Origin of the sequence: Methylocystis sp. H62, from assembly GCF_015709515.1 — a bacterium.
Taxonomy (GTDB): Bacteria; Pseudomonadota; Alphaproteobacteria; order Rhizobiales; family Beijerinckiaceae; genus Methylocystis.
Genome location: NZ_JADNQZ010000050.1, coordinates 55,465 through 112,527, shown reverse-complemented (window position 1 = coordinate 112,527; position 57,063 = coordinate 55,465). Strand labels below are relative to the sequence as shown.

52 protein-coding genes and 1 pseudogene (2 of these 53 cut by a window edge) are annotated in these 57,063 nt (G+C 64.2%); 25 read left to right on the top strand and 28 right to left on the bottom strand.

What is annotated here, in order from left to right:
• Nucleotides 1-1,837: the 5' portion of an acyl-[ACP]--phospholipid O-acyltransferase gene (locus IYY11_RS08475; protein WP_196403461.1), read on the bottom strand. It extends 1,622 nt beyond the left edge of the window; only the first 1,837 of its 3,459 coding nucleotides appear in the window; the start codon lies at nt 1,835-1,837; its stop codon lies beyond the left edge, outside the window.
• 214 nt (nt 1,838-2,051) lie between these two features.
• On the opposite strand from IYY11_RS08475, the gene IYY11_RS08470 reads away from it, so the two are divergent.
• Both IYY11_RS08470 and IYY11_RS08465 read left to right on the top strand, forming a co-directional pair.
• Entirely contained in the window at nt 2,052-2,678 is a 627-nt protein-coding gene (locus tag IYY11_RS08470) for a TetR/AcrR family transcriptional regulator (RefSeq protein ID WP_246719775.1), read from the top strand.
• Between the two features lie 25 nt (nt 2,679-2,703).
• Nucleotides 2,704-3,444 (top strand): sulfite exporter TauE/SafE family protein, encoded by a 741-nt coding sequence (locus tag IYY11_RS08465; protein ID WP_196403459.1) that lies wholly within the window; start codon nt 2,704-2,706, stop codon nt 3,442-3,444.
• A gap of 18 nt (nt 3,445-3,462) precedes the next feature.
• On the opposite strand, the gene IYY11_RS08460 is transcribed toward IYY11_RS08465, so the two are convergent.
• From IYY11_RS08460 to IYY11_RS08400, 13 genes are all read right to left on the bottom strand, one after another.
• Complete coding sequence (locus tag IYY11_RS08460; RefSeq protein WP_196403458.1) at nt 3,463-4,059, bottom strand: DsbE family thiol:disulfide interchange protein; 597 nt, start codon at nt 4,057-4,059, stop codon at nt 3,463-3,465.
• On the bottom strand, nt 4,056-4,214 hold the full coding sequence (gene ccmD / locus IYY11_RS08455; protein ID WP_029649106.1) for a heme exporter protein CcmD: 159 nt from the start codon (nt 4,212-4,214) through the stop codon (nt 4,056-4,058). The genes IYY11_RS08460 and ccmD overlap by 4 nt, the downstream gene beginning before the upstream one ends.
• Entirely contained in the window at nt 4,211-4,975 is a 765-nt protein-coding gene (locus IYY11_RS08450; RefSeq protein WP_124739624.1) for a heme ABC transporter permease, read from the bottom strand. Before IYY11_RS08450 ends, ccmD begins: the two co-directional genes overlap by 4 nt.
• Nucleotides 4,976-5,023: 48 nt before the next feature.
• Nucleotides 5,024-6,388 carry a S41 family peptidase gene (locus tag IYY11_RS08445; protein WP_196403457.1) on the bottom strand — a complete coding sequence of 455 codons (1,365 nt, stop codon included), beginning with the start codon at nt 6,386-6,388 and terminating at the stop codon, nt 5,024-5,026.
• Complete coding sequence (locus IYY11_RS08440) at nt 6,385-7,737, bottom strand: murein hydrolase activator EnvC (protein WP_246719774.1); 1,353 nt, start codon at nt 7,735-7,737, stop codon at nt 6,385-6,387. The genes IYY11_RS08445 and IYY11_RS08440 overlap by 4 nt, the downstream gene beginning before the upstream one ends.
• Nucleotides 7,712-11,932, bottom strand: coding sequence for a glycogen debranching protein GlgX (gene glgX, locus IYY11_RS08435; protein ID WP_196403455.1), 4,221 nt, complete (start codon nt 11,930-11,932; stop codon nt 7,712-7,714). Before glgX ends, IYY11_RS08440 begins: the two co-directional genes overlap by 26 nt.
• Before the next feature lie 154 nt (nt 11,933-12,086).
• Nucleotides 12,087-13,544, bottom strand: coding sequence for a glycogen synthase GlgA (gene glgA, locus IYY11_RS08430; protein WP_196403454.1), 1,458 nt, complete (start codon nt 13,542-13,544; stop codon nt 12,087-12,089).
• The gene (gene glgC, locus IYY11_RS08425; protein WP_196403453.1) at nt 13,541-14,803 is read right to left on the bottom strand and encodes a glucose-1-phosphate adenylyltransferase; all 1,263 of its coding nucleotides are present in this window, start codon (nt 14,801-14,803) and stop codon (nt 13,541-13,543) included. The genes glgA and glgC overlap by 4 nt, the downstream gene beginning before the upstream one ends.
• 177 nt (nt 14,804-14,980) lie before the next feature.
• Nucleotides 14,981-17,188, bottom strand: coding sequence for a 1,4-alpha-glucan branching protein GlgB (gene glgB, locus IYY11_RS08420; RefSeq protein WP_196403452.1), 2,208 nt, complete (start codon nt 17,186-17,188; stop codon nt 14,981-14,983).
• 112 nt (nt 17,189-17,300) lie between these two features.
• The gene (locus IYY11_RS08415; protein WP_246719773.1) at nt 17,301-19,754 is read right to left on the bottom strand and encodes a glycogen/starch/alpha-glucan phosphorylase; all 2,454 of its coding nucleotides are present in this window, start codon (nt 19,752-19,754) and stop codon (nt 17,301-17,303) included.
• Nucleotides 19,755-19,874: 120 nt separating this feature from the next.
• Complete coding sequence (locus IYY11_RS23455) at nt 19,875-20,726, bottom strand: OmpA family protein (RefSeq protein ID WP_196403451.1); 852 nt, start codon at nt 20,724-20,726, stop codon at nt 19,875-19,877.
• Nucleotides 20,727-20,764: 38 nt separating this feature from the next.
• Complete coding sequence (dnaN, locus tag IYY11_RS08405) at nt 20,765-21,883, bottom strand: DNA polymerase III subunit beta (RefSeq protein ID WP_196403450.1); 1,119 nt, start codon at nt 21,881-21,883, stop codon at nt 20,765-20,767.
• Between the two features lie 482 nt (nt 21,884-22,365).
• Nucleotides 22,366-23,334: a hypothetical protein gene (locus IYY11_RS08400; RefSeq protein WP_196403449.1), complete on the bottom strand. Its 969-nt coding sequence runs from the start codon at nt 23,332-23,334 to the stop codon at nt 22,366-22,368.
• A gap of 341 nt (nt 23,335-23,675) precedes the next feature.
• Here IYY11_RS08400 and IYY11_RS08395 point away from each other — a divergent pair, with 341 nt between their 5' ends.
• Nucleotides 23,676-25,925 (top strand): transglycosylase domain-containing protein, encoded by a 2,250-nt coding sequence (locus IYY11_RS08395; RefSeq protein WP_196403448.1) that lies wholly within the window; start codon nt 23,676-23,678, stop codon nt 25,923-25,925.
• A gap of 38 nt (nt 25,926-25,963) precedes the next feature.
• Here the strand turns inward: IYY11_RS08395 and IYY11_RS08390 are convergent, their stop codons facing one another.
• From IYY11_RS08390 to IYY11_RS08380, 3 genes are all read right to left on the bottom strand, one after another.
• Nucleotides 25,964-26,797, bottom strand: coding sequence for an FTR1 family protein (locus IYY11_RS08390; RefSeq protein WP_196403447.1), 834 nt, complete (start codon nt 26,795-26,797; stop codon nt 25,964-25,966).
• A gap of 2 nt (nt 26,798-26,799) precedes the next feature.
• Nucleotides 26,800-27,102 (bottom strand): cupredoxin domain-containing protein, encoded by a 303-nt coding sequence (locus IYY11_RS08385; RefSeq protein ID WP_312029714.1) that lies wholly within the window; start codon nt 27,100-27,102, stop codon nt 26,800-26,802.
• 162 nt (nt 27,103-27,264) lie between these two features.
• Nucleotides 27,265-27,606 (bottom strand): hypothetical protein, encoded by a 342-nt coding sequence (locus IYY11_RS08380; RefSeq protein WP_196403445.1) that lies wholly within the window; start codon nt 27,604-27,606, stop codon nt 27,265-27,267.
• Nucleotides 27,607-27,778: 172 nt separating this feature from the next.
• Between IYY11_RS08380 and IYY11_RS08375 the strand changes: the two genes are divergently transcribed.
• From IYY11_RS08375 to IYY11_RS08330, 10 genes are all read left to right on the top strand, one after another.
• Nucleotides 27,779-29,002, top strand: a complete 1,224-nt coding sequence (locus IYY11_RS08375) for a DUF2235 domain-containing protein (protein WP_196403444.1) — start codon at nt 27,779-27,781, stop codon at nt 29,000-29,002.
• 198 nt (nt 29,003-29,200) lie between these two features.
• Nucleotides 29,201-29,392, top strand: a complete 192-nt coding sequence (gene secE, locus IYY11_RS08370; RefSeq protein ID WP_018406587.1) for a preprotein translocase subunit SecE — start codon at nt 29,201-29,203, stop codon at nt 29,390-29,392.
• A gap of 24 nt (nt 29,393-29,416) precedes the next feature.
• Complete coding sequence (nusG, locus tag IYY11_RS08365; RefSeq protein WP_029649124.1) at nt 29,417-29,947, top strand: transcription termination/antitermination protein NusG; 531 nt, start codon at nt 29,417-29,419, stop codon at nt 29,945-29,947.
• Between the two features lie 220 nt (nt 29,948-30,167).
• Nucleotides 30,168-30,515 (top strand): hypothetical protein, encoded by a 348-nt coding sequence (locus IYY11_RS08360; protein ID WP_246719772.1) that lies wholly within the window; start codon nt 30,168-30,170, stop codon nt 30,513-30,515.
• A 217-nt stretch (nt 30,516-30,732) separates the two neighbouring features.
• Nucleotides 30,733-31,179 (top strand): 50S ribosomal protein L11, encoded by a 447-nt coding sequence (gene rplK / locus IYY11_RS08355; RefSeq protein WP_196403442.1) that lies wholly within the window; start codon nt 30,733-30,735, stop codon nt 31,177-31,179.
• A gap of 4 nt (nt 31,180-31,183) precedes the next feature.
• The gene (rplA, locus tag IYY11_RS08350) at nt 31,184-31,888 is read left to right on the top strand and encodes a 50S ribosomal protein L1 (protein ID WP_196403441.1); all 705 of its coding nucleotides are present in this window, start codon (nt 31,184-31,186) and stop codon (nt 31,886-31,888) included.
• A gap of 257 nt (nt 31,889-32,145) precedes the next feature.
• Nucleotides 32,146-33,030: a succinate--CoA ligase subunit alpha gene (gene sucD / locus IYY11_RS08345; RefSeq protein WP_196403440.1), complete on the top strand. Its 885-nt coding sequence runs from the start codon at nt 32,146-32,148 to the stop codon at nt 33,028-33,030.
• A gap of 69 nt (nt 33,031-33,099) precedes the next feature.
• Nucleotides 33,100-36,087, top strand: a complete 2,988-nt coding sequence (locus tag IYY11_RS08340) for a 2-oxoglutarate dehydrogenase E1 component (RefSeq protein WP_196403439.1) — start codon at nt 33,100-33,102, stop codon at nt 36,085-36,087.
• A gap of 27 nt (nt 36,088-36,114) precedes the next feature.
• On the top strand, nt 36,115-37,410 hold the full coding sequence (odhB, locus tag IYY11_RS08335; protein ID WP_196403438.1) for a 2-oxoglutarate dehydrogenase complex dihydrolipoyllysine-residue succinyltransferase: 1,296 nt from the start codon (nt 36,115-36,117) through the stop codon (nt 37,408-37,410).
• Between the two features lie 104 nt (nt 37,411-37,514).
• Entirely contained in the window at nt 37,515-37,784 is a 270-nt protein-coding gene (locus IYY11_RS08330) for a DUF1150 family protein (protein ID WP_018406579.1), read from the top strand.
• Between the two features lie 80 nt (nt 37,785-37,864).
• Here IYY11_RS08330 and IYY11_RS08325 read toward each other — a convergent pair whose 3' ends face one another.
• Together IYY11_RS08325 and IYY11_RS08320 are read right to left on the bottom strand one after the other, a co-directional pair.
• Nucleotides 37,865-39,184, bottom strand: coding sequence for a hemolysin family protein (locus IYY11_RS08325; protein ID WP_196403437.1), 1,320 nt, complete (start codon nt 39,182-39,184; stop codon nt 37,865-37,867).
• A gap of 170 nt (nt 39,185-39,354) precedes the next feature.
• Nucleotides 39,355-39,780: an Hsp20 family protein gene (locus IYY11_RS08320; protein WP_196403436.1), complete on the bottom strand. Its 426-nt coding sequence runs from the start codon at nt 39,778-39,780 to the stop codon at nt 39,355-39,357.
• 172 nt (nt 39,781-39,952) lie between these two features.
• On the opposite strand from IYY11_RS08320, the gene IYY11_RS08315 reads away from it, so the two are divergent.
• Nucleotides 39,953-40,387: a hypothetical protein gene (locus IYY11_RS08315; RefSeq protein ID WP_196403435.1), complete on the top strand. Its 435-nt coding sequence runs from the start codon at nt 39,953-39,955 to the stop codon at nt 40,385-40,387.
• A gap of 36 nt (nt 40,388-40,423) precedes the next feature.
• Nucleotides 40,424-40,834 (top strand): DUF6460 domain-containing protein, encoded by a 411-nt coding sequence (locus IYY11_RS08310; protein WP_196403434.1) that lies wholly within the window; start codon nt 40,424-40,426, stop codon nt 40,832-40,834.
• 22 nt (nt 40,835-40,856) lie between these two features.
• Here the strand turns inward: IYY11_RS08310 and IYY11_RS08305 are convergent, their stop codons facing one another.
• On the bottom strand, nt 40,857-41,798 hold the full coding sequence (locus IYY11_RS08305; protein ID WP_196403433.1) for an extensin family protein: 942 nt from the start codon (nt 41,796-41,798) through the stop codon (nt 40,857-40,859).
• Nucleotides 41,799-41,959: 161 nt separating this feature from the next.
• Between IYY11_RS08305 and IYY11_RS08300 the strand changes: the two genes are divergently transcribed.
• The gene (locus IYY11_RS08300) at nt 41,960-42,598 is read left to right on the top strand and encodes a hypothetical protein (RefSeq protein WP_196403432.1); all 639 of its coding nucleotides are present in this window, start codon (nt 41,960-41,962) and stop codon (nt 42,596-42,598) included.
• 540 nt (nt 42,599-43,138) lie between these two features.
• Nucleotides 43,139-43,624 (top strand): SH3 domain-containing protein, encoded by a 486-nt coding sequence (locus tag IYY11_RS08295; protein WP_196403431.1) that lies wholly within the window; start codon nt 43,139-43,141, stop codon nt 43,622-43,624.
• Nucleotides 43,625-43,745: 121 nt separating this feature from the next.
• Here the strand turns inward: IYY11_RS08295 and IYY11_RS08290 are convergent, their stop codons facing one another.
• The 6 genes from IYY11_RS08290 to IYY11_RS08265 form a co-directional block, all read right to left on the bottom strand.
• Nucleotides 43,746-44,228 carry a DUF2852 domain-containing protein gene (locus IYY11_RS08290; RefSeq protein ID WP_246719771.1) on the bottom strand — a complete coding sequence of 161 codons (483 nt, stop codon included), beginning with the start codon at nt 44,226-44,228 and terminating at the stop codon, nt 43,746-43,748.
• Between the two features lie 138 nt (nt 44,229-44,366).
• Entirely contained in the window at nt 44,367-44,687 is a 321-nt protein-coding gene (minE, locus tag IYY11_RS08285) for a cell division topological specificity factor MinE (RefSeq protein WP_196403430.1), read from the bottom strand.
• Nucleotides 44,684-45,499 carry a septum site-determining protein MinD gene (minD, locus tag IYY11_RS08280; RefSeq protein ID WP_018406567.1) on the bottom strand — a complete coding sequence of 272 codons (816 nt, stop codon included), beginning with the start codon at nt 45,497-45,499 and terminating at the stop codon, nt 44,684-44,686. The genes minE and minD overlap by 4 nt, the downstream gene beginning before the upstream one ends.
• Before the next feature lie 13 nt (nt 45,500-45,512).
• Nucleotides 45,513-46,313, bottom strand: a complete 801-nt coding sequence (gene minC / locus IYY11_RS08275) for a septum site-determining protein MinC (protein ID WP_196403429.1) — start codon at nt 46,311-46,313, stop codon at nt 45,513-45,515.
• Nucleotides 46,314-46,418: 105 nt separating this feature from the next.
• Nucleotides 46,419-47,039: a TetR/AcrR family transcriptional regulator gene (locus IYY11_RS08270; protein ID WP_196403428.1), complete on the bottom strand. Its 621-nt coding sequence runs from the start codon at nt 47,037-47,039 to the stop codon at nt 46,419-46,421.
• Between the two features lie 43 nt (nt 47,040-47,082).
• Nucleotides 47,083-47,829, bottom strand: a complete 747-nt coding sequence (locus tag IYY11_RS08265; protein WP_196403427.1) for a YebC/PmpR family DNA-binding transcriptional regulator — start codon at nt 47,827-47,829, stop codon at nt 47,083-47,085.
• A 122-nt stretch (nt 47,830-47,951) separates the two neighbouring features.
• On the opposite strand from IYY11_RS08265, the gene IYY11_RS08260 reads away from it, so the two are divergent.
• From IYY11_RS08260 to IYY11_RS08225, 8 genes are all read left to right on the top strand, one after another.
• Nucleotides 47,952-48,890: a TIGR00730 family Rossman fold protein gene (locus IYY11_RS08260; protein WP_196403426.1), complete on the top strand. Its 939-nt coding sequence runs from the start codon at nt 47,952-47,954 to the stop codon at nt 48,888-48,890.
• 167 nt (nt 48,891-49,057) lie between these two features.
• Complete coding sequence (locus IYY11_RS08255) at nt 49,058-49,402, top strand: YidB family protein (RefSeq protein ID WP_196403425.1); 345 nt, start codon at nt 49,058-49,060, stop codon at nt 49,400-49,402.
• Nucleotides 49,403-49,614: 212 nt separating this feature from the next.
• Nucleotides 49,615-50,598, top strand: a complete 984-nt coding sequence (gmd, locus tag IYY11_RS08250) for a GDP-mannose 4,6-dehydratase (protein WP_196403424.1) — start codon at nt 49,615-49,617, stop codon at nt 50,596-50,598.
• Nucleotides 50,599-50,617: 19 nt separating this feature from the next.
• Nucleotides 50,618-51,607 (top strand): NAD-dependent epimerase/dehydratase family protein, encoded by a 990-nt coding sequence (locus tag IYY11_RS08245; RefSeq protein ID WP_196403423.1) that lies wholly within the window; start codon nt 50,618-50,620, stop codon nt 51,605-51,607.
• A gap of 10 nt (nt 51,608-51,617) precedes the next feature.
• The gene (locus tag IYY11_RS08240) at nt 51,618-53,045 is read left to right on the top strand and encodes a glycosyltransferase family 1 protein (protein WP_196403422.1); all 1,428 of its coding nucleotides are present in this window, start codon (nt 51,618-51,620) and stop codon (nt 53,043-53,045) included.
• A 187-nt stretch (nt 53,046-53,232) separates the two neighbouring features.
• Nucleotides 53,233-53,763 (top strand): hypothetical protein, encoded by a 531-nt coding sequence (locus IYY11_RS08235; protein WP_196403421.1) that lies wholly within the window; start codon nt 53,233-53,235, stop codon nt 53,761-53,763.
• Between the two features lie 160 nt (nt 53,764-53,923).
• On the top strand, nt 53,924-54,925 hold the full coding sequence (locus IYY11_RS08230; protein ID WP_196403420.1) for an adenosine kinase: 1,002 nt from the start codon (nt 53,924-53,926) through the stop codon (nt 54,923-54,925).
• A gap of 62 nt (nt 54,926-54,987) precedes the next feature.
• Nucleotides 54,988-55,425, top strand: coding sequence for an FKBP-type peptidyl-prolyl cis-trans isomerase (locus IYY11_RS08225; RefSeq protein WP_196403419.1), 438 nt, complete (start codon nt 54,988-54,990; stop codon nt 55,423-55,425).
• Nucleotides 55,426-55,428: 3 nt separating this feature from the next.
• On the opposite strand, the pseudogene IYY11_RS08220 reads toward IYY11_RS08225, so the two are convergent.
• Together IYY11_RS08220 and ubiB are read right to left on the bottom strand one after the other, a co-directional pair.
• Nucleotides 55,429-56,222: pseudogene (locus IYY11_RS08220) on the bottom strand (SDR family NAD(P)-dependent oxidoreductase).
• A 27-nt stretch (nt 56,223-56,249) separates the two neighbouring features.
• Nucleotides 56,250-57,063: the 3' portion of a 2-polyprenylphenol 6-hydroxylase gene (ubiB, locus tag IYY11_RS08215; RefSeq protein ID WP_196403418.1), read on the bottom strand. 752 nt of this gene lie beyond the right edge of the window; 814 of the gene's 1,566 nt are visible here — the last part of the coding sequence; its start codon lies beyond the right edge, outside the window — the gene reads right to left on this strand; its stop codon occupies nt 56,250-56,252.

The window sequence follows — 57,063 nt, the reverse complement described above, 5'->3', positions numbered from 1 at the left end:
GATAGAGCGCCGCGCCGGCCGCCATCCGCCGCGCCTTGCCTTTCAGCGCGTCATCGACCGTGAGGCGAATAGGTTCGAGCACGGTGAGCGTGAATTTCGGAAACCACCGCCGGCGCGCCTGTTCGCGCGTCAGCCGCGAGAACATCGTCGCCTCGGCGCCGTCGATGTGCACCGGGACGACCATCGCGCCGGATTTTTCCGCGATCAGCCCCGCTCCGTCATAGACTTTCATCAGACTGCCGGTGACCGTCAGCCGGCCTTCCGGGAAGATGACCAGCGGATTCCCGTCCTTGACCGCATTGATCAGCGCGCGCGCGCCAAGCGGATTGGCCGGATCGAGCGGGATCACGCGCATGAATTTCAAAAACGGCTTCGCCCACCACGTCTGCGAGATTGCGCGGTCGACGGCGAAGACCGGCTGCTTTGGCATGACGGCGAAAATCGCCGCGGCGTCGAGAAAACTCACATGGTTGAGCGCGACGATCGGATTGGGTCCCGCCTTCTCGAAATTTTCGAACCCCTTCACCTCAAGACGATAGAAGGCGCGAAAGTAGATCGAGAGCAGATCCTGCAACGGCGACGCGACGACCGCCGTGACGATCCAGATCGACGCGACGAGCGCGACGACGGCCAGGCCAATCAGCAGCGCCGCGAAAGAGACGCCCAAGCTCTGCAGACCCGCAACCCCGAGGCCGCCAAGCGCCATGAAGGCGGCGTTCTGCACATTCACGGCGGCGATGGTGCGGGCGCGCTGCTGCGGCGCGCTCTGCGCCTGAATGGCGGCGAAGGACGGAACGATCATCAGCCCGCCGGCGACCGCGAGCAGTGAAAGATCGATCGCGGCGCGCCAGGCGAGCGGCTGAGCGAAATAGGCCTGCGGCGCCAGCGCCGTCGCTGCGGCGGGCGCATTCGAAAGGAGCAGCGCGAGCCCGAGGTCCGCGGACGCAAAAGCGACGAGCGCCGCGCCGACGGCAGTCGGCAGCAGCACGATCTTGCCCTTGAGCAGGAAGGCGGCGAGCCCCGATCCGATGGCGATGCCGACGGCGAACAGCGCCAGATGAATGCTGACGAGGATCTCCGCGCCATGCAGCGTCTGGGTGATGAGCGAGGGCGTCAACGACATGGCGATCGAGCCGAAGAGCCAGAAGAGACTCGTCACCACGGCGAGCCGCCGCAGTTCTCGTTGACCGCGCAAATGCCGCAGCAATTTGAAAGTTGAGCGGAAGACGTTGGCGTCGATCGCAAGATCGGGATCGGCGCGCCTCGTTGGGGGAATTAGCCACGCCGCGCCAAGCGCCAGCGCCGCGACGCCCATGACTCCCGCGGCGAGGATCACCCCGTCGCCGACATGCAACGCCATGCCGCCGGCGACCGTGCCGCTGAGAATTGCGAAAAAGGTCGCGCTCTCGACGAGCGCATTGCCCGCCGGAAGTTCGTCGCGCGTCAGATGGTCGGGCAAGATGCCGTATTTGACGGGGCCGAACAGCGCGCCGGTGACGCCGAAGAGAATGAGCGCGCCAAAGAGCGTCGGGATATTGGCGAACAGAAAGCCGGTCGCGGACAATGCCGCGACGGCGATCTCCGCGAGGCTCACCCAGCGCACGACCCGCGCCTTGTCATATTTGTCGGCGAGCTCGCCGCCGATCGCCGACAGAAGAAAAAACGGCGCGATGAAGGCCGCGCCGGCGAGCGTCACAAGCGACGCGCCGCCCTCGGCCGCGTGCGCCAGGATCAAGAGCACCAGAGCGTTCTTCAAGAAGTTGTCGTTGAAGGCCGCGAAGAACTGACGCCAAAACAATGGCGCGAAACGCCGCGAAGCGAGAAGCGAATGCGTCATGTCGAAGTTTCCGGGAGATGCGTCGTGACTTTCGCCGATGACCCTTAAGGTTCGGTCAAGTCGGACGCGTTGCAATGGGCGTTGCGATCGGCGTTGCAATCGGATCGAAGGTCAGCCTTTCGCCATGAACTATGTTCAATATGGAGACTGCAGCGCTTTTGCTCTGCCGTCAACAAGAAAATGAACGGTGTTCATGCCGAATTGGGAGACGCCTTTGAACGAGAAGAACGCCGACGCGGGAGCCGACCGCCGGTCGCAATTGCGTGACCGGCTTATCGACATCGCGCAGGAGACGGTGGCGGCGCAGGGTCTCGCCGGGCTTAAGGCGCGCGATCTCGCCGCCGCGGCCGGTTGCGCGCTCGGCGCGATCTATACCGCTTTTCATGACCTCGACGAGCTGATCCTGCGGGTTAACGCGCGCACCCTGGCGCGCCTGGAGGCCGCGCTCGACGCGGCGTTCGTGGATGCAGAGGCGGAGCAGGCGCTCGAAGCCATGGCGCGGGCCTATCTGAGCTTTGCGAGAAAAGAGGAGCCGAGCTGGCGCGCGCTGTTCGAGCACCGATTGCCCCCTGGCGCGCCCGTGCCGGCCTGGTATGCGGACGCGCGCAACCGCCTGTTCGGTCGGTTGGACGCGCCGCTTGCGCAACTACTCCCGGGCAGGGACGCGACGGCGCGCGCCGCGCTGGCGCGCACGCTGTTTTCGGCCGTGCATGGAGTCGTGGCGCTGGGGCTCGAGGAGAAGATCGCCGAGACCCCGCCAAAGTTGCTGGATGAGCAGCTCGGCGTGCTGATACGGCTTCTCGCAGCGGGACTGATGATGGAGTCGGCCCGCTTGATTTGAGCCGCGCGAGCTGACATAGGCGCGCATGACTTACATTCTGCTGTTTGCCGTAGCGACCTGGGCGGGCGCGCAGAATGCGCTTGCCGGCGGCGGCTCCTTCCTCACGCTTCCCACCCTGATGTTCACGGGCATGGACGCGCTGGCCGCCAATATCACGTCATGCGCGGCGCTGTTCCCGGCGCAGGTCGCGACCGGCTGGACCGGCCGCAAGCTGGCGAGGGGCGCCAACGGGCTTTCGCTGCGCACGCTGTTCGTGATCAGCATCGTCGGCGGCGCCGTCGGCGCGGCGGTGTTGCTGGGCACGCCGCGCGGACTCTTCGCGCGTCTCGTGCCATGGCTCGTGCTCTTTGCGACGGTGGTCTTCGCCTGGGGCAGTTTCTTCCGCAAGCCCGTCGAAACCCATAGCCATCTCGGCCGGCCGCGCGCAGCCCTCGCGCAATTTCTGATTTCGGTTTACGGCGGCTATTTCGGCGGCGGCATCGGCTTCCTCATGGTCGCCGCGCTGACCATGGCCGGACAGGGCGTGCGCGTCGCCAGCGCCACCAAAAACGTTCTGGCCGGCGTCATGAACGCCTCCGCCGTCGCGATCTTCCTATTCTCGCCGGATCTGCACTGGCCGCAGGCGCTGGTGACGAGCGCGGGCGCGACGATCGGCGGGATCATGGGGGCGCGCCTGATCCATCACATCGACGAAAAAATCCTGCGCATCTTCATCGTCGTGGTCGGCGCCGCGCTGACCGTCGGCCTCTTCCTCAGAGCGCCATAATCCGGGCGCCCGACGCGTTCAGCGCGACGTGGCCGTCCCGCCCGCCATCGCCTTTTCGATCTCCGGAATGAGCGTCGTCGCGATCGCCGAAGGCGTCAGCGGTCCGACGAATTTATAGGCGATGGTTCCGTCGCCCTTGATTACGAACGTCTCGGGCACTCCATAAACGCCGAAGTCGATCGCCGTGCGGCCGGCAGGGTCGACGCCGACGCGCGCGAAAGGATTGCCGCCCTCCTCAAGAAAACCTAGGGCCTTCGCCGTCTCGTCCTTGTAGGAGAGCCCGTAGAGCTCGACGCCTTTGGCCTTGAGCGCTTGATCGCCAGCCATCGCCATGAGCGCCGAATGCTCCTGTCGGCAGGGTCCGCACCAGCTGGCGAAGACGTTGACGAGGCTCACGTGACCCTTGCGCAAGTCTTCGGTCGACAGACCCGGAACGCCGGCCAATCCTTCAAGCGCGGGCAGATCGAAAGCCGGCGCCGGCCTACCGATCAGCGCCGAGGGGATGCGCGACGCGTCGCCGGAGAACAGCCGCACCAGGAAGACGAGCGCCAGCAACGCGAAGAGCGCCAGCGGCAGAAAGCGCAGCGCCGAGCGCGGCGCGACGGCGTCGCTCACGCGCCCTCTCCTTCATCGCGCGCGCCAGCCGCGCCAAAGCGCGCCAGCGCCGCGCGCAGGCGGCGATAGTCGAGGACGATGCGCAAGGTCACGACGCCGAGCGTCGCGGCCGTCACGCCATAGGCGGCGGCGATGTAGAACCCGTGGCCGCTCATTCCGCCGCCTCCATGCTTTCGTCTCCGGCGACTTCACCGGCGCGGACGGCCTGCATCGACAAGCGCGCGAGGCGTCGCCGCAGGATTTCGTTGCGGATCGCCATGATATGCAGCGTCGAGAACAGCAGCGTCGCGGCGAGCGCCATGACGATGAGCGGCCACAGCATCGATCCGGAGATCGCCGGTCCGTCAATGCGAAACACCGAGGCCGGCTGGTGCAGCGTGTTCCACCAGTCGACCGAATATTTGATGATCGGAATGTCGATGGCCCCGACGAGCGTCATGATCGCCGCGATGCGCGCGCCGCGCGGCGTGTCGTCCATCGTCTGCCTGACGGCGATGAGACCGAGATAGAGGAGAAAGAGAACGAGCATCGAGGTGAGGCGCGCGTCCCACACCCAGAACGTTCCCCACATCGGCTTGCCCCACAGCGAGCCCGTGACGAGGCAGATGAAGGTGAAGGCGGCGCCGAGGCTGGCGGCGGTTTTCTGCGCCGCGTCGGCGAGGGGATGACGCCACACCAGAACGCCGAGCGACGCCGAGGTCATCACGATATAGGCGAAGATCGCGAGCCAGGCGGACGGAACATGGATGTACATGATCCGGACGGTTTCGCCCTGCTGATAATCGGGCGGCGCCGTGAAGGCGCCGTAGAGCCCGATCGCCAGCAGAAGCGCCGTGGCGCTTGAGAGCCACGGCAACGCGCGTTCTGCGAAACGCAGAAAGCGCGTTGGATTAGCGTAAGTGGACAGAAAGCTCATGACCGCCGGAAACTCCCGCCGACCGTCTAAGCTGCACGGCCATCAGCGTCAATTGGCGGCCTTGGACGGCGGCTTGGTCGTGTCCTTGGCGACTTCCTTGGACTGCTCGGCGAGGATCTGCGCCCTCGGCTTGCCGTGCAGAAGTTCGACGGCCGCGTTGAGCTGCTTGTCCTTCGCCTCATCCGGCGGGACATAGGCCTGCGAGCCGGTCTTTTCCTCGTCGCCCGTCTTGAGATGGCCCTTCAGCGAGGCTTCGCCCTTGGTGTCGTCCTTGCCTTTGAGCTCGTCCGGCACGTCCTGCAGGATGATCATGTCGGGATCGATGCCCTTGGCCTGGATCGTGCGGCCGGACGGCGTGTAATAGCGCGCCGTCGTCAGCCGCAGCGCGCCGCTCGAGCCGCCGAGCGGGATGATGGTCTGCACGGAGCCCTTGCCGAAGGACCGCGTGCCGATCAGCGTCGCGCGCTTGTGATCCTGCAAAGCGCCGGCGACGATTTCGGACGCCGAGGCCGAGCCGCCGTTGATCAGCACGACGACGGGCTTGCCCTTCGACAGATCGCCGGAGCCGCGGGCGTTGTAGCGCTGGGTTTCGTCGGCGTTGCGGCCGCGCGTCGACACGATCTCGCCCTTGTCGATAAAGGAGTTGACCACCTGGATCGACTGGTCCAGCAAGCCGCCCGGATTGTTGCGCAGATCGAGGATGTAGCCTTTGAACTTGTCCGCGGGGATGTCCTGCTGCGCCTTCGCCATGGCAGTGCGCAAGCCTTCCGCGGTCTCTTCATTGAACTGCGAAATGCGGACATAGGCGATGTCGTCGCCCTGCTTGCGCGAGCGCACGGATTTGATGTGGATCTCGGCGCGGACGAGCTTGACCTCGACCTTGTCCTTGTTCTTGCCGCGGAAGAGCGTCAGCTTGACAGGCGTGTTGATCGCGCCGCGCATTTTGTCGACGGCCTGATTGAGCGTCATGCCCTGCACGGTCTCGTCGTCGATGGCGCCGATGAGATCGCCGGACATGATCCCGGCGCGCGACGCCGGGGTGTCGTCGATCGGCGTGACGACCTTCACGAGCCCGTCTTCCTGCGTGACCTCGATGCCGAGGCCCCCGAACTTGCCCTCGGTCTGCGTCCGCATGTCCTTGAAGGCCTTGGCGTCAAGGTAGCTCGAATGCGGATCGAGCGAGGTCAGCATGCCGTTGATGGCGTTTTCGACGAGCTTTTGCTCATCGGGCTTCTCGACATAGTCGGCGCGCACCTTATCGAACACGTCGCCAAACAGGCTGAGGTTCTTGTAGGTGTCGGCGGAAGCGGCTTGAGCCGGAGCGCCGATGACGGCGCGCGCCTGCTGGCCAAGCGTGGCGCATCCCGCTCCAATTGCTATTCCTGTGGCGATAAGGACTGTTTTGCGAATCATCCGCCGACCTTCCGACTGTCTGACTTTGCCCACCATGGGCCCGAGTCGATTGACGCTCCGTCCTTGCGGAACTCAACATAAAGAATGGGTTGTTTCGCGCCGATTGCGATGGTCGCCGCGGTTTGCGCGGCTCCGTCTCCCATGCTGGCTATCGGCTCACCTGCGAGAACGAACTGTCCCACGTTCACATTGGTGCGACTCATGCCGGCCAGGACCACATAATAACCGCCGCCGGCGTTAATGATCAAGAGTTGTCCATAACTTCGGTAAGGCCCTGAAAAAGCGATCCATCCGTCACAAGGGGCGATAACCACCCCACTCTCGCGCGCCGCGATCGACAGGCCCTTCTCCTTGCCGCCAAAACCGTCTGGCGCGCCGAAACGCCGCACCACCGATCCCGCGGCCGGGGCCGGCAGCCGGCCTTTAAGATCCATGAAAGCGACGGCGGGCGCAAGCCGCGCCGGATCCTTGAACGGCGCAGACAACGCTTTGAGCCGCTCCCGCTCGGAAAGCATCGCTTGAGCTTTGGCCCGCTCGTCGTCGGCCTTGCGCGCCGCCTCCGCCGCGCGCCGCGCCGCCGCGCTGTCCGCCTCCATGCGCGAGATCAGGTCCTTGAGGCTTGTGGCGCGCTGCGCCAGCGTGCGCGCGCGCTCCGTCTCCGCCTGCAAGGCGCTTTGCGCGGTGGAAAGCGCCTCCTGACGTTCGCCGATCATCGGGGCAAGCCTTTCGCGCTGAACGTTGAGGCTCGCCTGCTGCTCCGCGAGGCGTTCGCGCTCGCGCCGAACGCCATCGCGCACCTGCTCGAGTTCCGAAAGATCGCGCTGCAGCTGGCGCGCTTCGGCGCGCATTTGCGGCAACAGGGCGCCGAGCGCGAGCGACGCCCGGACGGCCTCGAGAATCTCGTTGGGACGCGCGATCAGCGCCGGCGGCGGCTTACGGCCCATCCGTTGCAGGACGGTAAGAATCTCCATGATCAATCCGCGGCGGCTGTCGAGCGAAGCGACGATCTTGCGCTCATTCTCGGTGAGCGCCGAAAGCCGCTCTTCGATCTCGGCCGCGCGCTCTTCCGTTTCCTGCAGCCGCAGCGTCGCTTCGATGAGCGCGCCATTCAGCCTTTCGCGCGCGGCGGCGTGATCGACAAGCTGCTCTTCGAGTCGACGCGCGCGCTCCCGGGCGGCGCCCATCGTGTCTTCGACGCCGCGCAATTCCTGCTGCTTCGACGAAATGTCTTTGGCGTCCGGACCCTGTTGTTCGGCATGCGCGGAAAATGCGACAGAAATCGCCAGGAGCGCCGCAGAGATGAGCCCGCGCTCGGTGGCTTCGTTACCCGCCATGCTCGAAACGCTCATGTCCGTCCGCGGCATCAATTTCGCCCGGAGACCGATATGCGCCGGCAATCGCGTCCACATTGCGGCGAAGCCCGGCGAGGATCGCGCGGGCGCGGCGCGAATCAAGGAGCGCGTCGATCGATTCTGGCCGTCTGCGGCGCCAGTTCAAGCGTTCGCGATCGGTGCCGGGCAAGTTGATCGCCTGCGTTTCCCCCGCGAGATCGTCGAGTTGCGCCATGGCGAGCAAGGACGGCGTGCGCGCGATGAAGGCATGGAGCGCCCAAGCCAAGGCGTCGTCGAAGGCGCTTGTTGCGTGATGCGCGCCGTCGATCAGCCCCTGCGCGCGAAGCGCTTCGAGGAGCGCGTCTTTTTCCGCGCGCCGCGCGGCGCGGGCGGCTTCGGCCACGTCGGGCGCGATCAGCGCCAAGGCTTCCTTCTCGGCGATGTCCGCCGCCGCCCACCAGCCTTCGAGCGTCGGCAAATCATGCGTCGAGACGCAGGCCATGGCCTTCTTCGGATAGTGCGCCGGCGACGCGAAGCCCTCTCCCGAACGTTCGAACCATAGAACCCGGTAGCTCAGCACGTCGGCGCGTTCGATACGCTCACGGAATCCCCATGGCGCCGTGCCGAGATCCTCGCCGATGACGACGCACTGCGCGCGTCGGCTTTCGAGCGCAAGCTGACCCATCAAGGTCTCGAACGGGTAATTGACGTAAGCGCCGGCGGCTGGCTTTTCGCCATCCGGAATGACGAAAAGCCGCGCGAGCCCCATGACGTGGTCGATGCGCAGCGCGCCCGGGTGGCGCATGTTGGCGCGCAGCAGCGCCGCGAAATCGGCGCCGCCGCTTTTCTCCATGTCGATCGGATTTGGCGGCGGCAAGCCCCAATTCTGGCCCTCCCGACTGAAGGCGTCGGGCGGCGCGCCGATCGAGAAGCCGTCCACGAAACTTCCCGCGCGGCTCCAGCACTCGGCGCCGTCAGGCGCCGCGCCGATGGCGAGGTCGCGGCAGAATCCGAGCGACAGACCGGCGGCGCGCGCATCCTGCGCGGATCGCCCAAATTGCGCATCGGCGAGCCATTGCAGAAATTGGTGGAATTGGACGCGCGTCGCATGTTCGCGCGCGAAGGCGCTCAACGCCGCAGGGCGCGCCTCGCGCAGCTCTTGCGGCCACATCCGCCAGCTTTGGCCGTTGCGCGCCTCGCTGATCGCCTCGAAGACGCAGAAGCGCGCGAGCGCCGCCCCGCCCTCGGCGACAAAGCGCGAGAATGAGGCGACCGGTGCGGCGTCAGGCTGGCGGCGCGACAGATCAAGGAAGATTGCGAAGGCCCGTTCGAGCGCCGCCATCTTCAGCGCATGCACGCCGGGATAGTCGACATCCGCGCCGACGCGTAGAGCGGCCACGGCGCTCTCGTCGAGATCAATCGGCGCGCCGAGCATGCGCTGCAATTCAGCGACATCGATATAGAGCGGATCGAGGAAACGCCGGTCGGACGGATAGTACGGACTGACGCGCGTGCGGTCTTGCGCAAACAGGGCGTGCAGCGGATTGACGGCGATGAGCGCGGCGCCGGCCTTGGCGGCGACGCGCGCGAGTTCGCCAAGCGTCGAGAAGTCGCCGATCCCCTGATCGCCGTCGCGGCGCACCGAATAAAGCTGCGCGGAGAGGCCGAATTCGCGTCGCGCGTCGTCTGGCAAAAAACAACCCCGCGGCGCGACGGTAAGCGCACAGCTCTCGCCGCTGTTGATCGACAAATGATGACGACCGGCGGGCATCGGCGGCAGCCGCGCCGCGACGCCGTCGCAACGCCGACCATCCAGTCCGCGCCATGTGATCGGCGTGGCCTTCTCCCCACGCAGGGCGATGCGCGAACAGCTTCCGTCTTCCTGCGTGACGACGATCCAGCCTGGCGTGCGGCCGTCGCGCGCGGCGAGCCGCAACGTGAAAGCCTCATCCTCCTTCACCGACAAACTTGCGGGGAGGGTCTGTCTGTCGCGGAAATCCGAAAGCCGCGCAAGACTCTCGCGCGCATCGCTGAGCGTTCCAGCCGGAAAGCCGAGCTGCGCCAGCAGCGCGCAAACCGTCTCGTGCGGGACGTCGTGCTGCGCGCCTTCGACGTCGCGCCATTGTCGTTCAACGCCCGTCGCCACGGCGAGACGCGAGATAATCTCTTCCGAAGCAGACGCAATAGACCGACGGGATGCACGCTTTTCCTCAACGAGGAGCGTAACCGAGCGCGGCGCGACAGAGATGCATCCTTCGACGTCTTCATCCGCGCCGTCCTTCGTCGAACTGAACGCCAATCTCCAGCCGTGATCATCGCGAGCGGGCGGCGGCCGCACGACAATTTCGTCAGGCCCGCGATGCAGAATGACGAGGACGCGATCGCCTTCGCCATAAAGCACGACCACAAGCGTTTGCGCCTCGCCGTCGCGCCAGTCGTCTTCGCGCAGCGGCGCGCCGTCAGGACGCAGCCATTCGACGTCGGGGATAAGCGAAGCGTCACGCGGCGCGCCGTCGAGAAAGCGATCCTCACGCAAGGCCAAGTGTCGCTTGCGCAGCGCGATGAGCTTCGCCGTCGTGTCGATCAGTTCTTCATCGGCGCGCGCCCAATTGATCCATGAAAGCGCGTTGTCCTGCGCATAGGCGTTATTATTGCCGGACTGCGTCTTCCCAAGTTCCGCGCCCATGGCCAGCATCGGCGTTCCGCGCGAGAACAGCAACGTCGCGAGCAGATTGTGCGCGTCCCGCTTGCGCGCTGCAATGATCGCCGTGTCCTCGCTCTCGCCTTCGACGCCATTGTTCCAGGAAAGAGTGTGGTCGGCGCCGTCACGGTTCTCTTCGCCATTCGCTTCATTGTGCTTATGCGCGTAGGAAACGAGATCGCGCAAAGTGAAGCCGTCATGCGCCGCAATGAAATTGACGCTGCGTGATGGGCGCCTGCGCGCAAACACGTCCTGCGAGCCGGCAACGCGCGTCGCAAGCTCGGCGACGCCGTGAGAGTCGCCGCGCCAGAAGCCGCGCGCGCTGTCGCGATAGCGATCGTTCCATTCGGCGAAAGGCTCGGGAAAATCGCCCAGCCGATAGCCGCCCGGGCCCAAATCCCAGGGTTCGGCGATGAGCTTTAAGTCCCGCAGCACGGGGTCTTGCAGGATCGCGGAAAGAAATGGCGCGTCGCGATCGAAGCCCGAGGGGCGACGCGCGAGCGTCGTCGCGAGATCGAAGCGAAAGCCGTCGACGCCGCCATGGAGCGCCCAGGCGCGCAGCGCATCCATGATGAGCCGCACGACAGGCGCGCGCGTACAGTCGAGAATATTGCCGCAGCCGGAGTCGTTCACATAACGCGCGCGGTCGTCGGCGAGTCGGTAATAGCTGGCGTTGTCGAGTCCTCGGAACGAGACCGTCGGTCCGAATTCGTCGCTTTCGCCGGTATGGTTGAACACGACATCAAGAATGACTTCGAGCCCGGCGTCGTGAAGCCTGCCGACAGCTTCCCGCACTTCACGCCAGCCCCCCGGCGCGAGGCGCGGGTCGGGCGCCATCATGGCGATGGGATTGTACCCCCAGGAGTTGGAGAGCCCGAGCGGCGGCAAATGACGCTCGTCGATCCACGCCGCGCAGGGCAGAAGCTCCAACGTCGTGACGCCGAGCCGTTTTAGATGCGCGATCGCCGCATCATGTGCGAGGCCGGCGAAGGTCCCGCGCAGATGTTGCGGAATGTCGGGATGGGTGGCGGTGAAACCCTTGACGTGAAGCTCATAGATGAGCGTATCGCGCCAGGGATGCTTTGGCCGCGGCGACTCCGCAGGGACGGGCTTCGTGACAATTGCTTTCGGCAGATGCGCGGCGCTGTCGACGTGCGCGGCGTCGCCATAAGCGAATAGCGAAGGGTGCAGCGTGAAAGCGCGATCGAGCGCGAGCGCGTTAGGGTCGACGAGAAGTTTCGCCGGATTGAAGCGATGGCCGGCGTCCGCCGCATCATGTCCGTAGGCGCGAAAGCCGTAGCGCTGGCCTTCTTTGAGGCCTTCGATATAGCCATGAAAAACGTCGCCGCTGCGCGTGGGCAATTTTATCCGGGCGATCTCTTCGTCGGCGTCATCGAAGAGACAAAGCTCGATCGCTTCGGCGTGAGCCGAAAACACCGCGACATTGGCGCCGCGCTCATCCGGCGTGACGCCGAGCGGCTCCGGCGCGCCATCGGTGAGGCGGCCGATCATGCCCCCTCCCCAACCCTCCCCCGCTGCGCTTCGCTTGCGGGAGAGGGAGGCAGACGCAGCGCAGGTCGCACACCGTGCGCGACGCCGATCGTTGGGGTCCCCTCTCGCGCGAAAGCGGGGGAGGGACAGGGAGGGGGCTTTGTTGCCGAAACAGTCACCCTGCTCTCGCGGCGACCGCGTCCTCAAAAAGCTTCGCGTAGCGGCGCGCCGGATTGCGCCAGGAAACGTCGGTTCTCATGCCATTGACCTGAATCTTGCGCCACGTCTCGGCGTCCTCAAACAAACGTTCCGCTTCGCGCAGCGTGAGGGCGAGCGCCTCGGCGGTCGTCGGCGAAAATTGCAGGCCGGTCGCGACGTCGGCCTGCAGCGCCATTTCATTGGCGTCGACGATGGTGTCTTTCAGACCGCCGACGCGCGAAACGATCGGCACGGCGCCATAACGCAGCGCATACAGCTGCGTCAGTCCGCATGGCTCGAAGCGCGACGGCACGAGGAACGCGTCAACGCCCGCCTGGACCATATGCGCAAGCTCTTCGCTATAGCCGATATGAACGCCGACGCGGCCGGGATGCGCGGCTTCTGCAGCGACAAATCCTTCCTCCAGCGCTTTATCGCCAGCGCCGAGCAACGCAAGTTGCGCGCGGCCGCGCATCAGCTGCGGCAAAACGTCGAGCAGTAAATCGAGCCCCTTTTGCCAGGACAGCCGGCTGACGACGCCGATGAGAAAGGCGTCGGGATCGACGCGCAGTCGCAGACGTTTCTGCAAAGCCGCCTTGTTCCTGGCGCGCGACGGCAGGCTCCAATGATCATAGCGCGTTCCAAGATGCGCGTCGGTCGCCGGATCCCACGTCTCTTCATCGACGCCGTTCAAAATGCCGCTCACGCGATCCGCGCGGGCCCGCAACAGGCCCTCGAGGCCCATGCCGAATTCCGGCGTCTCGATCTCGCGCGCATAGCTTGGCGAGACGGTGGTGATCCGGTCGGCGAGCTGCAGGCCGGCCTTCAAGAAACCGATCGCGCCGTAATATTCGACGCCGTCGATATCGAACGCGCGCGGCGGCAGTCGCAACGGCTGCAGCAGTTCTTTGGGGAATTGTCCCTGGAAGGCGATGTTGTGGATGCTGACGATCGTCGCCGGGCGCGGCCGCGCCGCATAATGCATATAGGCCGGCGCGAGCGCCGCCTGCCAGTCATGGGCATGCACGACGTCGGGCGTAAATCCGTCGAGCGCGCCGAGCCCGATCTGCGCGCCTGCCCAGGCGAGCGCCGCGAAGCGGAAGGCGTTGTCGTGATAATCCGCGCCGTCCGGTCCCGTATAGAGTCCCCCTTCGCGCGCATAAAGATGCGGCGCGATGAGCGCATAAATCGTGACGCCCTGATGGCGGGAGGCATGAATCCAAGCGGGTCCGCCGAAAAGGTCGTCAAACTCAAAAACCGTCTCTCCGACGCGCAACGCAGCGATTACGTCGGGATAGCCCGGAATGAGCGTGCGCAGTTCGATGTTTTCGGCGGCGAGCGCATACGGCAGCGCGCCGACCACATCGGCGAGTCCGCCGGTCTTGGCGAAAGGCGCCATCTCCGAAGCGATGGCGAGCGCGCGCAGCGCACTCATGCGCCGAGCCTGTCGATCATCGGCTGGGTGATGAGACAGATCCCGCCCTCGGTGCGGCGGAAACGCGCGGCGTCGAACGCCGGGTCCTCCCCGACGACGAGGCCCTGCGGGATCTGCACGCCGCGGTCGACGACGACATTGGTGAGCCGCGCCGAGCGGCCGACGTCGACATAGGGCAGGACGACGGCGTTCTCGACGGTTGCGTAGGAATTCACGCGCACGCCGGTAAAGAGCAGCGTTCGGCGCAGCGTCGAACCGGAAACGATGCAGCCGCCCGAAACGAGCGAGGACAGCGCCTGTCCGCGCCGTCCGACCTGATCATGCACGAATTTCGCCGGCGGGGTGATTTCGGCATATGTCCAGATCGGCCAGTTGCGATCGTAAAGATCGAGCTGCGGCGTGAAGTCGGTGAGATCGATATTGGCCGCCCAATAGGCGTCCACCGTGCCGACGTCGCGCCAATAGGCGTTGGGCTCGCTCGCCGCGCGCACGCAGGAGCGCTCGAAATGATGCGCGACGGCTTTGCCATGCGAGACGATGTAGGGGATCAAATCCTTGCCGAAGTCATGCGTCGAGAGCGTCTCAGCGGCGTCGCGGCGCAATTGCTCGTAAAGAAACTTCGCCTCGAACACATAGATGCCCATGCTGACGAGCGCGCGGTCCGGATGTCCCGGCATTGCCGGCGGATCGCGCGGCTTTTCGATGAAGGAGATGATGCGGTCGTTTTCGTCGACATGCATGACGCCGAAACTGGACGCCTCTGCGCGCGGCACCTCGAAACAGCCGATCGTCACATCGGCGCCGGAGTCCACATGCTGCTGCAGCATGGGCTCGTAATCCATCTTGTAGACGTGATCGCCCGCGAGCAGCACGATATATTTGGGATCATAGCTCTCGACGATGTCGAGGTTCTGATAGACGGCGTCGGCCGTGCCGAGATACCAGTGGTCTTCGGACACGCGCTGGCTCGCCGGCAGAATGTCGAAGCTCTCGTTTCGCTCGGTGCGAAAGAAGCTCCAGCCGCGCTGCAAATGGCGGATGAGGCTGTGCGCCTTGTATTGCGTAGCGACGCAAATGCGCCTGATGCCGGAGTTGAGCGCATTGGAGAGCGCGAAGTCGATGATGCGCGACTTGCCGCCGAAATAAACCGCGGGCTTGGCGCGCCTGTCGGTCAGTTCCATCAGCCGCGCGCCGCGGCCGCCGGCGAGGACATAGGCCATGGCGTGGCGCGCCAGGGGCGGATTTTCAAAGGCCGACATCGCCAGTTCCCATCAGATCGATGACGTGGTGATCGCGCGAATGGGGCGCCTTCGCGCTCATGCTGGGGAGCCTGCGCAGCAGGCGTCTCGAAGCCCTTTCGGGCCTCCTCAGGATGAGGAAATCTTTGCCCCGATCTCTTGAAGCGGACATCTTCATCGCCCTGCTCGATTCGATCTTCATTCTAATTCATCGCTTTCGAATGCGAAGAAGAGAGTCGAAAGCGGCGGCAAAAGAATCTCGGCGCTCGCGGGAAAGTCGCGGAATCCTTCGGCGCGCGCATGAATGGCGCCGAGATTGCCAAGTCCAGAGCCGCCATAGACCGCAGCGTCGGAATTGACGAGTTCACGCCAGCGTCCGGCGCGCGGCAGGCCGAGCCGATAGGCGCTGCGCGTCACCGGCGTGAAATTCGATATGACGGCGATCGCGCGGGAACGATCCGCGCCAAAACGCGCGAAGGCGAATACCGAACTCTCCGCGTCGTCCGCGACGATCCACTGGAAGCCTTCGGCCTCGCAGTCGCGCGCATAGAGCGCCTCGTGATCGCGATAGACGCGGTTCAGATCTCGGATAAACGCCTGAAGTCCCCGATGCGGGGGAAAATCCAGTAACCACCAGTCGAGGCTGCTCGCGAAATTCCACTCGCCCGTCTGGCCGAATTCCTGACCCATGAACAGGAGCTTCTTGCCGGGATGGCCCCACATGAATCCATAATAGGCGCGCGCTGTTGCGAAACGGCGCCATTCATCGCCGGGAATTTTACCGATCACCGAACCCTTGCCGTGCACGACCTCGTCATGAGAGATGGGCAGCACGAAATTCTCGGTGAAGGCGTAGAGCAGACCGAAGGTCAGCTCGCTATGGCGCCATTTGCGATGGACGGGTTCGGACGAAAGATAGCGCAGCGTATCGTTCATCCACCCCATGTTCCATTTGAAGCCGAAGCCGAGTCCGCCCGCATATGTCGGCCGCGTGACGCCGCCCCAGGCGGTCGATTCCTCGGCGATGGTCACGACGCCGGGATAGAGCGCATAGACGCGTTCATTGAACCTTTGAAGAAAGGCGACCGCGTCGCGATTGTCGTTGGAGCCGTCGGGATTGGGCGACCATTCGCCCGGCTTTCGCGAATAGTCGAGATAGAGCATGGAGGCGACGGCGTCGACGCGCAGCCCGTCGATGTGGAAGCGGTCGAGCCAATAGAGCGCGCTGGCGATGAGAAAATTCGCCACTTCGCGGCGCCCGTAATCATAGATCGCGGTGTTCCAGTCGGGATGAAAACCGCGCTTGGGATCAGAATGCTCATAGAGCGGCCCGCCGTCGAATTGCGCGAGGCCATGTTCGTCGGTCGGAAAATGCGCCGGAACCCAGTCGAGAATGACGCTGAGGCCGGCCTGATGCGCGCGATCGACGAAACGGCGAAAGCCATAGGAATCGCCGTGCCGCCGCGTCGGCGCAAAGAGCCCGATCGGCTGATAGCCCCAGGAGGCGTCGAGCGGATGCTCATTGATCGGCATCAGCTCGATATGGGTGAAGCCGAGATCGGCGACATAGGGCACGAGCTGATCGGCGAGTTCGTCGTAGGTCAGAAAGCGCCCATCCTCGCCGCGCCGCCACGACGGCAGATGCACTTCATAGACCGACATGGGCGAACGTCGCGGGTCAACTTCAGCGCGCGCGCGCATGTGAACCTCATCGCCCCAGTGATAGGGCGCGTTCGAGGCGACGACGGACGCGGTCGAGGGGCGCAGCTCCGCCTCGAAGCCGAGCGGGTCGGCCTTGAGCGGCAAGAGCTCGCCATGGCGCCCGATGATTTCATATTTGTAATTCGCGCCGGCGCCGACGCCAGGAATGAAGATCTCCCAGACGCCGCTGTCGATCCGCTTGCGCATCTGCGCGCGTCGCCCATCCCATTGGTTGAAGTCGCCGACGACGGAGACGCGCCTCGCGTTCGGCGCCCAGACGGCGAAATGGGTTCCTTCGACGCCCTCATGGGTCAGCATATGCGCGCCGAGCTTGTCATAGAGCTTCTGATGCGCGCCTTCGACGAGCAGATGGTCGTCTGTGGGACCAAGCACCGGCGAAAAGGAGTAAGGGTCGGCGAATTCCCATCGCGCCGCGTCGTTCGAGGCGACAAGGCGATAAAGCGCGCGACGCTTCAGCGGCGTCAACCCTTCGAAGAAGCCATCGGCGTGAACGCGACCCAGCGGCGCGACCACGCCGCCGTCGGGCGCAATCGCCTCCACGCTCGTCGCGCCTGGAACGCACGCGCGGATCACATAGCCCGCTGGCGTTTCATGCAGGCCGAGCACGGCGAAAGGATCGCCATGACGCGCGCCGAGGATGGCGTTGATGTCGTCTGCGGAAGCGCGCCAGTCGGCTTTTGTCACTCTAACGTCCTTGAAGCCGCATCGTCATTGCGAGGAGCGAAGCGACGAAGCAATCCAGATATGATCGAACGACGTTGGATTGCTTCGCTTCGCTCGCAATGACGCAGTCTTACTACACAGCGACATTCCAGATCTCTTGCGCATATTCGCGGATCGTGCGGTCGGAGGAAAACCATGCAACCCGCGCCGTGTTGAGAATGCTCGACCGCCGCCATGCTTTCTGGTCCCGCCAGCGCGCGTCGACGCGGCGCTGCGCCTCCCAATAGGCGTCGAAGTCCTTGGCGACCAGAAAGTGATCGTAGTAGGTCAGCGTATCGACAAGCTGCGCGTAGCGATGCGGATCGTCGGGCGAAAAGACGCCGGCGGCGATGGCCCGCAACGCCTCGGCGAGACGCGGACTGGCGGCGATCGTCTCGCGCGCGTCGATGCCCTTCGCGCGGCTCTCCTCCACCTCCTGCGCCGTGAGGCCGAAGATGAAGATGTTGTCGTCGCCGACTCGCTCCCTGATTTCGACATTGGCGCCGTCCAGCGTGCCGATGGTGAGCGCGCCGTTGAGCGCGAATTTCATATTGCCGGTGCCTGACGCCTCCATGCCGGCGGTCGAAATCTGCTCGGAAAGATCGGCCGCCGGGATGATCGTCTCGGCGAGGCTCACATTGTAATTCGGCAGGAACACGATCTTCAAAAGGCCGCGCGTCGCCGGATCGGCGTTCACGACTTTCGCCACATCGTTCGCGAGCTTGATGATGAGCTTCGCCTGATGATAGCTCGCCGCCGCCTTGCCGGCGAAGATCTTCACCCGCGGCGAAAATTCGCGCCCGGGCTGCGCGAGGATGTCCTGATAGAGCGCGACGGCTTCAAGCACGTTCAAAAGCTGGCGCTTATATTCATGGATGCGCTTAATCTGCGCGTCAAAGAGCGCCGCGGGATCGATCCTGACGTCGACGCGCTCGAAGACTGTCGCTGCGAGACGCGCCTTGTTCTCGCGCTTGGCCGCCGCAAATTTGTTTTGGAACTCTGCGTCGTCGGCAAATTTCTCGAGCTCGATCAGCCGCTCCGGATCATCGAAAACGCCAGCGCCGATCGTGTCCCTGAGCAATCGCGACAGCGGCGGATTGGCCTCGAGCAGCCAGCGGCGGAAGGTGACGCCGTTCGTCTTATTGACGATGCGGTCTGGATAGAGCCGATTGAAATCCTTGAACACCGTCTCCTTGACCAGCGCGCTATGCAGCGCCGAGACGCCATTCACCTTGTGCGAACCCAGAAACGCCAAATGGCCCATACGGACATGCCGTCCGTTACGTTCGTCGATGAGCGACACCGAGGAGAGCGTCGCCGCGTCGCTCGCGCCTTTGGCGCGCAGGCAGTCGAGGTGCATGGCGTTGATGAGATAGATGATCTGCATGTGGCGCGGCAGCAGTCGCTCCATCAGCTGCACCGGCCAGGTTTCGAGCGCTTCCGGCAAGAGCGTGTGATTGGTGTAGGAGAAGGTCGCCTGGGTGATGCGCCAGGCCTCCTGCCATTCAACGCCGTGGACGTCGACGAGAAGCCGCATCAGCTCGGCGACGCCGATCGCCGGATGCGTGTCATTGAGCTGGATCGCCACCTTGTCGGCGAGCCTGTGGATGTCGCCGGTCTGCCTGATGTGACGGCGGATCAGATCCTGCAGCGAGGCCGAGGCGAAGAAATATTCCTGCCGCAGCCGCAGCTCCTGTCCCGCCGGCGTCGAATCGCTTGGATAAAGAACTTTGGAAATCGCTTCGGCGCGCGCCTGCTCCGATTGCGCCCCGACATGATCGCCCTGATTGAAAGCGTCGAGGCGCAGCGCGTCAGGCGCTCGCGCCGACCACAGGCGCAGCGTGTTGACATGTTTGCCGCGCCACCCGACGACAGGCGTGTCATAGGCGACGGCGACGATGGTTTCGCCCGGCCGCCACACATGCGCCAGCATGCCGTCGGCGAGGCGCGAACTTTCGACATGGCCGAAAAAGCCGACGTCATAGGTGATTTCCGGCCGCGGGAACTGCCAGGAATTGCCAAAGGAGAGCCAGTTTTCGGGATATTCGTGCTGCCAGCCGTCCTTGAGCGTCTGGCGAAACAGGCCGTGGTCGTAACGAATGCCATATCCCATGGCGGCGATTTCGAGAGTCGCCATGCTGTCCATGAAACAGGCGGCGAGGCGCCCGAGCCCGCCATTGCCGAGCGCCGCATCGGGCTCGAGCGCGCGCAGCATATCGAGGTCGACGCCAAGTTCGGCGAGCGCGTCGCGCATCGCCTCGGTCAGACCGAGATTGGTCAGCGTGTCGATGAGCAGACGGCCAATGAGAAATTCGAGCGAGAGATAATAAACGCGGCGCCGGTCTTCCCGATAATTGCGCTTCGTCGACGCGAGCCAAGACGGTACGAGCCGGTCGCGGGTCGCCAGCGCGGTCGCGACGAACCAGTCACGCGGACTGGCGTCGGCGTTGTCCTTGCCGACCGTATAGGTGAGACGCCGCTGCACGTCGTCGCGCAGCGCGGCGACGACGGCCTTATGGGCGGCCTCGGGCGGGTCAAAAGCGTTCAAGGCGATCCTTTCGCGACGGACGGCGTTCCCGGCAGGTCTTAGAGGCCGCTGTTGTAAGTAGAATTGGAATTTGGCGCTACGGGCCGCGCCGGCGCCTGAAGTTGAGGCGCCGAGAGCTGCTCATCGAACCTCAAAGGTGAGGGCGCGGTTTTCCGCCTGATCCGCTTCGCCGGGGAATGCGACGAGGCGGCGCCCGCCGACGCCCTGGCCCTCGATATAACCCGTCGCCGCCTCCGCGCGCCTCTGCGCCAGCGCATCATTGGGCGCTTTCGCGCCCGAACCACGAACGTGGCCCCTGACCTCGATCGTCGCGTTTTCCGGGCACCGGCGAATGATCGTCGCCGCCTTTTCGAGCGCGCGCGTCGCCGACGGGGTGAGTTGCGCGCTGCCTTTGCGAAAGACCAGTACGCCGGGCGTCGAAGAGGCTGCGAGGGCCGTCTGGCAATCGGCGAGCGTCATGCCGGCCGATACTGCCGTGACTGGCGCGCTCGGCGCTTGCGCGTGGACGGGCGATATGGTCGCGCGGGCGGTTGGCGTTTCGTCGGCAGGCGGGGACGGCGCAGCTGGCATGTCCGCCCCCGCGCTTTTTGTCGGCGCGGCAAAGCGGCGACCCTGTTCGCCGTCGGATTGGCCGATCACGACCGCGCCGACCCAGAGGAGTGATGCGGCGACCAGCCCTACGGCCCAGCCCTCATGCGCCCAGATCGACCGGCGCCGCGCCAAGGCGCCGAGCGCGGCGCCAATCATCAAGACGGCATAGGCCGCGAGCGCGCCCTCGACCAAGGGCGCGGCGGCGTCGAGCGCGCCGAGGCGGACGAGAAGGAGGCCGACGCCGAAAGCGAGCGCGGTCCACACCAGCCAGCGGGCGACGAGGCCGTTTTCGGGCGCGCGCCCGGTCAATGCCCCGGCGGCGGCCCCGATGGCGAAACAGGCGAGAAGCCACGGCCAGAGGCGAGAGAATTCAACAAGCACGCGCCGACCCTATCGGGCTGGAGGCGTCTCTCCAAGAGCTAAACGCGCATCGGCATCAAGACATAGAGCGCCGTGGCCCCGTCGCGGTCCTGCACCAGCGTCGGCGAGCCGGGGTCGGCGAGCTTGAAGAGCGCCGTATCGCTGTCGAGCTGCTGGGTGATGTCCAACAGGTAGCGGGCGTTGAAGCCGATATCGAGCGGCGGCCCGTCATAATCGGCTTCGAGCTCCTCGACCGCCGAGCCCTGGTCGGGATTGGTGACGGATAGAACGAGCTTGCTCTCGGAGAGCGAGAGTTTGACGGCGCGGCCGCGCTCGGAGGATATCGTCGAGACGCGATCGACCGCCTTGGCGAAGACGTCGCGCTCGACGGTGAGCCGCTTGTCGTTGCCGGCGGGAATGACGCGCCCGTAATCTGGAAATGTGCCGTCGATCAGTTTCGTCGTCAGCAGCGCGTCGCCGAAGGTGAAGCGCATCTTGTTGATCGAAAGCTCGACCGAAACCTCGCCCTGCGCGTCCTCGATGAGACGCATCACTTCGGTGACGGCCTTGCGCGGCAGGATGATTCCCGGCATGCCGGCGCTGCCTTCAGGGGCGGGAAGCTCCAGCCGCGCCAGACGATGGCCGTCGGTGGCGACGGCTCGGAGCATGGGCCGGCCTTCGACGTCGAGCGTGTGGAGATAGATGCCGTTGAGATAATAGCGCGTCTCTTCGGAAGAGATGGCGAATTGCGTCTTTTCGATCAGCCGCTTGAGGTCAGCGGGCGGGAGCGTGAACTTGTGGCTGAAGTCGCCTGAGGTGACGTCAGGAAAATCGCTCTCGGGAAGGCTGGAGAGATTGAATCGCGAGCGTCCGGAGCGCAGCGTCAGCTGCCCGGCGTCGCCGGTCGCCTCCAAAGAGACTTGCGCGCCCTCCGGCAGTTTACGCACGATGTCGTAAAGCGTATGCGCCGGCAGCGTCGTCGCGCCGGGTTGGGAGACCTCCGCCGCGGTCTTCTCGGTAATTTCCAGGTCGAGATCGGTGGCCTTGAGCGTCAGCGCGCCGTCCTTGGCGGACAGCAGCACGTTCGCCAGGATCGGAATGGTCGTGCGTCGCTCCACCACGCGGTGAACATGGCCGAGCGCCCGCAACAGCGCCGCTCTCTCGATGGTGACCTTCATCGCCGGAAAATCCGCATATGATTGCGGCGCGGCAGGCCGCCGCGCCGGGGGCCAAGACTTTGGCGCGGCAGCGCTGGAAGCGCAAGGGCGCGGCGGATTAACCGAGTCGGCGATTGTGCATAAGTGTCGGCCCCTCAGCTCAGCCAAGCTTCCGGGTCGACAGCTATCCGGCTGAGGTAGATAATTACTAGACAATAAGCAGCGGCCTTCGATCGTATGCGTGCTGTGGGCCGAGCTCCAGAAACGACGCTGCCGTGCCGGGGGCGGTGAGGGACGCCCGATCTCCGTCGATCAGCCTATCTCGGGGCATGGTGTGCGGTTGACCTGCTGCACTGTTCTTAAAACCGCGTACGGGTTTCCCAGAGCGTCGAGAGCAGCATGGGCGTGATAACCCATCCCCCCGATGACTGATTCGCTTTGCCGCGATCAGACCACCAGAACTTTTCGCGCACGCCTCTAGCGGCAGAAAAGCAGAAAAACCGTTATTTCAACTCCTGATGCTTAAGAACACACGCATCGAAAAAAGCAAGACCAATATCGCGCACCAAAACCAAGCTTTCCTCGACATAGGACGCTTTTAGTGAAAGCTTTTCACCTATTTGCCCGTTATCCATTGTATTAGCGATGTAGCTTGAATCAATTACAGCTCGTTTATGCACAATAAGATGACGTCGTTGTGAGACAAGCCATAACTCTGTATTTTTTAATGACGTCTCAATCTCATCATTATTTAATAATGAACGAACAGCGTCTCGTATCTTTCCAATTGAATCAAATTTCATAGCATTACAAACTATATCCCCCATCATTTTCGATAAATCGAAGTTGTTTTCTTGTAATGCGTCAAGCATGAAATTCCTCCCTATCAGCGCATCTTTATTTGTTCGACTTGTAACAAAACAAGATACTATAGACGGATGTTCATTCAGCATAAATCTAATCGAATCATTCACTAGCGTTTCAAAAGCACCCCAAGTCATAACAATAACCTGATTTAGAAGCTCACTTGCTGAGCTATCAAATTCAGGTTCATTTATATGTTTATCCAACAAATCAAGCGTTCGGCATGCATGCCACATTATCACGCTACCGTCTTTGAGCTCTTCCGACATCCTTAGACGTGCCGTCTCATGTGCTGGGCTTTCGGTTCCACTTTTATCTTCAGACACTTTTAGGGCTCGAATCCTCTCTGCTGAATGAAGTTGCGCGAATCTCTGGTCAAGAATTGACGCGTGAGCCAAGCGATATGGAATACTCCCCACCTGGATTGCTGAATTTAGATTGCTCTTGAATGATAAAAGCGTTTGAGCAATTGGAGATGAAATCAGGCTACGCTGTTCAAATGGCTCGAAAAAGAGAGGGGGTTCGCCAAATATAAAGCGATCACGAGAAGCATATCGCTTTTCCTTCAATTCTTCGACGTGCCGCAGGAATTCTTCGCTTTCAATCATATTGATAACCTCGAAATCGTACTCCTGCGAGATCGCGCAATGCCTCTTCACGCTGATGGCGGGTGAGATTGGGCGGTCTCACCCCCTGTGAGCTTCCCGCGCCTTGGCGCGGCTGTTCGAGGCGTAAGCGCCGGTTTCGACCGCCTCATTTCGGCTCTCTTGTTGCTGCGAGGGGGATCGTCATAATTTGCATGGAGTATCCTTCTACCTTCATTGTTGGTTGCCTAATATTCCAAACTATCTGCTGAAGGGTCCCCCCGCCCCTTAACCGGCCCTTAAACGGCCTTCGTTACGCTTCATCAGGCACTTCGGCCCGTGCGGCGGCGACAGGCGAGTATCCGATGGCGCGCAGCGACAAGCGTCGCGAACCGCGGTTCGACGACGACGATGACGGCGAATTGCGCGCCGAGCGCCGTCCGCCGCCCCGCCCGCGCGCGCGCAAAAAAACGCGGCGCTCGCGCTCGCTCTTTGGCGCGCTGATCTATTGGAGCTTCACGCTGGCGCTCTGGGGAGCCATCGCCGGGGGCGGCCTCGCCGTCTATTACGGCGCGCGACTGCCGCCGATCGACCAGCTCGCGGTGCCCAAGCGCCCGCCCAATATCGCCATCCTCGACGCAAACGGCGAGCTTCTGGCCAACCGCGGCGACACCGGCGGCGCGGCGGTCCGGCTCGCGGACCTCCCGCCCTATGTCCCCAAAGCCTTCATCGCCATCGAGGATCGCCGCTTCTATTCGCATTGGGGCGTCGATCCGATCGGCATCGGCCGCGCCATCGTCCGCAACGTCACGGGACGCGGCGGCATGCAGGGCGGCTCGACCCTGACGCAGCAGCTCGCCAAAAACCTGTTCCTGACCCAGGAGCGAACCCTCTCGCGCAAGATCCAGGAGGCGATCCTCGCGCTTTGGCTCGAGCATAAATATTCCAAGGACCAGATCCTCGAACTCTATCTCAACCGTGTCTATTTCGGCTCCGGCGCCTATGGCGTCGAAGCCGCGGCGGAGCGCTACTTCGGCCATGGCGCGAAGACCATCACTTTGTCTGAAGCCGCCGTCCTCGCCGGGCTGATGAAGGCGCCGAGCAAGCTTGCGCCGGATCGCAATCCGGAGGGCGCGGCCGAGCGCGCGGCGCAGGTGATCGCCGCCATGGCGCAGGAAGGCCATATCAGCGAGTCGAAGGCGACGACGGCGCTGTCGCATTCTGCACGCGCGCGGAGCGACATCGGCGCGGGGGCGATCAATTACGCGGCCGATTATGTCATGGACATGCTCGACGACACGATCGGCGCGATTGACCAGGACATCGTTGTCACGACGACGATCGATGCGCGCATGGAGATGGCCGCGGAAGGCGCGCTCAAGCAGGAGCTCGACGAGAAAGGCGCAAAATTCGGCGTCGCCCAGGGCGCGATCGTCGCCCTCGATCCCACCGGCGCAATTCGCGCGCTCGTCGGCGGACGCGACTATTCGGCCAGCCAGTTCAACCGCGCGGTCTCGGCGAAACGCCAGCCCGGCTCCGCCTTCAAACCCTTTGTTTATCTGACCGGGCTCGAACAGGGACTTACCCCAGAGTCGGTGCGCGAGGACGGTCCGCTCGACGTCAAAGGCTGGCGGCCCGAAAACTACAGCCGTCAATATCTCGGACCCGTCACCCTCACCAAGGCGCTGTCGCTGTCGCTCAACACCGTCGCCGTGCGCGTGGGCCTCGAAGTCGGCCCCAAAGCCGTGGCGAAGACCGCGCATCGCCTCGGCGTCCAGTCCGACCTGCAGGCGAACGCCTCGATCGCGCTCGGCACGTCCGAGGTCACGCCGCTCGAACTCGTCGCCGCCTATACGCCTTTCGCCAATGGCGGGATCGGCGTCCAACCGCATGTCATTCTCAAGGTGAAGACCGCCGCCGGCAAGACTCTCTATCAGCGCAAGAATGCGTCGCTCGGCCGCGTCATCGCGCCGCAATATGTGGCGATGATGAACGACATGATGCGCGAGACGCTGCTTACCGGCACCGCCCGCAAGGCCGAGCTTCCGGGATGGAACGCCGCCGGCAAAACGGGCACGAGCCAGGATTTCCGCGACGCCTGGTTCGTCGGCTACACCGGCCGGCTGATCGCGGGCGTCTGGCTCGGCAATGACGACAATTCGCCGACGAAAAAGGCTTCCGGCGGCAATCTGCCGGTCGAAATCTGGAGCCGCTTCATGAGCGTCGCCTTGAAGGGGCAGCCGGTCGCCGGCCTGCCCTCGGGCGCCTGGCGGTCGGAGACGATTGCGCTCCCTGAGGAGATCGCCAAGCCGATGGATGACCTCATCGGCTTATTCACCGGGGAGTCGAGGCCCGCGGCCCGCCCGCAAGCCGCGCGCACGGCGCCGGCGCCGCGACCGCCGGCGCATATCCCCGCCGACTCGCCAGACCAGCCGCCCGTAGCGGCGGCGTCGCCCGCGCCGCGGGACGCGCCGCCCAGGTCGCCGCCGCCGCGCGCGATCGACGATCTTCTGCCGCCCGAAGACATCCCGACGGTCGGCTCGATCGAACAGCCGCGGCAAACACGCGGCGCACCAGAAAGAAGCGTGTTCGAGCAGCTCTTTGGCGGGGGCTAAGAGAGCAGACGCCTAGCCGCGTCAGCAATCTCGCCGTCTTACTCCGCCGGAGCGCGCACCGGGGCCGAAGGCGGCCGCGCGGCGAAAAATTTCGTGGCGGCGACGATGACGACGAGCGTCGCGAGATACACCGCGACCTGCATCGCGGAAGGCTGGTCGGCGTAGCCGATCAGCGTGTGCAGCACCCGGCCGACGATGCTCTTATCCGACAACATCCATGACGTGTCCCAGGCGGTGTCGGAGAGCGCCGTCACGAAGCCGGCCTGCTGCAGAAAAGCCACGCATTGCGCCGCAAGGCCGGCGGCGAGCAGCGTGATGAGCCATGTCGTTACGGCGAACAGGCGGCGCGGAGGGATCGCGACGAGGCCATAGAATGTCGCGACGCTCGTCACGGCGCCAAGCGCCAGTCCGGCCAGTCCCCCGGCGAAGACGTCCCAGCCGGATTCGCCCGAGGCGAGAATGCCGTAGAGAAACAGCGCCACCTCGGCGCCCTCGCGCAGCACGGCGAGGCCGACGACGGCGGTCAGCGCGTAGAGCGTCTCGTCGCCGCGCGCCACCGCACGCCCGACGTCGGAAAGGTTCTGCGCCAGCTCGCGCCCGTGCTGCGCCATCCAGATGTTGTGCCAGACGAGCATGACGACCGCGATCGCGAGGATCGAGGCGTTAAAGAGCTCCTGGCCGCTGCCAGCGAAGGCTTGCGAGAGTCGATCGGCGAAGGCGGCGACGATAATCGCGCCCAGCGCGCCGATTCCAACGCCGGCGGCGACGAAGCCGCGCGACCCGGCGACGCCGCGCGTCACGGCGAGGACGATGCCAATGATGAGGCCGGCCTCGATGGCCTCGCGAAAGACGATGATGAGCGCGCCGAGCATGGCTATTCCGCGATGACCTCGCCCTTGGCGGCGTCCTCGTGGAACTCGCCGACGAATTTGTAGCGGCCGGCTTTCAGCGGCCGAAGCGTGAAGGTCGCCTCGCTGTTGCCGGGGATCACCTTCTCGATCCGCAGGCTCTTGCTTTCAAACTCTTCGGGCGTGGCGTCGAGATTCTTCACCGTCAGCGTCGCCGGCTGATTGGCTGGAACGCGAAGTTCTGCCGGTTCGAAGCGGTGATCCTTGATCGTGAGCGTGAAGGCGTTCTCAGCCGCAGCGGCGGCGGACATGCCCAAGACCGAGGCCACGAGGACCCCCACAAAATGGTCGCGCTTCAAAAACCGCATCTCCCGAGTTCGCTGAGCGCCGACGGTCCCGCCGCGTCCACACCGAAAGTAAGAAGGCCAAAACATGAGGTCAATCAATCTAGTCTGGATCGCTTCCAAGCTGATGTCGCATGGGCGCGCGCCTCACCCTGGATAGCCATGCCGCGACTTCGAGGCGCGCAGCAGCGACAGCGCGCGGCCGTCCTGGCCGCTGGAGCAGGCCGACGCCGCCTCGCCGATCTCGTTCGAGATCTGGGCATGGACGCTCCTGTTGACGTGACCCATCGCGAGATCATTGTCGATGACGGAGCGATAGCGCGCCACGGCGCCGGCGCAGCCCGGGGCGTCCGGCGCAGGCGCTTCGCCCATCCGCGCCGGCGGCGGGCCCGCTGGTCCCGGAGGAACGATCTGCGGTTGGCGCGCCGCGTTGCAGCCGGCGAGGCCGGCCGCGGCGCATGCGGCCAAGAAAAGCAAACCTGCGCGCATCCGTTTCTCCAATGCTTGGCTGAAGTTTGGCTTCTCATAACGGCGAGCGCCCTTCGGGGGCAAATTTGTCCTCTTCGCTTGCCGGCGCCGCCAAACCGCGTCAGCATCGCAAAGCGCCCTGACGCTCTTTTGTCCGCAGTTGCTTAAGCTTCTCAAGTTGCTGGAGGAAAAAATGATTCGCAACATTATCTTGCTCGACGGCACATGGAATACGCCGCGCGATTTCACCAGCATCTGCAAGAAGTCCTGGGATGAGAAAGTCGCCGAAAGGCTCATCCCTCCGAAAGGCGCGGACGGCGTCGAACAGAATGTCCGCTACTTTTCCGGCGTCGGCGCCGAAGGATTCAAAATCGTCGGCGGCGCCGCCGGCCTCGGCCTGCGGACCATCGTGCAGGACGCCTACAATTGGGTCGTCGACAATTATCGCGACGATCAGGAGCTGTATATCTACGGGTTTTCGCGCGGCGCCTATGCGGCTCGCGCCTTGGCCGGTCTGATCGGCGACTGCGGCATCCGAAAGACCAGAGACAAAAGCATCTTCGGCATCGCTCGCGCCAACAGGAGCGCGAAAAAGGCCTCCCAGTCGGGCGCGCCGCCGAGCGGTCCCGACGTTCAGGCGAACAATCGCATCAAGCTGCTCGGCGTTTTCGACACCGTCGGCTCATATGGCGTGCCCGCCGGGTTCAGCGGGCTTGCGCCGCTCGGCCGCTACGTCACGCTGGCGGTGTTCGGCGGCTTTGAGGACACGCAGCTCGGTCCGCATGTCGACCACGCGCTGCACGCGATTGGCGTCGACGAGCGCCGCCGTCCTTTTACGCCGACTTTCTGGACGGTGAAGAAGGGAGATCCGCTTCCCTCGAACATCGAGCAGAACTGGTTTCCGGGCGTCCACTGCAACGTCGGCGGCGGCTATCCGGAATCGGGCCTTTCGGACATCGCATTGATCTGGATGATAGCGCGCACCCAGGCGCTCACCGGACTCTCCTTCGACGAAGCGGCGATCAAGCGCGCGCTGAAACCGAACATCGACGGAAACATCCCCGATTCCGCCGAGAAATATCCGATCGACAGGAATTTTCCGCGCAGCCGCGAGTTGTTTCCCGCCGGCGCCCCGGCCAATAGTCTTCTCAGCTCCAGCGGCGATCCCGCCGAGGAACAGGTCAATGAGAAGGTCCATTGGAGCGTGCTGGCCAAGCTTGGCCGTAGTTGCAACATCTATGGCGCCAATAGTCGCTACGATCCTCCAAACCTGAAAGAAGCGATGGCGCGCCTCGGCTCGAACCTCGCGGGGAGAGTGGCGTCCATCACCGAAGAGGAGGCGCGATTGCTGCCGCCCGAACTCGTCGAGCTGGCGAAGGCCAGCGCCGCCCGCCAGCCCGCCGACGCGGCGCCGTGAGCAGCGGGACGACCCGACGTCGGTGGCCCGGGGCTCCCGCGTTTTTCGCTTGGCGGCGCGGCGCTAAGGGGCTATAAGCCGCTTGAATTCGTGGCGCGCGGCCGGCAGGTCCCGCGCCGCGATCGTTTTACGGCGCGAGTCATTTGTGACGTGAGTCATAGGGGTGGATCGCGCGTCCCCGCACAGCCCGGTAGCCGAATGGTCAATCCGTTTCAATTCCTGCAGGAAGTCCGCGCCGAGGCGGGCAAGGTCACCTGGCCTTCGCGGCGCGAGACCCTCATCACGACCGGCCTCGTCATCCTGATGGTGCTATTCGCAAGCCTTTTTTTCGTCGTCGTCGATTCGGCGCTGCGTTTCGGCGTCGGGCTGATGCTGGGCGTCGGTCGATAGACAATTGGAGCTAGTCGCGCCGCTATGAGCATGCGCTGGTACATCGTTCACGCCTATTCGAACTTCGAAAAGAAGGTCGCCGAGGCGATCCGCGAGGGCGCGGGGCAGCGCGGGCTCGCCGACCAATTCGAAGAGATTCTGGTCCCGACCGAACAGGTCATGGAAGTGCGACGCGGACGCAAGGTCTCCGCCGAGCGCAAATTCTTCCCCGGCTATGTGCTGGTGAAATGCGAACTCACCGATCAGGTGTTCTCGCTCATCAAGAATACGCCGAAGGTCACCGGGTTTCTTGGCGCGGACAACAAGCCGATGCCGATCAGCGAGGAAGAGGCCCTGCGCATCAAGGGCCAGGTCGCCGATGGCGTCGAGCGGCCGAAGCCGACGATCATGTTCGAGGTGGGCGAGACGGTGCGCGTCGCCGACGGGCCTTTCGCCTCTTTCAACGGCCTCGTCGAGGAGATCGACGAGGCGCGTTCGCGCCTCAAGGTCGCCGTGTCGATCTTCGGCCGGCCGACGCCGGTGGAGCTGGAGTTCGCCCAGGTCGAGAAGGTTTAAGCCGCCTGCTGCCGGAAGAGGCGCGTTCTCCCCTTGACGGGGAGGGGGCTTGCGCAGCAAGCCGGGTGGGGTGCAAAGCATCCCCCACCCGATCGCCTGCGGCGACCGATCTCCCCCGAGGGGGAGGTAGGCGCCCGGGTCAACTGGGTTCGTCCCGCGCTTTTGCAAAATCATGATATGAGGGATTGCCGCCCGGTGTTCGGCGGCGATGGGAGCCGCGATGAGCGACGAGCCCGAAAATTTCACGCTGGCGCTGCTGCGCAAGATCGACGCGAAGGTGGACGGCCTTCGCGAAGAGATGTCGACAAAGAGCGACGTCGCTGACGTTCGCTCCGAGGTCCATTCGCTGCGCGCCGATGTCGCCTCCGACCTGATGAACCTCGAAGAGCGCATCGATGAGCGCCTTAAGGCGCAGGAAAAGCGCCTGAGCGACCAGATTTCAGGTCTGCGCCGCTCGGTGATGGAATATCACTCCTCGCAAATCGGGCATGGCGTGCTGTTGACCGAATTCGAGGAGCGCCTGCGCCGCCTCGAAGAACATGTAGGACTCACGCCCGAGGGGCATTGAGGCTCGCGTCAGCAGCAATCAGTTGCTTTTCCCGATCTCGTCAGTATAAGTCGCAAGCCCTCTTCCGGAGGGCTTTTTTCGTTCCTTCCAAAGGAAGCGAAAACCATACGTGGCGGGTCTGCCCTGACGCCATCGGGGAGCCTCAGACCGGACCACGAACTGCAACCGGCGCCGACGCGTGAAAAATCGCGGCGGGCGCCAAACGTTGGAGAAACCAATGGCGAAGAAAATCTCCGGCTATATCAAACTGCAAGTGCCGGCCGGCGCGGCCAATCCGTCGCCGCCGATCGGTCCCGCGCTTGGCCAGCGCGGCCTCAACATCATGGAGTTCTGCAAGGCGTTCAACGCCAAGACGGGACAGATCGAGAAGGGGACGCCGATCCCCGTCGTCATCACCGCCTATCAGGACCGCTCCTTCACCTTCGAGATGAGGCAGCCGCCGGTCAGCTTCTTCCTCAAGAAGGCGGTGGGCCTCAAGATCGGCAAGAAGCCGGCCTCCGGCTCCAAACTGCCGGGCCGCAACGTCGTCGGAACGATCACACAGGCGCAGATCCGCGACATCGCGGAAAAGAAGATCGTCGATCTTAACTGCGCCTCGATCGAATCCGCGATGTCGATGATCGCCGGCTCCGCCCGCGCGATGGGCCTTGAGGTGGTGGAGTAAGACCATGGCGCATGTCGGAAAACGTATTGCCAAGTCCCGCGAGGGCATCGAACGCACGAAGCTCTATCCCCTCAACGACGCCGTGAAGCTGGTGCGCGAGCGCGCCAAGGCGAAATTCGACGAATCCGTCGAAATCGCCATGAATCTCGGCGTCGATCCCAAACACGCCGACCAGATGGTGCGCGGCGTCGTCAATCTGCCGAACGGCACCGGCCGCGTTCTGCGCGTCGCCGTCTTCGCCCGCGGCGCCAAGGCCGATGAAGCCAAGGCGGCGGGCGCCGACGTCATCGGCGCCGAGGATCTGGTGACGGCGGTGCAGGGCGGAACGATCGACTTCGACCGCTGCATCGCGACGCCGGACATGATGCCGCTCGTCGGCCGGCTCGGCAAGGTGCTCGGCCCGCGCGGGCTGATGCCGAACCCGAAGGTCGGCACGGTGACGATGGACGTCGCCGGCGCGGTGAAGGCCAGTAAGGGCGGCGCGGTCGAGTTTCGCGTCGAGAAGGCCGGCATCGTGCAGGGCACGATCGGCAAGGCCTCGTTCGACGACGGCAAGCTCGTCGAGAACATCAAGGCCTTCGTCGACGCCGTGGCCAAGGCGAAGCCGCAGGGCGCAAAGGGCACCTATATTCAGCGCATTGCGCTCAGCTCCACGCAGGGGCCGGGCGTGAAGGTCGACGTGTCGAGCCTGGGCGCCGCCCCGCACTGAGCGAATTAACTTCGACATCAAAAGCCGGCGGGAAACCGCCGGCTTTTTGTTTTTGGTTCATCCAACGTAAAGGCTTGCCGCGCCAAAACAGACGGGCGAGAACGCGACGCGGCCCCCTGTCGCAGGGGCCTTCTCCGCCTTGTGCGGCTGAGCTTTTGTCAATAGGTTCCGCGCGGGCGACGACGGGCGGCGGCTCCGGTTTTTCGCTTATTCAAAGGCGCGCGCGCCGTTTTCGCTTGTTTCGGGATTTGCGCTTCATGTCCGTGCTGATCGACAAGAACACCAAAGTCATCACCCAAGGCTTCACCGGCAAGACCGCCACCTTCCACTCCGTCCAGGCCCTTGACTACGGGACCAAAATGGTCGGCGGCGTGTCGCCCGGCAAAGGCGGCTCGATCCATCTCGATCTTCCGGTCTTCGACACGGTGCTCGAGGCGCGCGAAAAGACCGGCGCCGACGCCTCCGTGGTCTATGTGCCCCCGCCCGGCGCCGCTGACGCGATCTGCGAGGCGATCGAGGCGGAGATCCCGCTGATCGTCTGCATCACCGAGGGCGTGCCGGTTCAGGACATGATCCGCGTCAAGCGCGCGCTCTGCGGCTCCAAGTCCCGCCTCATCGGCCCGAACTGCCCAGGCGTCGTCACCGCCGGCGAGAGCAAGATCGGCATCATGCCGGGCAATATTTTCTCGCGCGGCTCGGTCGGCGTCGTGTCGCGATCCGGGACGCTCACCTATGAGGCGGTGTTCCAGACGACGCGCGAAGGCCTCGGTCAGACGACGGCCGTCGGCATCGGCGGCGATCCCGTCAAAGGCACGGATTTTATCGAAGTGCTGGAGTTGTTTCTCGCGGACGAGGCGACTAAGTCCATCATCATGATCGGCGAGATCGGCGGGGCGGCGGAGGAAGACGCGGCCCAATTCTTGAAAGACGAGGCGAAGCGCGGCCGCAAGAAGCCGATCGTCGGGTTCATCGCGGGCCGCACCGCGCCTCCCGGCCGCCGTATGGGCCACGCGGGCGCGATCGTCTCGGGCGGCAAAGGCGACGCCGAAAGTAAAATCGCAGCCATGGAGTCGGCGGGCATCAAAGTGTCGCCCTCGCCTGCGAGGCTGGGAAAGACCTTGGTCGAAGCGCTGAAGGGCTAGCGCTGGCCCGCTCATCGCTTCGAAAGTCGTCGGGGGCTTTGAGCGCCGGCGCTTTTGGGAAAGATTGAGATGGCGCGTTTTGAAACCAATGGCGGCGCCGGACCCGCCGCGCCGGTGGGCGCGCGCTCGCCGCAAAATGACTTTCTTGCTTCGACATCGTTTCTGCAGGGGGCGAACGCGGGCTATATTGAGCGCCTGCTTGCGGCCTATGAGGCCGATCCCTCCTCGGTCAGCGCCGACTGGCGCAATTTCTTCGCCGAGATGGGCGTCAGACCGCAGGAGAAGGCCGTCGCCGACGGCCCGAGCTGGGCGCGACGCGACTGGCCGCAGCCGAACGGCGAATGGGTGAGCGCGATCGTCGGCGAGGCGCCGGCGCCTCTTAAATCGCCAGTCGTTCCCGTCGCCCCGCCGACCCCCGGCGGCGAGGACGTGTTGCGGGCGACGCGCGATTCCGTGCGCGCCCTGATGATGATCCGCGCCTATCGCATGCGCGGCCATCTGCACGCCAATCTCGATCCGCTCGGACTGGAGCAGCGCTACGATCACGGCGAGCTCAATCCGCAGACCTATGGGTTCACCGACGAGGACTACGAGCGCAAAATCTTCCTCGATGGCGTGTTGGGGATGCGATACGCCACGCTGTTTGAAATGGTCACGATCCTGCGCCGCACCTATTGCGGGACGATCGGCTTCGAATTCATGCATATCTCCAATCCGGAGGAGAAGGCCTGGCTGCAGGCGCGCATCGAAGGCCCGAAGAAGGAGATCGTCTTCACGCAGGAAGGCAAGCGCGCCATTCTCAACAAGCTCGTCGAGGCGGAAGGTTTCGAGAAGTTCCTCGACGTCAAATACACCGGCACGAAGCGCTTCGGGCTCGACGGCGCTGAATCCATTGTTCCGGCGCTGGAGCAGATCATCAAGCGCGGCGGCGCGCTCGGCGTGCAGGAAATCGTTCTTGGCATGGCCCACCGCGGCCGTCTCAACCTGCTTTCGCAAGTGATGGCGAAGCCGCACCGGGCGCTGTTTCACGAATTCAAGGGCGGCTCCTTCCTGCCCGATGAAGTCGAAGGCTCCGGCGACGTCAAATATCACCTCGGCGCGTCATCGGATCGCGTATTCGACGACAACAAGGTGCATCTCTCGCTCACCGCCAATCCGTCGCATCTCGAGATCGTCGATCCGGTCGTGCTCGGCAAAGTGCGCGCCAAGCAGGATCAGCATCATTGCGCCGACGGCGACCGCCGCTCGGTGATGCCGCTCCTCATCCACGGCGACGCGGCCTTCGCCGGCCAGGGCGTGGTCGCGGAATGTTTCGGCCTTTCCGGATTGAAGGGGCATCGCACCGGCGGCTCGATCCACTTCATCATCAACAATCAGATCGGCTTCACCACCTACCCCCGCTACTCGCGGTCCTCGCCCTATCCGTCCGACGTCGCGAAGATGGTCGAGGCGCCGATTCTTCACGTGAACGGCGACGACCCCGAGGCTGTCGTCTTCGCCGCGCGCGTCGCCGCCGAATTCCGCCAGCAGTTCCAAAAGCCCGTCGTCATCGACATGTGGTGCTATCGCCGCTTCGGCCATAATGAGGGCGACGAGCCGGGATTCACCCAGCCGCTGATGTATAAGAAAATCCGGGCGCACCGCACCGCGCTCGATATCTATGCGGACCGTCTGATCGCGGAAGGCGTGACGACGCGCGAAGACGTCGATCGCATGAAGGAAGACTGGCGCACGCGGCTCAACGAAGAATTCGAAGCGGGCCAGAGCTACAAGCCCAACAAGGCGGATTGGCTGGACGGCCGCTGGGCGGGAAAGAAATCGGGCTGGCAACTCTCGGAGAACGAGCGTCGCGGACAGACCGGCGTGGCGCTCGAGACGCTGCAGCACATCGGCGCCGAGATCACGACGACGCCGCCCGATTTTCACGCGCACCGCACGATCCAGCGTTTTCTCGACAATCGGAAGGCGGCCATCGAACATGGCGGGCCGATCGACTGGGCGACGGCCGAAGCGCTGGCGATCAGTTCGCTTCTCTATGAAGGCTATAATGTGCGGCTCTCCGGGCAGGACAGCGAGCGCGGCACCTTTTCGCAGCGTCACAGCGTGCTCATCGATCAGGAGAACGAAGCGCGCTATCTGCCCTTCAATCACATCGCCGAAGGCCAGGGCCGCTACGAAGTCGTCAATTCGATGCTTTCCGAAGAGGCGGTGCTCGGCTTCGAATATGGCTATTCGCTCGCCGAGCCCGACGCGCTGGTGTTGTGGGAGGCGCAGTTCGGCGATTTCGCCAATGGCGCGCAGGTCGTCTTCGACCAGTTCATTTCATCGGCCGAGCGCAAGTGGCTGCGCATGTCGGGACTCGTCTGCCTCTTGCCGCATGGCTACGAAGGCCAGGGTCCGGAACATTCCTCGGCGCGGCTCGAGCGCTATCTGCAGCTGTGCGCCGAAGACAATATGCAGGTGGCCAATTGCACCACGCCTGCGAACTACTTCCATATCCTTCGCCGTCAGCTGCACAGAAGCTTCCGCAAGCCGCTGGTGCTGATGACCCCGAAATCGCTGCTGCGCCATAAGCGCGCCGTCTCGCGGCTCGGCGAAATGGGCATGGCCTCGAGCTTCCAGCGGCTGCTCCTCGACGACGCCGAAACGGCGCCGACGGAGACGTTCGTCCTCAAAGCCGACGAATACATTCGCCGGGTCATTTTGTGTTCGGGCAAGGTCTATTACGATCTCCTGGACGAACGCGAGAAACGCGGCGTCGACGACGTGTATCTGCTGCGGGTCGAACAGCTCTATCCTTTTCCGCTCAAGGGTCTCGTCGCGGCGCTCGGGCGCTTCAAGGAGGCCGACGTCGTGTGGTGTCAGGAAGAGCCAAAGAACATGGGCGCCTGGTCCTTCGTCGACTCCTATCTCGAATGGGTGCTGACGCAGATCGGCGGCAAGTCGAAGCGCGCCCGCTACGTTGGACGCGCCGCTTCGGCGTCTACGGCCACGGGCACCATGTCCCGGCACCTCGCACAGCTGAAATTGTTTCTGGAGGAAGCGTTCGCGCCTTGAGACGCGACGCGAGCGAAGAGAGAACCGATGGCTGAAATACGCGTGCCGACCTTGGGCGAATCGGTGACTGAAGCGACGATCGGCCGCTGGTTCAAGAAGGCGGGCGACGCGGTGCGCGCCGACGAGGCGCTCGCCGAGCTCGAGACCGACAAAGTCACGCTCGAAGTCAACGCCCCCGCCGCCGGCGTGCTCGCCGAGATCGTCGCCAAGGAGGGCGAAACTGTCGGTCCTGGCGCGCTGCTCGGACAGATCGCCGAAGGCGCCGCCGCTCCGGCGAAGAGCGGAGAGACCGCTGGCAAAAGCCCCGCGCCTAAACCGGCGCCGGCCCCCGCAGCGCCAGCGCCCAAGTCAGTTTCGGCGCCGGCTGCGCCCGCGCCGGCCGCGACGACGATGCCGCCCGCGCCGTCAGCCGCCAAGATCGCCGTCGAGCAAGGGATCGACGTGGCTCAGGTTCCCGGTAGCGGCAAGCGCGGCCAGGCGCTGAAATCGGACGTCGTTCAATTCGCCGCGCGTCAGGCGGCTGCCCCGCAGCCCGCGCAAGAAGGCCGCGCCCAGGAGCTTCCCGCCCAGGAAGCGCGGATCGAGGCGCCGACGCCCCGCGTCCCCGTTCCGCAGGAAGACGCCCGCCACGAAGAGCGGGTGAAGATGACGCGCTTGCGTCAGACGATCGCGCGCCGGCTGAAAGAAGCGCAAAACACCGCCGCCATTCTGACGACGTTCAACGAAGTCGACATGTCGGCGCTGATCGAATTGCGCAAACGCTACAAGGAGGCGTTCGAGAAGCGGCACGGCGTGAAGCTTGGCTTCATGGGCTTCTTCGTGAAGGCCTGCTGCCAGGCGCTGGAAGAGATCCCCGCCGTCAATGCGGAGATCGACGGGACGGACATTATCTACAAGCGCTTCTGCCACATCGGCGTCGCCGTCGGCACGGAGAAGGGACTCGTCGTGCCGGTGGTGCGCGACGCCGACCGCCTGTCGCTCGCCGAGATCGAAAAGACCATCGCCGAACTTGGCCGCAAAGCGCGCGACGGCGCCCTCGACATCGCCGATCTGCAGGGCGGCACCTTCACGATTTCCAACGGCGGCTTCTATGGTTCGCTGATGTCCACGCCGATCCTGAATGCGCCGCAATCGGGCATTCTCGGCATGCACAAGATTCAGGAGCGCGCTGTGGTCGTTGACGGCAAGATCGAAGCGCGGCCGATGATGTATCTGGCGCTGTCCTACGATCACCGTGTTGTCGATGGGAAAGAAGCCGTGACTTTCCTGGTGCGCGTCAAAGAGTTGCTGGAAGATCCTGCACGGCTGGCGCTCGGCCTGTAGCCCCGACCCCTTCAAAATCTCCAAAGGCTACACATCTTATTTCAGACGGCGCGCCCGCTAATGGGGCCGTCGGCGGGGACGAAAGGACCGCCTTGGAGGTAGAGATGGAAATGAAAACCGCCACCGAAACCAGAGAGTCTCCGCTGACGCCCGAGCAGTTCGCGCAACTTGGCGATGGCCTCATCGCTTATGTGCGATCGATGAGTTCGGAAGACGTCAACCGGCTTTACCCGCAGGCGCCGCAGATTGCGCCAGGGCTGACGATCTTTGCGCTTTTCGGAGCGGATGGCGCGCCGATCGTGCTTGCGGATTCAGAAGAAGGCTGCATCGGCAACGCTCGTGAAAATCATCTGCAGATGGTGAGCCTGCACTAACCGTCCCCTCAGAGGCGCGCCCGCCGGCGCGCCTGCCACCCGGGCAAACGTCACACGCTCGGCGACGACCCTCCCGCAACTCAGCCGTTAGCTTCTCTCGAGCGGGCGCCGTTATGGCTCTCGGGAAGGAGCTTGGACGCGAGCACCTTGTCGAGTCGGCGTCCGTCGAGGTCGATGACTTCGAAGCGCCATCCGAGCTTCTCCACCGTTTCGCCGAGGGTCGGGAAGCGGATAAGCCCGTCGAGGACAAGGCCGGCCACCGTTTCAAAGCTCCTGTTCTCGGGCAGCGCAACGTGCAAAAGCTCGGCCATTTCGTCGACCGGCATCCAGCCGGCGAGCAGCCAGCTGCCGTCTTCGCGCTGAAGCGCCTCTGGCTCCTCATGCCCCTCGTCGGATCTGAACGCGCCGGCGATGGCGTCGAGAATATCGGCCGGCGTCACCACGCCTTCGAAATGGCCATATTCGTCGTGCACGAGCGCCATCGGCGTCTCGGCTTCGCGCAAAACATTCAGCGCGTCGAGCGCGTCGATCGAATCGGGCACGACCGGCGCCGACCGGACATGGGATTCGAGGTCGAGCGGCTCGCCGCGCAGCGCGGGTCCAAGCAGGTCTCGGATCAGCAGGACGCCGATCATGTCGTCCATATCGCCCCGGCTGACGGGCAGACGCGCGTGGGAGGTCTCGATGAGCCTCTCGCGCAGAATGTTCTCCGGCTCGCTGAGATTGAGCCAGTCCACCTCGGTGCGCGGGGTCATCAGCGCCCGCGCGGCGCGGTCGCCCAGCCGCAGCACGCCCGCGATCATCTGCTGTTCGTCGGCCTCGATCGCCCCCGCCGAATGCGCCTCGGCGACGAAGGTCTTGATTTCCTCATCGGTGACCCAGGACTGAAGCTCGTTGGCCTGGCCGACGAACAGCAAGATCAGCTTCGTCGACTCATCGAGCAGCCAGACCACCGGCGTGACCAGAGTGGATAGCAACGCCATCGGCGCGGCCATGCGGCAGGCGATGGCTTCCGCATGGCGCAGCGCGATGTTTTTGGGCAGCAATTCCCCGATCACGACGGACAGATAGGTGATGACGCCGATGACGCCGCCATAGCCGATCCAATCCGCCGCACCGTCCGATAGACCAAGCGCGCGCAGCTCTTGCGAAAGCCGCTGACCGAGCGCGGCGCCTGAAAAGGCGCCTGCGAGGACTCCAACGAGCGTGATCCCGATCTGAACGGTGGAGAGGAAGCGTCCCGGATTTTCCGCCAGCGCCAGGGCGGCGGCGGCGCCGCGGCGACCTTCGGCGGCCAAAGTCTTCAGCCGCACTTTGCGCGACGAAACGATGGCGAGTTCTGACAACGAGAAAATCCCGTTGATGACTATCAACACAAGCGCGACGGCTAGCTCGAACATGACACCTGATAGGGCTTTCTGCGCAGGCTCTCAAGCAAATGGCGTCGGCACGCGGTGAGGGCGACGACATTTGTCGCCTGGGCGTAATCCTGGGCGCGATCCTGCCGAGAAGGCGGGCAATCGACCGGCCCGAAAACTACATCACATGATTCCATGTGATCGCGAAGCGCTCAGTCGCGAACCGCGATCTCGATCTTTTTGATGACCCGCGCCTGCTCGGGCCGCGCCAGATCGATGGAGAGCAGCCCGTTGACGAGATCGGCCCCCAGCACCTGCATCCCTTCGGCCAGGAGAAACGCGCGCTGAAACTGCCGCGCGGCGATGCCGCGATGCAGGAAATGCCGCTCGCGATCCTCGGTTTGGCGCCCGCGGACGACAAGCTGATTTTCTTCGAGCGAGACGTCAAGCTGGTCGCTGGTGAAGCCCGCGACGGCGAGCGTGATCCGAAGCCGCTCCGGCGCGCTCTCGGCGCGCGGAATGCGCTCGATGTTATAGGGAGGGTAGCCGTCGGAGGCGGTGCGGGCGACGCGGTCGAGCGCCCGTTCGATCTCATCGAAGCCGAGCAGGAACGGCGAATTGAGCGGCGGACGCGACATGTCGTTGAAGCCCTGTTGGCGCCTCTTCGGCCGAGCCCGTGAAGCGCTCCGGCTCCAGCTATATGGCCGAGCCCGCCGCGCCATTCAAGCGCGGCCGATGCGCGCGCCCGCCATTGACGCGCGAACGACAAACGCCCATGTGCGAGCAAGCTTCCCCTTAAGAGCGGCGACCATGGGCAAAGCACAGCATATCTTCCTCGCGAGCATCCTCACCGCGTCCTTCGGAGCGCCGGCCATCGCCGAAACGCCGCCGCCGATCATCGCGCCGGAAGGCGAACGCTTCACGCTGACCCCCGCCGAGGGCGGCTACGTCCGGCTGAACAAGGAGACCGGCGCCCTGTCCTATTGTTCAGTGAAGGACGGCGTCACTGTGTGCCGGCTCGGCGCCGAGGAGCGCGCCGCGTTTGAGGCGGAGATCGACCGTCTGCGCAAGGAGAACGCCGCGCTCAAAGCGCGCGCCGAGGCTGCGCCCGTCCCCCCGGCGGCGAGGCCGAACATGGCGCCGAGCGAAGAGGAATTCGAGCGCGCGCTCTCCTTTACCGAGCGCTTTCTGCGCCGCATAATGCGCCTCTTCCGCGAAGAGACCTCGCCTGGAGGCGCTCTGTGAGGGCCAGAGGGAAGATGTATCCGCAGGAGCGCCCCAATGGCTGATCAGGGACCTTTCGCCAATTGGCCGCATCTCGACAAGCCGGGCCGACCTGAGCGGCCAGAGGCCGCGCATGACGTGCTGCTTCTGCCGAGTTCCGACAAAATATCACAGGAAACCAACCCGATGGCGTCGAACAATACGCTTGAAAATTTCCTCGGCGGCTCGCCGCTCAACATTCTCGCGCGGTTGCTCGTCATTTCGCTGGTCGTGGGCGCCCTGCTGATGTGGCTGGAACTGCGGCCGATCGACATTTTTCGCGGCGTCCAAGCTTTCTTCGACCGCATCTATCAGTTGGGATTCGGCGCTGTGAGGGAGCTTGTCAGCTATGTGCTCGCCGGCGCGGTCTTCGTCGTGCCGGCGTGGCTCGTTCTACGGCTCGTCAATGTGGGCGCGAGCAAGCGATGAGAAAGGGCCAGCCGGCGGCGATCTAAAAGGTTCGGCGCCGTCCGATGCTCGACGTCTGATCCGGATCTTCGATAAGCTGGCCGATGCCGTCGCGGCGCGGCGGCGGCGGCGGCGCATAGGCCTCAGGTCCGGCGACGGGACCGAACCCGTCCCGCGCGCCGACTCCCGGTCCTTCGAACGCGGCGAGCGGCGGCTTGCCCGTCGTGTCATTGTCGGTCTCGTCATCCGGCGCAGGCGGCGCGCGTCCCTGCGCGATCAGCGGCGATGGGTCGGGCGGCGGCAGCGTCTCTTGCGGCGCGGGCTTGCAGATGCTGCGTCCCGAGCGGCCGTGCAGCGCCAGATCGACGTGAATATGGTTGTAGTGAAAGGCGTTGGAGCCTGGCGACAGCACCGTCGAGAAATGCCCGCACGAGCCGCGATGCACGTCCATCAGGAAGGCGCGTGTCTGCGCGTCGCCGCGCCCCCAGTCGCGCACGAGCGTGATCTCGCGGCCGTCGGCGAGCACGAAGCCGCCGATGTCCAGCGCATTGCCGAAGGAATGTTCGGAAAGCTGCGCGCCGCGCTGATTGTTCATGCCGCGGCAGGCATAAGAGCCCATTGAATTGATCTGAACCACCTGCTGTCCGAAGCGCGCCTGCGCGGCGGGCTGGACGGCGTCGGCGAGCCAGGCGTCGAGCTCGGCGACCATCGAGCAGTCGAGCGTGGCGATCGCGTTGAAGGACACCGCCCCGCCCTGCAGCGCGGTCACCTTGAACGGTCTGGTGAGGCCGCAAATCCCCGGACCGTCGACTTCGGGCGCGAGCGCGATGAATTCGGAAGGGTTGACGCGTCTTTCCGCGAGACAGGCGTTTTCAGCCTGCGTGCGCCAGGCCGGCCGCTGCGGCTTCTGCCCGATCGAGCAAGCGGAAAGCGTCGCCGCGACGAGCGCCGGCACGAGCAACGAGTGATGGGCGCGGCGGACCATGGCCGCGAGAATGGGCGCCGGGCCGTTAATTCAGGGTCGAGAATTGTGGTTAACGCTCAGATATTTGAGGACTGTGGCAGGCGATCCACACCCCGCGGAAAGCAGCGCGGATGCGCTGCTCATGAGCGCGGTAGCGCGGGAGGCGTGATCAGCGCGCAAATTTGCTCAAGCGCCGCTTCCATGTTTCGCCGGCCTTGAGTTCGGTCTTCAACACCCATTTCCTGCGAATCGTCCTGATCGCCCGCGACGATGTCTTGAGAATGACTTCCGGTTCCGGTTCTTTCGCGCGCGGCGCCATGAGAATCGGGGTCGCCACTGCTGTCTGCGGCTTCACCTTTTTGGGTTTCGCAGGAACAGCCTCGGCAACTTTGGCCGGCTGGCGCACACGACGCGTCCGAGTTGATGCGCCTCGCGCCGGAGGATCGCTTATGACGTCCTCCTGCAAGAGGTTCGGGAGCACGCGCCCCGGCAGGCCTGTCGATGGCGAGAGAATCTGGGGACGTTCAGCCGCTTTGGCGCCGAAAACCGCGTCCGCCGCGTTTAGCGCCGCCAAATATGAGGCGTCACGTTCGACCTCAGGGGCGGCCGAAGCGCTGGAGCCATTAAGCGATGGACTCCCACTCGCATTTTCAGGCTCGTTGATCTTCCACGGATTCGAAGTGCGAGATTTGGGAGACCGACCTTTATATGCCGTTATGAACGGACGAGTGGGCTGGCGCATTGAAGCTGAAGATCTTTCTGTTGACGTATATGGCAAGGAAGGTCGCTCGAAAGACCCGCCTCGGCACAAGCGTAATTGAGTATTGAGAAAACGCCTGGGCATGACGCTCAGTCCAAGCGTCTGCGACGAAGGACATTTGCTACCTATAACGCAAAAGCCGCAAGAAGTCATCGTAATGGCGCACTGATGGCGCAAACTGGACATTGCCGATTTACGCCTCGCGAGTCCGCTGTCGCCGCCGTGCCGCAGGAAAAACGGCTTCCGTTGAATGAAATGCGCGTTCCCTCTGCTGGCGCCGGCTCTCGCTTCGTAAGGGTCGGAGGCGGGGCGCCCACATTCCATTTTGAGCCGATCAGTCAGCTTGCAGACGCATGCTGCATTGCGCGCTCCTATCTCAGAATGTTGTGCAACCCCTCTAGAAAAGCTTCAGGTCTATCCCAACTGAAATCGATCAAGCGCTGCGATTTGTCTTCTTCTTGTCTCTCGAATAACAAATGAGTCGGAGCGTTGCTGAAAGACCCTCTAAACGGATCTGCAAAACCCTCCATCCGCTCGCCTGATATGTCGGCGCAACGCGAGAAAACAGAAGTCCATTGACGTTCATTTGGGAGATTTAGTCATGCGAAAAATGCTCGCTGCAGCGACGGTCGGCCTCGTCGTTTTTCTTGTCCAGGACATCGCCCAGGCTGCCACCGCTCAAAGTCCGGCGACGCTACGCTCTGGACCGGGAACGTCGTGGCGTAGAATCGCCCAAATCCCGGCCGGAGCCGATGTGCAGGTGTTGAGCTGCAACCCGGGCTGGCGTCACAGCTGGTGCCAGATCCGCTACGGTTCGAAGACCGGGTGGGTGAACGCGCCTGCGCTCGGGACGTCGGGATCGCAGGTCATCGTCGCGCCCGTCGTGACGACCGACGCCGCCAGTCTCAAGCGGCGCGCGAGCATGTTTTCCTCGGTTATCGAGGTCATTCCCGGCGGCAAAAAGGTCGACGTCCTTCGCTGTAGAAGTGGTCTCGGCAGGGGCTGGTGCCGCGTCTCTTATCAAGGCAAGACCGGATTCGTCAGAGGCGGTCTTTTGGCGCGCCAACGGTCCGTCATTCCCCGTTAAGAACGCGGGCGAGGCGAGAAAAGGCCGGCGCGCGAAGCCGGCAAAAAGTAAAGGCGCAAATCGGACATGCCGATTTGCGCCTCTTCTGTTCAGGTCGACGCCTGCGCAGCCTTAACCCGCGTTATGCGCCTTTATCCTCGCCTTTGCGGCCGCGCATAAAGGATTCGAACTCTTCGCGGTCGCGGGCGCGGCGCAGCTGGTCGATATGTTCGGCGAAGTCGCGCTCCGCTTCGGCGACCTTGCGACGCTCTTCCTCGAGACGCGCGAGTTCGCCTTCGCGCCACTCATCAAAGGCGACATTGCCGGTCGAGCGCATGAAGGACGGGCCGCCCCAGGCAGCCGAACCCTCTCGAGCGACGCCGCTCACGGCGTCCTTCACCCGCGCGCCCTGTTCCTGGGCGAAGGCGAAGAAATCGCCTTCAAAGCCCTGGCTGCGCTGCCAAAGCTTCCAGACCAATATCGCGAGGCCGAGCGGCCAGAAGATGAAAAAGCCGAGGATCACCGCCGCGATCTCGTAGGGCCTCCAGGACATTCGTCCGTGATGCCCCCAGGGCGAGCCGCCCTCTCCGGATGACGACATGCGAGAATAACGATGGCAGCTCATGATGGGCTCCAGTTGGTCAACGGCCGCCCGCCGCCAAGCGGGGCCGACACCAATGTAATATGCATTAACATTGGCGCAAGGGAAAGCGCCGCGCCAAGAAAATTGGCGCGGCGCCGTCAATCGCTTCGCGTCGGGAAATCAGGCCGCCTTGCCGCTCAGATCATCTTCAAGCACGGCGTCATCCGCGAACGGCGCGATCGTTTCGCGCGTCGCCCCCGGCTCGATTTCGATGTCGATTTCGAGCAGCGACATGTCTTCCTTGCGATGCATCTTCACCATGACCTTTTCGGGGTCGACGTTGATGTGCTTGGAGATCGCGATGAGGACTTCCTTGTGCAGCACGGCGATCAGATCCGAATCGCGCGCCGATTTGCGTTCATGCGCGAGAAGGATCTGCAGGCGCTCGCGCGCAACCGGCGCGGTGGCGCCGCGACGCCCGAACAATCCGAAAATATTCATGCCGCCCTCCGACCAAAGAGCCGAACGAAGAGTCCCCTCTTGTCAGCGGGAATATTCACCGGCAGTTTTTCGCCGCACAGCCTCTTCGCCGCTTCCGAATAGGCGCGCGCCGCGGGGCTCATGGCGTTGTGAAGAATGATGGGCGCGCCGACGTTCGAGGCGCGCAGAACGTCTTCGCTCTCCGGCACGATCCCCAGCAGCGGTATCGAGAGAATTTCGAGCACGTCGTCGACGCTGAGCATCTCGCCGCGGCCGGCGCGCTGCGCGTCATAGCGCGTCAGCAGCAGATGCTTCTCGACGCGTTCGCCCTTTTCGGCGCGTTCGGTCTTGGCGTCGAGCAGCCCGATGATGCGATCGGAATCGCGCACCGATGAGACTTCCGGATTGGCGACGACCACCGCGACGTCGGCGAAGCGCATCGCGAGCGTCGCGCCGCGTTCGATGCCGGCGGGACTGTCGCAGACGATCCAGTCGAACTTCTCGCGCAATTCATTGATGACGCGCTGCACGCCTTCTTCGGTCAAGGCGTCCTTGTCGCGCGTCTGCGACGCGGGCAGCAGATAGAGATTGTTCAAGCGCTTGTCGCGGATGAGCGCCTGATGCAGCTTGGCGTCGCCCTGGGCGACGTTGATGAGGTCGAACACGACGCGCCGCTCGGCGCCCATGACGAGATCGAGGTTGCGCAGCCCGACGTCGAAGTCGACGACCGCGACCTTGTGACCCTGTTGGGCCAGCGCGGCCCCGAGAGCCGCGGTCGACGTTGTCTTTCCGACGCCTCCTTTGCCGGAGGTCACCACCAAAGTCTTGGCCATTGTTCGTCCTCTCTTAATCGAGCCGCGCGATCTTGACCGTCTCGTTTTCGAGCCAGGCCTGGATGGATTGGCTCTGAACATTCGCCGAGATCTCGTCGGCAGTGAGATAAACGCCGCAAACCGAGAGCAGCTCGGCTTCGAGCTTGCGGCAGAAAATTCGCGCGCGTTTTTCCCCATAGGCGCCGGCCATCGCGCGGCCGCGCAGCGTTCCGTAGATATGCACGGAGCCGCCCGCCATGATTTCCGCGCCCGACGCGACGGAGCCGATCACGGTCACGTCGCCGTCCGGGTGATAAATCGACTGCCCGGAGCGCACCGGCTCCAGCAGGATCAGCGGCGCAGCCGTCGGGGCCGGCGGCTCGGACGCTTTGGGATCGTCGGATTGCGCGCCGCCGGCGCCGAGCGCGTTGGCGATATCCTCGAAGGCTGCTTCTTCGCTTGGGGACAGCGTTCCAGGGCTTGCGTCTTTGGCGCGCGTTGCGCTGACGTCCGGCGGCGGTTGCGGGGTGGCGCGACCACCGGCCAGAATCGGCGGCAGATCGTCGCTGGCCCATGACGGGTCGACGCCCGACAATCCCATGAGGCGTATGCCGCGCCGGGTGAGATTTTCGAGAAGTTCGATGAGTTCTTGCCGCTCCAAAGTCAGTTTGGCGAGGTCGATGACGATCGACTTCCGACTGAAAAAGGCGGGCGACTGCTCAAGCAGCGCGTCGAGCTGCTCGAGCCAGCCTTCGATCGGCTGCTCGGGCTCCAGCGTCAGGACGGGGAAGGACCTGCCTCTGAAGCGGATGTGTCGGGATGACGCTTGCGTCACGGGAGCCCTCACGCAATTAGGATTTGCGTCATTTGAGGGCGTTAACGTTAATGAAGGATTAAAGCGCGCGCGTAATTTGGCGCCCGGTCGCGCTTTATTAAGAGATTAGGTTGGGGCGGCTTTGGCGCGCGCCGCAGCGCTCTCCATGACGCCTTGCGCGGCGCTCTCGAGCACCAGCGCCGGATCCGCGCTTTTGACGGGATCGAAATGGCCGGAGATGGTCAGCATCGCGACGCCATGCGCCAGCGACCATATTTGCAGCGCCGCGTAGCGCGCGCCCTGCGCCGGCGCGCCCGCCTGCTGCAGCCAGGCCACCACGGCGCGCCAAAGAATCTCCAGCGCATGGTCGGCGGCGCCGCCCGCGCCGGGATCGGCAAGCGTCTTCGCCTGCGCGAACATGGCAGCGTAAAGCCCCGGTTCGTCCCGCGCGAATTTGAGATAGGCGGCGCACATCGCCCGCATCGCGCTCTTGGCGTCGGGCCGGCCTTCGTCCCATGCCGTTTCAATTCGTGCGCCAAAGGTCTCGAAACCGCGGCGCGCCAGCTCGCTCATCAGCGCGTCGCGTCCGCTGAAGTGACGGTAGGGGGCGGCGGGCGAAACGCCGGCGCGGCGCGCCGCCTCGGTGAGCGTCAGCGCCGATGGCCCGCCTTCGGCGAGAATGTCCAAAGCGGCGTCGATCAGCGCCTGTTTGAGCGACCCGTGGTGATAGCCTCGCTTATTGTGCATCTCTCACCCCGGCGCGGATCGGCGTCATCGCCCCGTCGCCGGGCTATCCCGAGAGCTTGGCGACCAGCGCGTCGGAGACCTCGAAATTGGCGTAGACGGTCTGAACGTCGTCATTATCCTCGAGCGCGCCGACGAGCTTGAGGATTTTCTCGCCGGACTCATCGTCGACCTTGATCGTGTTCTGCGGGCGCCAGACGAGCGCCGCCTTGCGCGGCTCGCCGAATTTCTCCTCGAGAGCCTTGGCGACGTCGCGCAGCGATTCGACGGACGTGATCACTTCATGCGTCTCATCGGTCGTCGAGACGTCGTCGGCGCCGGCCTCGATGGCCGCCTCCATCATCGCGTCCTCCGTCGCCGCCTTCTTATCGAATTCGACGAGGCCGACACGGTCAAACATGAAAGAGACGGCGCCGGTCTCGGCGAGCGCGCCGCCAGCCTTGGTGAAATAGGAGCGCACCTCGCCGGCCGTGCGGTTGCGATTGTCGGTCAGGGCCTCGACGATGACGGCGACGCCGCCGGGCGCATATCCCTCGTAACGCACTTCATCGTAATTTTCGGCGTCCGCGCCCGAGGCCTTCTTGATCGCGCGTTCGATGTTGTCCTTTGGCATGTTCTCCGCCCGGGCGGCGAGAACGGCGGCGCGCAGCCGCGCGTTCATGTTCGGGTCGGGCATGCCCATCTTGGCGGCGACGGTGATTTCTCGGGCGAGCTTTGAAAACAGCTTGGAGCGGATCGCGTCCTGCTTGCCCTTCTTGTGCATGATGTTCTTGAATTGACTATGCCCGGCCATGCGCTCCCGCCCCGCTCCTCGATCAATCTTCGCCGTCCGGCGTCCGGCGGGTGATATACGCCGGACGTATCCGGAAATAAAGAAAAGCGCCAAGGAGAGTATGGCGCCAAAGGAGAGTATGATTGAGCGCAAGCGATGAAGAGCGAAATTCTCGGCCTGAGCCCGATGGGCCGGCCGCGTCCGCACTCCCGGCGCCGCACATCCCGGACCTCGCCGCCGCCAAGCGCCTGCAGGCGATCCTCTCCAGTCCGTCCTATCGCAAGGCCGACGAGGACATTCATTTCCTGACGTCGGCCGAAGCGCGCGGTCCCCGACTGGAGCTCGAATATCTCAAGGCCGAACTGCTGCTGCGACGCCATGGCGTCACCGATACGATCGTCGTCTTCGGCTCGACTCGCATCGTCGAGCCCGCTTTAGCGGAAAGCCGCCTCGCCGAATCGCAGGCGCGCGCGACGGCCAATCCCAATGACGCGGCCCTCGCCAGACAGCTCGCGGCGGCGAAACGCGCCCGCGAAAATTCACGCTATTATCAAATCGCGCGCGAGTTTGGCGGCCTCGTCGGCGCCGCCCGCGAGAGCGGGGACCAGCCGCGCCTGGCGATCGTCACCGGCGGCGGACCAGGCATCATGGAGGCGGCGAACCGCGGCGCCTTCGAGGCCGGCGCCGAGACGGTGGGGCTCAACATCACCCTCCCCCACGAGCAGCTGCCCAACAGCTATGTCACGCCCTCGCTTTGCCTGCGCTTCCGCTACTTCGCGCTGCGCAAAATGCATTTCATGCTGCGGGCGCGGGCGCTGGTCGCCTTTCCGGGGGGCTTTGGCACGTTCGACGAATTGTTCGAGACGCTCACGCTGGTGCAGACCGGCAAGGTCAAGCCGATCCCGATCATTCTCGTCGGCGAAAGCTATTGGCGACGCGCCTTTGACGTCGACTTTCTGGTCGATGAGGGCGTCATCGCTCCAAGGGACCGCGATATTTTCCGCTACGCCGAAACCGCCCCTGACATTTGGGAAGAAATCCGGCGCTGGGGCGAACGCAAGGCGGATCTCCTATTTGAATGAAGGCCTTAGGCTGTGCCGGCGATCCCCTGCCTGATCCCTTGCCCGATCGCCTGCCCGATCGCCTGCCCGATCGCCTGCCCAATCCCTTGCCATTGTAAAGCCTATGCCCCGCCTTATCTCAGCTAACGCGGCGCGAAGCGCGCGCTTTTTTAAAAAGGGAGATGACCATGAGTTGGCTTAAAGCCATCGCGGGCGGCGTGATCGGCGCCGAAGCCCTCAACCTTATTAAGGATTATGTGGAGAAGCAGGGCGGCCTCGACGGCGTCGTCAAGAATTTCGAGAACTCCGGACTGGGGAAGCAGATCCACTCCTGGGTCGGCCTCGGTCCCAATGAAAAGATCAGCGAAATGGACATCGGCAAGGTGGTCAACGCCGATAAGCTGATGGAAATCGCCAAGAGCGCCGGCGTCGACATCGACAAGGCGAAAGCGCTTCTCGCTCAGTATTTGCCGGAAGTGATCGACAAGGCGACGCCGGAAGGCAAACTGCCGCCGCCCGACAAACCGGCGTAAGCGTTCCAACGCCAATTCTCGACACTGCCGACGGCGGCGCGCGCCGCCGTCCGGCCTGTTCCCGCCCACGCTCTTGCTTCAGGCGCCCTGTTTCTGTAATTCCGTCGCGCGCGCCCTTTGCGCCCGCTCGCGGCTGAGGCGAGAACGCCCGAGGCCGCCGCCGCGGAGTTCGCCTTCGCAACGGCCGCCGGCCATTTTGAACAGGACCATTAATGACCAAGCGCGCGCTGGTGACCGGCGTTACAGGACAGGACGGCGCCTATCTTTCCCAGTTTCTCCTCGACAAGGGCTATGAGGTGCATGGCGTGGTGCGCCGCTCATCGCACCGCGGCGTCGAGGACCATCGCCTGCGCTGGCTCGGCATCAGCGGCAAGCTGACTTTGCACGACGCCGATCTCGCGGATCTCTCCAGCCTGCTGCGCACCGTGCAGGACATCCAGCCGGATGAGATCTATAATCTCGCGGCGCAGTCCTATGTCGCGTCTTCCTGGCGCCAGCCCCTCCTCACCGCAAACGTCACCGGCGTCGGCGTGACCAATGTGCTTGAAGCGATGCGGCTCGGCGCGCCCAAAGCGCGCTTCTACCAGGCGTCGTCCTCAGAAATGTACGGGCTCATCCAGGAGCCGATGCAGAGCGAGAAGACGCCCTTCTACCCGCGCAGCCCCTATGCCGTGGCGAAGCTCTACGGCCATTGGATCACGGTGAACTATCGCGAGAGCTTCGGCCTTCACGCGTCCTCGGGCATTCTCTTCAATCATGAAAGCCCGCTGCGCGGCGTCGAATTCGTCACCCGCAAGGTCACGACCGGCGTCGCCGCGATCAAGCTCAGCCTCGCGACGGAGTTGCGGCTCGGCAATATCGACGCCAAGCGCGATTGGGGCCACGCCAAGGATTACGTGCGCGCCATGTGGCTGATGCTGCAGCAGGAGAAGCCGGACGATTACGTCGTCGCGACCGGCGTCACCACCACGGTGCGCGACATGTGCCACATCGCATTCGAGCACGCCGGCCTCGACATGGAGAAATTCGTCATCATCGACCCGGCGTTCTACCGTCCGGCCGAGGTGGACGTTTTGCTTGGCGATTCCAGCAAGGCGCGGCAGGTTCTCGGCTGGAAGCCGGAGATCGATCTTCGCGAAATGATCTGCGAGATGGTCGACGCCGATCTCGAGCGGCTGCGGCGCGAGTCGGCCTAACCTGAAAAGGGCGCCCGCGATGGCCGCCTTCGAGCGCATCTTGGTGACGGGCGGCGCCGGATTTGTCGGCGGCCACCTCTGCGCCGCTTTGGCCGCGGCCTATCCGCAGGCGACGCGGTCGCTGCTGCTGCGTCCCGGCGAACATGGCGGCCATAAGGCGTTCGCCGCAGCCATCGCAGATCTTGTCGATGAAGCCGCGATCGACGCGCTGATTGCGCGCATGCGTCCCGACCTCGTCGTGCATCTTGCGGGTCAATCGTCGATCGCGCAGGCGCTGCACGCCGCCGAAATGACCTGGCGGGTGAATTTTCATGGCTCCTTCGCGCTCGGGGCGGCGGTCGCCCGGCACTGCCCATCCGCGGCGTTTCTCTTCGCCTCGACGGCGGCCGCCTATGGCGCGAGCTTTCGGGACGGGGTCTTGAACGAGGACGCCCCGTTGCGGCCGGTGGACGTCTACAGCCGCTCGAAGGTCGCCGCCGAGAGCGCGCTTTCCGATCTCCTGGCGCCCAAGGGGCGGCTCATCGTGGCGCGCCCGGTCAATCATTCCGGACCCGGCCAGCGCAATCGCAACTTCGCTCTCGCCTCCTTCGCCGCGCAGATCGCCGCGATCGAGACCGGCCGCGCCGAGCCCCGCCTCATGGTCGGCGATCTCTCCAAGGCCCGCGATTTCCTCGACGTGCGCGACGTCATCGACGCTTATATGCGGCTGATCGCAAGTGCGCGGGATCTGCCCGCCTCCGTGTCGATCTTCAACATCGCTTCGGGCAGGGCGCACCGCATGGAGGCGCTGCTCGAGCGGCTGCGCGGTCAGGCAAGGGCGCAATTTGAAATCGAGGTCGATCCGGCGCTGCTGCGCCCGGAAAGCGACATCGCCAGCGTCGCTTGCGACGCGACGAGACTGAAAAAAGCGACCGGCTGGCGTCCCCGCCACGACATCGACGACATGCTGCAGGCGCTCCTCGACGACGCCCGCGCCGCCCAAGCGCAGGCCACAACGGCCCCGTCATGAGCAAGCGGTCATGAGCGAGCGGCAAAACCGAGAACCCGAGCAGGACCGCGAACGCCTCCGCCTGCTCGAATTTCAGCTCGATTATCTGCGCGCCGAACTTCTGCATCTGACCCACGAGCGCTATCGGCTGATCTATTCGGTCTCCGGCCACGTCTATCGCTTTCTCCGACCAATTGAGGCGTACGTCTCCGGCGCCGCCAACGCTATCGTCGCGCGTTTTCGTCCGCCGCCGCCCGACGCGACGACGCCGTCGGCGTCCGGTGAAGTCGCGCCGGCCGCTCGAGGCGCGCCGCTGCCGGCGGGAAGGCTGCTGGTCGATGTGACGGGAACGATCAAGCGCGACGCCGGCACCGGCATTCAGCGTGTCGTCAAGGAAGTGACGCGCGGCCTCTATAGCGGCGAAAGCTTCGATATGCCGGCGGTGGCGGTTCGCTGCGAGGGCGGCCGGCTGCTGACCGCCAACGGCTTCGTCGCCGAACTTGTCGGCGGCGACGCTGCGCCCGACTCCGAGATCGCGATCGCCGGCGGCGACCGCTTTCTGATGCTTTCTGACAGCTGGAACGCCTTCGACGAACTCGCGCCGATTTTTGCGAAGATTCGGGACGCGGGCGGCGAGGTCGTCACCTGCATCTTCGATCTCATTCCGGAGCTTTATCCGCACGCCTGCCATGAAGTGACGGTGCCGCGCTATCGCGCCTGGCTGCGCAAGGCGCTCCTTGAGAGCGACAGTTTCCTGGCGATTTCGCGAACCGTCGCCGACGAACTCGCCGACTATGTCGCTGCGCAAGGGCTGCCGCATCGTCCCGGCCTCAAGATCGGCTGGTTTCACTGCGGCTCCGATCTTGCGCTGCGCGCAGACGCCGCGCCGCGCGACAAAATCAAAGCGGCTGTCGCCGGCGATGCGCCGGTCTTTCTCGCCGTCGGCACGATCGAACCGCGCAAAGGTCAGCGCGTCGCCCTTCGCGCCTGTGAAGACCTCTGGGCGAGAGGCCGCGACGTTCGGATCGTCTTCGTCGGCCGGCGCGGCTGGTTTGAAGAAGCGGTGGCAAGCGAAATTCTCGGACATCAGGAATTCGGCCGTCGACTGTTCTGGTTCGACGATGCGGACGACGACGAGCTTTCGTTTCTCTACGACCATGCGGCGGCGCTGATCTTCCCCTCCTATGCCGAAGGGTTCGGCCTGCCAATCGTCGAGGCGGCGCGCCGCGGCCGCCCTGTCATCTGCAGCGACATCCCGGTCTTTCGCGAGGTCGGAAGGGCCGGCGCGATCTATTTCCGCGTCAATGACGCCAAGGCGCTGGCGGAGACGATCGCCGACTTTCTCGACGGCCGCCGTTTCGCCGACCAGGACCAGGTCTTGCGCGTCGCCTGGCGCGACGCCGCGCGGCGCATCGTCGAGGTGGTCGCGCGTGAGGACTGGAGCCGGCGCCTGCCCTAGCCTGCTGGTTTGCGTTGCACCATGAGAACGCCGGATTTCCGCGCTCCCTCAAAGCGTGTTAGAGAGGCGCCAATTGGCCGTGCAGCCCGGCCAGCGCTCTTGCGGCGCGCTGGGCCACACGGCTTTTCGCTTCCAAATGCGGGTAAGGCCTTCGCCTTCTCCCTCGCCAAACACGGAAACGCTCTCCATGCCGATCAATATTCCGCTTCTCAATCAGCAGACGCCGCAGACCGTGCTCAAGATGATCAATCTCGAAGCGTCGCAGCTCTCGCTGCCGGATTCGCGCGAATTGATGTGGGGCGCTTTCGGCGCCTATGGCGTGCTCCAGGCGATCGCGCAGTCGTTCAACCACTCGCTGCTCGGGAGCCTGATCTACGGCGTGCTGAGCGTCGTCCTTCTCTACGGCGGAACCTACGGCCTGCTGCGCGTTCTGAAAGAGGACGCAAAGTTTCAGCGCACCGCCACGGCGCTCGCCATCATGAGCGGGCTCGCGGCGCTCGTCTATACTATCCTGCACCTCCTCTTCGGCATCGCCCTGCCGCCGCCCTTGCCGACCGAAAAGCTGTTGCGCTTTCTGCTCTTTCCCATTCTGATTTGGATGGTGTTCATGTACGCCTTCGTGTTCCGGCACGTGTCGCTGCGCCCGGCGCCGGCCTTCTTCGCCGCGGCGCTGTTCGTCATCATCATCGAGGTGATCCTGTCGCCGATTAGCCGATAGCCGCAAATCCATACTCGGACGGCGCGGCGCCCGGCCGCCGCGTTTCGCGGATTTCGCGAACGCCTCGCATGTGATCGACGGGACCACGGCGCAATGCTAAACAACGCGCCAGCGGCGCGCCGGCGCCCGATTGCCTTCCCTAAACGGATTAACGACGCTCATGACCTTATCATTTGATGTTCTGGGCATTGGCAACGCCATCGTCGACACGATCGCGCGCGCCGAGGACGACGATTTGCTGCAGGCCGGACTGCGCAAAGGCTCGATGACGCTGGTCGACGAAGCGCGAGCCGCTGAACTTTATACGGCGATGGGCCCGACGACGGTTATTTCCGGCGGCTCGGCCGCCAACACCATGGCGGGCCTTGCGAGCCTGGGGCGCGTCGCGGGATTCGTCGGCAAGGTCAAGGAAGACGCCGCGGGGCGCGAATTCGCGCACGACATCCGCAAGGCCGGAGTCGCTTTCGACACGCCGGCGGCCGCCGACGGCGCCGCGACCGCGCGCTGCTTGATTTTCGTGACGCCGGACGGCCAGCGCACGATGAACACGTTCCTCGGCGCCTGTCAGGCGCTCGCCCCGACGGACATCGACGAGGCGGCGGTCGCGCGCGCGAAGGTCCTCTACATGGAGGGCTATCTCTGGGACCCGCCCGGCGCGAAGGAGGCCTTCCTCAAGGCGGCGAAAATCTCGCGCGCCAATGGACGCAAGGTGGCGATCACCCTTTCCGACAGTTTCTGCGTCGATCGCTATCGCGGCGAATTTCTCTCTCTCATCCGCGATCGGGTGGTCGATATCGTTTTCGCCAATGAAAGCGAATTGCACGCGCTCTATCAGACCGGGGATTTCGAGACGGCGCTCGCGGCGCTGCGCGCCGAAGACGGGCTGCTTGGCGTCGTCACGCGGTCGGAAAAGGGCTGCGTCGTCGCGAATGGCGCGAGCGCCCTCGCCGCGCCGGCCTGTTCTGTCGATGCGGTCGTCGACACGACCGGCGCCGGCGACCTGTTCGCAGCCGGTTTTCTCGCCGGCTACACGCAGGACTTGCCGCATGAGCGCAGCGCGATGCTCGGCGCGCTCGCCGCGGCGGAGATCATCTCTCATGTCGGCGCGCGGCCGCAGAAGGATTTGCTGCAGCTCGCCCGCGACACGGGCGTGCTGGAATAAGTTCGGGTTTCCTCGACGTGAGGCGCTCGATCGGCGATTCAAACAAGCTGGAGGAACGAAAGATGCGCCTTGTCTCCAAAACATTGCTGGCCGCCGTCGCCGCAGTCGCGAGCCTCGCGCTCACCGTTGACGCGCGCGCGGAAGCGGAAATGACGAAAAGCGTGACCGGCCTTCAGTATAAGGACGCGAAGGTCGGGACCGGCGCGACCCCCAAGATCGGCCAGACCGCGGTCATGCATTACACCGGCTGGCTCTACAACAATGGCGAGAAGGGCAAGAAATTCGACTCGTCGCATGATCGCGGCCAACCGTTCGAATTCCGGCTGGGCCAGGGTCAGGTGATCAAGGGCTGGGACGAAGGCGTTGAAGGCATGAAGGTCGGCGGCAAGCGCACGTTGGTCATTCCGCCGGAACTCGGCTACGGCGCGCGCGGCGCCGGCGGCGTCATTCCGCCGAACGCCTGGCTGATCTTCGATGTCGAGCTGGTCGGGGTGAAGTAGCGCTCAGATCAGCGACTCGGCGACGCCGCCGTCAACACGCAGTCCCGCCCCCGTCGTCGCCGACGACAGGGGCGAGGCGAGATAAACGGCAAGATTTGCGACTTCCTCGACGCTCGCCACGCGCTGAATGATCGATGTCGGCCTTTGCGACGTCACGAATTCCGTCGCGACGATTTCAATCGGCTTGCCGGCTTTCCCCGTTCGGCCTCGAGCATCTCCGCAACCCCTTCGGAAAGCGTCGGTCCCGGCAATATGGCGTTCACCGTCACGCCCGATCCCGCCATGCGCTTCGCAAGCCCTCGCGAAAGGCTAAGCTGCGCGGTTTTCATCACGCCGTAATGGATCATTTCGACAGGAATGTTCAGCCCCGATTCGGACGAGACGAACAGGACCCGGCCCCAGCCTTTCTTGCGCATCTGCGGCAGATAGGAACGCGAAAGGCGCACGCCGGACATCACATTGACGGCGAAATAGCGCTCCCAATCCTCATCGCTCGTATCGAAAAAATCCTTTGGTCCATACATGCCCACATTGTTGACGAGAATGTCCGCGGTGGGCGCGGCGGCGACAAGCGCCTCGCAGCCCGACGCGGCGCCGAGGTCAGAAGCAACGCCGCGATGTTTTTGCGCGGGCGCAACTTGGAGCAGGCGCTCGACCGCAGCCTCGACCGTCGCACTTTTGCGCCCATTGACGATGACCTCCGCGCCAGCCTCCGCCAGCCCCTTGGCGATGGCGAAGCCGATGCCTTCGGTCGAGCCTGTGACGACGGCGGTTTTGCCGGAAAGGTCGATCCGCACAATGCGACTTCCGTGATCTACGCCCGCTTAGCGCCCGAAAATCCACATAGCGGCAAGGAGCACTAAGACGAGTCCGATCAGCAGCGTCCTGTCCGACCTTCGGCGCGTCTCGCCCAGCGCCTCGATCGAGCGCGGCGAAAGATCGACGCCGCGCTCCGACATTTCGCTCACCCGCTGGATCGCCGTTTCGGCGTCCTGCAATGTCTGCGGCAGCCGCGTCGCCAGCTTCGCCAGCTCCGTGAGACTTCTGCTGGCGTCCTCGATCTTCGCCTTGACGCCAAGATTCTCCTCGATCCAGGAGCGCACCACGGGGTCGCAGGTCTTCCAGATGTCGAGCTTGGGATCATAGGCGCGGGCGACGCCCTCGGCGACGACCATGGTCTTTTGCAGCAGCACCAGTTCGGTGCGCGTGCGCATGTCGAAGAGGGCTGTCACTTCGAAGAGCAGAGTCAGCAGCCGCGCCATCGAAATATCGGCGGCGTTGATCGTATGCATCGGCTCGCCGATCGCCCGCAGCGCCTGCGAAAATTCCTCAATGGAGTGGCTGGCGGGAACATAGCCCGCCTCGAAATGAACCTCGGCGACGCGTTTATAATCGCGAATGATGAAGCCATAGAGGATTTCGGCGAGGAACCGGCGCTCCTTCAGGCCCAGCCGGCCCATGATGCCAAAGTCGATGGCGACCAGCCGGCCCCGCTTGTCGACGAAGAGATTGCCCTGATGCATGTCGGCGTGAAAAAAACCGTCGCGCATCGCATGGCGCAGGAACGACTGCAGCACGTTGCGGCCGATCGCCTTGAGGTCATAGCCCTCGGCGGCGACCCGCTCGATGTCCGAGAGT

Excerpts from the sequence above, each read along its gene's own strand:
- IYY11_RS08465 (WP_196403459.1), top strand. The coding sequence starts at position 2,704 with ATGACTTACATTCTGCTGTTTGCCGTAGCGACCTGGGCGGGCGCGCAG.
- ccmD (WP_029649106.1), bottom strand. The coding sequence starts at position 4,214 with ATGAGCGGCCACGGGTTCTACATCGCCGCCGCCTATGGCGTGACGGCC.
- IYY11_RS08450 (WP_124739624.1), bottom strand. The coding sequence starts at position 4,975 with ATGAGCTTTCTGTCCACTTACGCTAATCCAACGCGCTTTCTGCGTTTC.
- IYY11_RS08445 (WP_196403457.1), bottom strand. The coding sequence starts at position 6,388 with ATGATTCGCAAAACAGTCCTTATCGCCACAGGAATAGCAATTGGAGCG.
- IYY11_RS08440 (WP_246719774.1), bottom strand. The coding sequence starts at position 7,737 with ATGAGCGTTTCGAGCATGGCGGGTAACGAAGCCACCGAGCGCGGGCTC.
- glgX (WP_196403455.1), bottom strand. The coding sequence starts at position 11,932 with ATGATCGGCCGCCTCACCGATGGCGCGCCGGAGCCGCTCGGCGTCACG.
- glgA (WP_196403454.1), bottom strand. The coding sequence starts at position 13,544 with ATGAGTGCGCTGCGCGCGCTCGCCATCGCTTCGGAGATGGCGCCTTTC.
- glgC (WP_196403453.1), bottom strand. The coding sequence starts at position 14,803 with ATGTCGGCCTTTGAAAATCCGCCCCTGGCGCGCCACGCCATGGCCTAT.
- dnaN (WP_196403450.1), bottom strand. The coding sequence starts at position 21,883 with ATGAAGGTCACCATCGAGAGAGCGGCGCTGTTGCGGGCGCTCGGCCAT.
- IYY11_RS08400 (WP_196403449.1), bottom strand. The coding sequence starts at position 23,334 with ATGATTGAAAGCGAAGAATTCCTGCGGCACGTCGAAGAATTGAAGGAA.
- IYY11_RS08395 (WP_196403448.1), top strand. The coding sequence starts at position 23,676 with ATGGCGCGCAGCGACAAGCGTCGCGAACCGCGGTTCGACGACGACGAT.
- IYY11_RS08390 (WP_196403447.1), bottom strand. The coding sequence starts at position 26,797 with ATGCTCGGCGCGCTCATCATCGTCTTTCGCGAGGCCATCGAGGCCGGC.
- IYY11_RS08380 (WP_196403445.1), bottom strand. The coding sequence starts at position 27,606 with ATGCGCGCAGGTTTGCTTTTCTTGGCCGCATGCGCCGCGGCCGGCCTC.
- IYY11_RS08375 (WP_196403444.1), top strand. The coding sequence starts at position 27,779 with ATGATTCGCAACATTATCTTGCTCGACGGCACATGGAATACGCCGCGC.
- secE (WP_018406587.1), top strand. The coding sequence starts at position 29,201 with ATGGTCAATCCGTTTCAATTCCTGCAGGAAGTCCGCGCCGAGGCGGGC.
- nusG (WP_029649124.1), top strand. The coding sequence starts at position 29,417 with ATGAGCATGCGCTGGTACATCGTTCACGCCTATTCGAACTTCGAAAAG.
- IYY11_RS08360 (WP_246719772.1), top strand. The coding sequence starts at position 30,168 with ATGAGCGACGAGCCCGAAAATTTCACGCTGGCGCTGCTGCGCAAGATC.
- rplK (WP_196403442.1), top strand. The coding sequence starts at position 30,733 with ATGGCGAAGAAAATCTCCGGCTATATCAAACTGCAAGTGCCGGCCGGC.
- rplA (WP_196403441.1), top strand. The coding sequence starts at position 31,184 with ATGGCGCATGTCGGAAAACGTATTGCCAAGTCCCGCGAGGGCATCGAA.
- sucD (WP_196403440.1), top strand. The coding sequence starts at position 32,146 with ATGTCCGTGCTGATCGACAAGAACACCAAAGTCATCACCCAAGGCTTC.
- IYY11_RS08340 (WP_196403439.1), top strand. The coding sequence starts at position 33,100 with ATGGCGCGTTTTGAAACCAATGGCGGCGCCGGACCCGCCGCGCCGGTG.
- odhB (WP_196403438.1), top strand. The coding sequence starts at position 36,115 with ATGGCTGAAATACGCGTGCCGACCTTGGGCGAATCGGTGACTGAAGCG.
- IYY11_RS08330 (WP_018406579.1), top strand. The coding sequence starts at position 37,515 with ATGGAAATGAAAACCGCCACCGAAACCAGAGAGTCTCCGCTGACGCCC.
- IYY11_RS08325 (WP_196403437.1), bottom strand. The coding sequence starts at position 39,184 with ATGTTCGAGCTAGCCGTCGCGCTTGTGTTGATAGTCATCAACGGGATT.
- IYY11_RS08320 (WP_196403436.1), bottom strand. The coding sequence starts at position 39,780 with ATGTCGCGTCCGCCGCTCAATTCGCCGTTCCTGCTCGGCTTCGATGAG.
- IYY11_RS08315 (WP_196403435.1), top strand. The coding sequence starts at position 39,953 with ATGGGCAAAGCACAGCATATCTTCCTCGCGAGCATCCTCACCGCGTCC.
- IYY11_RS08310 (WP_196403434.1), top strand. The coding sequence starts at position 40,424 with ATGGCTGATCAGGGACCTTTCGCCAATTGGCCGCATCTCGACAAGCCG.
- IYY11_RS08305 (WP_196403433.1), bottom strand. The coding sequence starts at position 41,798 with ATGGTCCGCCGCGCCCATCACTCGTTGCTCGTGCCGGCGCTCGTCGCG.
- IYY11_RS08295 (WP_196403431.1), top strand. The coding sequence starts at position 43,139 with ATGCGAAAAATGCTCGCTGCAGCGACGGTCGGCCTCGTCGTTTTTCTT.
- IYY11_RS08290 (WP_246719771.1), bottom strand. The coding sequence starts at position 44,228 with ATGAGCTGCCATCGTTATTCTCGCATGTCGTCATCCGGAGAGGGCGGC.
- minE (WP_196403430.1), bottom strand. The coding sequence starts at position 44,687 with ATGAATATTTTCGGATTGTTCGGGCGTCGCGGCGCCACCGCGCCGGTT.
- minD (WP_018406567.1), bottom strand. The coding sequence starts at position 45,499 with ATGGCCAAGACTTTGGTGGTGACCTCCGGCAAAGGAGGCGTCGGAAAG.
- IYY11_RS08270 (WP_196403428.1), bottom strand. The coding sequence starts at position 47,039 with ATGCACAATAAGCGAGGCTATCACCACGGGTCGCTCAAACAGGCGCTG.
- IYY11_RS08265 (WP_196403427.1), bottom strand. The coding sequence starts at position 47,829 with ATGGCCGGGCATAGTCAATTCAAGAACATCATGCACAAGAAGGGCAAG.
- IYY11_RS08255 (WP_196403425.1), top strand. The coding sequence starts at position 49,058 with ATGAGTTGGCTTAAAGCCATCGCGGGCGGCGTGATCGGCGCCGAAGCC.
- gmd (WP_196403424.1), top strand. The coding sequence starts at position 49,615 with ATGACCAAGCGCGCGCTGGTGACCGGCGTTACAGGACAGGACGGCGCC.
- IYY11_RS08245 (WP_196403423.1), top strand. The coding sequence starts at position 50,618 with ATGGCCGCCTTCGAGCGCATCTTGGTGACGGGCGGCGCCGGATTTGTC.
- IYY11_RS08240 (WP_196403422.1), top strand. The coding sequence starts at position 51,618 with ATGAGCGAGCGGCAAAACCGAGAACCCGAGCAGGACCGCGAACGCCTC.
- IYY11_RS08235 (WP_196403421.1), top strand. The coding sequence starts at position 53,233 with ATGCCGATCAATATTCCGCTTCTCAATCAGCAGACGCCGCAGACCGTG.
- IYY11_RS08230 (WP_196403420.1), top strand. The coding sequence starts at position 53,924 with ATGACCTTATCATTTGATGTTCTGGGCATTGGCAACGCCATCGTCGAC.
- IYY11_RS08225 (WP_196403419.1), top strand. The coding sequence starts at position 54,988 with ATGCGCCTTGTCTCCAAAACATTGCTGGCCGCCGTCGCCGCAGTCGCG.